We start from the raw sequence: 57,671 nt of genomic DNA, 5'->3' as shown, positions 1-57,671 counted from the left end.
TTAACAATAAGTACAGGTAAATCAGCTGTTTTTGATTTGTTCCATCTTTCCAATTGTGTGGAAGTAAGCACTTCATCTTCGTTCTGAAGCTCACCTGTGGAGGCTACAATATGATCTGCAGGCACTGTAATATTTACTTCATAATCACCAAAAGGCAAGGCAAATTCACCACTTCCTAAAAATTGCTTATTATGCCATCCTTCGAAATCGCTGTAAACCGCCATTCTTGGAAACCATTGAGTGATAGTGTAAACTGTATTGCCATCTTCATCAAAATAATCGTAACCACCACGACCACCCATTCTGGCGCGGTCATTAATGTTATAATACCAATCAATAGAAAAAGAGATTGACTCACCTGCTTTTAAAGGTTCATCCAGATCTATTCGCATCATTGTTTGGTTAATGATGTAGTTCATGGGATTTCCTTCAGCATCTACCAATTTTTGAATTTTGTGCCCTCCATCATAATCAGGATAGCCCATCATCCGGTCTATTTGGCCTTCACTGGCTTTATCCGGAACTGAAGACTCTGAGGAGCTATAAGATTCACTATCTTTTGCTCTCATGTTTTGGTCAAGCTGTACCCATAAATAAGATAGCCCGTCAGGGGAGTTATTGGTGTAAGTAATGGTTTCAGAACCCGTAATCCTATTGTTCTTTTCATCTAGTGTAACATCTATGTTATAATCGGCTCTTTGTTGCCAATACATATGACCCGGTGCACCTGAAGCTGTACGGTACACATTTGGCGACCGTAACATATTGTCAAGTTGTTCAAATTTTCCCTGGTTTTGGTACTCCTGTGCTATTGAGGACAAAGCAAAGAGCATCAAAATTGATGTGAATATTCTTCTCATATTAATTTATTTTTATTTTTTACCAAAATTTAGTTTCTAACATAAGTGTAATAGCAATGCCTGCTATAGCACTGGAAATAATAAGTACCCAATCTCTTCTTTTGAGGCCAAAAAGGTCGATAAATATAAATGAAATTATTAAAAAACAGATAACAATGATAATCTGTCCAACTTCCAACCCAATATTGAAAGCTAATAATTCCATGACAATGGAACTGTTTTTACCCAAAAGGCTTTTGAGATAATTACTAAAACCCAGCCCGTGGATCAAACCGAAAACCAAAGCAAAAATGTAGTTTAACTGCATTGGTCCGCTTTGCTTTAAGTTTCTTTCTTTTTTAAATAAGTTAGCAAAAGCAGTTATGAAAATAGTGACAGGAATCAGGAATTCTATTAATTCAGGTTTTATCACTACATAATTCAAAGTGGAAAGCGCCAGGGTAATGGAATGGCCAATTGTAAAGGCAGTTACCAGAATAATTACTTTCTTCCAGTCACGGATTAAATAAACAGCAGCAAGTGCGAGAATAAACAGAATATGATCGTAACCTTTGACATCCAGGATATGCTCAAAACCTAAATCAAAATATACTTTAAAATTGGACATGCCTTTAATATAAAATTTTATGATTTTTGTAATCGGAACATAATATTAACATAATTTTGTAAGATTGTAACCAGACTTTGAAAAATGATATTTAGCAATTATATAATCGGCCTGATTTTAGTGTTTAGTGGCCTTCATCCTTTTCATGTTTCAATTACTGAGCTTATTTATAAAGAAGAGGCTAAATCTGTTCAGGTGATGCATAAGGTTTTTATAGATGACTTCGAGCAAACCCTCAATAAGAATTATAAGGTGAACCTCGATATATTGGCTATGGATGATACCCAATCTATTGATTCTTTGATAGAGGATTATCTTAAAAACAACTTTTCTGTTGAGATAGATGGTAAAGAAAGAGAAGTGGTCTATTTAGGAAGCGAATTGGAAGAAAATGTGCTCTGGTGTTATCAGGAAATTTACAAAGTGAAGAGTCCGAAGATTTTTGAAATCAGGAATTCAATCATGTTTGATGAGTTTGATGACCAGTCTAACTTAGTGCATACTACCCTTGATGGAAAAATTAAGACCATTCGACTGGTAAAAGGTAAAAAGACTCAGAAGGTAAAGTTCCAGTAAAATTTGGCTTCCCGATAAATAAGCTACAATCAATAGATCTGTTTTATCCTGTTGTTCCAAAGGGAATGTGTTTATATTCTTCCCATACGGAACCATTATGCCGATAGAGCATCATTCCATCGGCTTTAAATTCACGTTTAAATTCCTTGTTTTTCATTTCCTCCCATAACGGATAGAAATCCCGCTTTTTCAAATCGCGGAAAGCCACAGTAATATGAGGATGGAAACCACGGTTTTTATGAGTACTATTAAAGATTTGATGCCTTTTAAGTACAGGTTCCAAGGCTTTATGCAGATGATTCAATTTTTCATTTTCTTTCACTACTATATAAACTACCCTGGGTTCGAATGCACTAAAACCATCCAACTGAATGTTGAATGGCTGAACTCCCTCTGAAAACCGAAATATATCCTGCTCAAAATCAATCAGTTTTTTTTGCCCTAGTTTAAATGGCATTTGTAGAGTAATATGGGCTGATGAACGAAAAGCACCCTTTGTATTATATTTTTGACTAATGATTGATTTCTGTTGATGAATATCCTCTTTTAATCGACCAGTAGGGCAAATTCCTAAAAAATACAGTTCTTTTGGCATATACAACAACTCTTTACATTAAAAGCAATCTTAAAAATAGTCATAAATTTGAGACTAATTAATTTTGGGATGCTATGCAGCTAAAAAAAGCAATTCTTTATGTGACCATTGTTTCATGCCTTTTTTATGGCGGTTGTTACTCTGACTTAGATGATCTGACATTAGGGAAAATTCAATGGGCTCCTGAATTGGGTTTGCCATTGATAAATTCTTCTTTTACTGTTAAGGATTTATTGGAAGCTTCCGACTCTGCCTTTGAATATACGGAAGAAAACGATGTTTTGGTACTTGTATTGAAAGAAGATAGTCTTTTTACTTCCAGTGCCAGGGATTTTTTTAGTCTTCCTGACAGAAGTTTTCCTACAGTCCCAATTATATTGACACCTGAAGAAGTTGATGAATTTAATACTACCGGAACAGTACTTATAAATCGAGAAATAGCATTAGAGTACGAAAGCAGCCTGGACTCAATTAATATTGAATCAGGAACTATCAGCTTGAATCTTCAGGAGAATTTCCCTGCGAATGGTGATCTGGATTTAAATTTCAGAACAATTAGTAATCCAGGCTTATTCCAACACCCTTATTCTTGGTCTTATAATGGTCTTAACCCTATCAGCACTGACTTTGTAGAAGATGAGTTTAATAATACCTCTTTTGCATTTGGAGGCAATAATGACTTTGATAAAGTTTTTATAGACATAGAACTTCTCCTTGAGAAAGTAAATGATATCAATTTGGTTTTTGGCGAAAACAGTCTGGAGTTTAACTTCGACTTTATCAATATGGAGTTTGGGGCTATGTTTGGTGACCTTTCTACTCAGAGCATTAACACAGAAAAGAATACTCTTGAAACGGATTTTTTTAATAGCGATGAGCTAGGGGAGATTTCTTATTACCTGGATGATCCGCGCTTTAAGATTCTTTATACCAACACCATGGGCCTACCTGTTGTTTTTGATATCAGTAATTTCACTACTTATAAAAACAATGAATCGGAAGAGGTTGTTTTTGAAGAAGAAATAAGTTTAAGCCCGGCACCAATTGGATCAAGTTCTACTACAGAAGTGTCTTTTAATGAAATTTTTAAAAACATCATTAATAATTTACCGGATTCCGTACAATTAGAGATTGCCGGAACAATTGATCCAAACAATACGCCTGACAATTTTGTAACGGGGGAATCAGGAATACAAGTGGGATATGACCTCCAAATCCCTCTTATCCTTTCGCTTCAGAACCTCATCTTTACTGAATCATTTGAAGTAGATGCGATTGAAAGTGAGGATATTCAATCAGTAACATTCAAATTCAACTCTAATAATTCTTTACCACTAGATGTTAATTTAAAAGCGGTTTTTCTCGATGCTGATAGCGTAGAACAGCATGTGCTTTTTGAAGGACTATTATTGAAAGCCGGTCAGCAAGGAGAGTCCAGCAATATAATAGAGTTTATTAAACTTAGTGACAATCCAGAAACCTCTACGAATGAATTGGCTTTCTTACAAGAGACCAGTAGAATAGGGATAAGTGTCAATGTTTCCACAAGCACACCAGTAGATGGTGTTCAGGCGGTTGAAATTTCTTCCACCAACAAAGTTGATTTCAGTCTGGCGATGCAGGCAAAATACAAAGTAACTCTCAACGATTAACTCCTCTCAAATGAAAAATAGATACTACTTTATATTTGTGATTTTTATTGCAATTTCCACACAGTTGAAAGGGCAATCGGATATGATTGGTTATGGGTTAACAAAAACATTACCACAGGCTAATTCATTGAATCCTGCCATGTTACCGGATTATAAATTTTCATTAGGATTACCCGGCCTCTCAGGGCTTCACTTTAACGGAGGAAATAACTTTACCAGCCTGAAACTCATCACTTCCAAGGATGCTGAGGGGAATATGCCTGTTGACGAAATATTTGGCGGTTTGCGTAGAAATAACCGTGCCACAGGCAGTGTTAATCTGAACGTATTTCATTTGGGAATTCGGGGCGAGCAAAGTTATACAGCATTTAGTATCAATACGAGAGCATTTGCAAGAGCAAGTATTCCTAAATCATTACTGGGCTTGCCCTATTATGGAAACGCCTCTTCCGAATTTGAAGATGGTATTATGGACTTTAAACGTTTTTCTGTAAAATCGATGGCTTTTACTGAGGTAGCTTTATCTCACGGAAGGGAAATACTGGGAGATAAGATGACTGCCGGTATTAGGTTAAAATACCTGATGGGACATGCTTATGCCGATATGCCAGGCATGGACGCCAGTATCAGGACTTACGGCAACAACGAATTCAGAGGAGATTCCATAGATTTTATCAGCAATGGCTTTAACATAAGAGCAGGGGGTGTTGCCGGAGCACTAGCTAATGAGGAGGATGATATTACTGTGGGGGATGCTCTGAATAATAGTGGTTTTGCAATTGACTTAGGAGCCACCTATAAATTTTCACGTAAAATCAATTTTTTTGCCTCAATAAACGATCTGGGGTTTATTAAATGGAAAAACAATACTTATAATGCCTATATACCTAAAACTTCTGTAACCTTTACTGGTTTAGATTTGATAGACTTGATCAACGGGGATGATAATGCCCTTGATGATCAAATCGATAGTTTAGTAGATGACATGGAAATTGTAGAGACAAGGAATGAATCTTTTACTACCTCATTGACTTCTAAATTATACGCAGGAGCTTCATATCAATTGACAGACAGACAAACTGCCAGTGCAATTTTGTATTCAGAATTGTACAGAGGAACTCTTATCCCGGCCTTGACAGCTATTTACAACTTTCAGTATAATACCTTTTTCAATTTTGCGCTCTCAGGCACTTTAATGAATGGGAGACCCAATATTGGTACAGGATTTACACTAAATTTGATAGGGCTTCAAATTTATCTGGCAACCAATGACCTCCTCTCCTTAACCAATCCGGTAAATGGGCGAATGGTAGATGTGAGAACAGGAATTAATTTCACTTTTGGGAATATAAACAAGGGGAAATCCAGGGCAAAGAAGAATAGTAAAAACACAATTGATACAATAGAATTGGGTATAGATTAAGATGTTTTAAAAAATTGTCTTATTTTGAGAAATATTCTGAAAATCAGTATACATTTAAATAATAATTAAATTAATGTTGGATAACATAAACACAAGCAAGATGGATTTGAATGTAAATTTCATCAAGTCGGTACTCAGTCTATTCTCCGAAATGCAGGGAAACGGCATTTCTTTGGTTTATTTAGGTGAGTTCAACCATGAAATAACCAAGATGTTTACCTCTATGGCCGAGTCGGATATGGATCGTAAAAATGAGGATAGATATGTTAAGAAGAGGGTTTATCATGTGATGGTGGAGACTCTTCAGAACATGAATAAACACTCTGATGAAATTACGGATACCCAAATTGGCAATGGCTTATTTATTATTGGTAGCAAGGAAGATATATATTATGTGATTACCAGTAATAAGGTAGCGCGCTCAAAAGTAGATGGTTTAAGAACGGCTATTGATGAAGTGAATGCTGCAAGTGCTGAGGAGCTGAAAAAAATGTACATGACACAAATCAAACATGGTAAACTTTCCGATAAAGGAGGTGCCGGTTTGGGCTTGATTGATATTGCCAGAAAAACAGGAGAGCAACTAGTGTATAAATTTCTTCCTATTGATGAGGAGTTTGACTTGTTCATACTGAAAGTTGAAATCAATGGTGAAAAAATTAAAGATGAGAAAAGCAAATAGCTGAAGTTCATCTGAAGTAAATTTCTAATATTTTATGCAAGCCTTCTTTCCCTAACTATAATGGGAGGAAGGTTTTTTGCTTTTTGCAGGATAACTCCAATTTGTTTTCACTAAACATCCATTTCTTAATGAGTTCTCTGTTGGCCTCACATTTTTGGCAAAACAGAAATAGATTGGTGTTAATAAATGTTATTTTTGTTTTTCATTCAAAATTATTCAGCATTTATGTCATTAAATCAATTTGATACACAAACAATTATTGGGGTTTTAGGAGGAGGTCAACTGGGCCGGATGTTGCACCAAAGTGCGATCAATCTGAATCTGAACTTACGAATGATGGATGCAGATCAAAATGCCCCCTGTGCGCAATTGGTGGAAGATTTTACTGTGGGGGATTTGGAAGATTATGAGGCAGTTTATGCTTTCGGGAAAGGCTGTGACATTATCACAATTGAGATTGAAAAGGTAAATACCGATGCACTTAAAAAGTTGCAGTCAGAAGGTGTAAAAGTGTATCCTGAGCCTGAAGTGATAGCTTTGATACAGGATAAACGCATTCAAAAACAGTTCTATAAAGACAACAATATTCCTACTGCGGATTTTGTGTTAACGGAAACAGCTGCTGATTTAAAGAATCATTTAGATAAATTACCAGGCGTCCATAAAATGGGACGTGGAGGTTATGACGGCCGGGGAGTACAAGTTTTAAAAACTGAAGCAGATATAGACAGGGGATTTAGTGTGCCCTCCTTACTGGAAAGCTTTGTTCCTTTCAAAAAGGAATTAGCTGTGATAGTCGCCCGAAATAAAAGTGGTGAGGTAAGAGCATTTCCCCCTGTGGAAATGGTGTTTCATCCTGAACATAATTTAGTTGAGTATTTATTGTCTCCTGCATTGCTGGTTCCGGAAATAGAAAGTGAAGCTAAAAGAGTAGCCGAAGAAATAATAAAGAAGTTAAAGATGACAGGTATTCTTGCAGTGGAAATGTTTCTTACAAAAGACAATCAAATCCTGGTAAATGAAATAGCTCCTCGACCTCATAACAGTGGGCACCAGAGCATAGAAGGAAATTTCACTTCTCAATATGACCAAATGTTAAGGGCTATCCTAAACCTGCCATTAGGGGATACAGGCACGAAAATAAGTTCTGCCATGGTAAATGTTTTGGGAGAAGATGGATTTACCGGAGAGGCTCAATATGAGGGGATGCAAGAAGTGATGAAGTTACCGGGTGCCCATGTTCACTTATATGGGAAAAAAATCACAAAACCCTTCAGGAAAATGGGACATGTTACCATTACCGATCCCAGTCTGTCATCTTTAAGATCTAAAATTGGAATAGTAAGAAACACTTTAAAAGTAAAAGCATGAGCAAGGGAAAAGTAGCTATTATTATGGGTAGCCAGTCAGACCTGAAAGTGATGAGCGAGGCTGCCAAAGTTTTGGACGAGTTGAAAGTGGATTATGATGTGAGTATAGTTTCAGCACACCGGACCCCAGAGAGGATGTTTAAATTTGCACAAGGAGCTAAATCCAATGGCTATCACGTAATTATTGCTGGAGCCGGGGGTGCTGCGCATTTACCAGGAATGGTTGCATCTTTGACTATCTTACCTGTAATAGGAGTGCCTGTGAAGTCCAGTAATTCCATTGATGGTTGGGATTCGGTACTTTCTATTTTACAAATGCCGGGTGGCGTTCCTGTTGCCACGGTAGCTTTGGATGGTGCTAAGAATGCGGGAATTTTAGCAGCCCAAATTATAGCCAATTTTGATCAGGAAGTAGCAAAATCGTTAGAGGACTATAAAAAGCAAATGAAAGACAAAGTAATGGAATCAGCTGAGAACCTTGAGGCGAATGGATGGAAATCCAATAAAGTGGGTTTTTAAATGGCTTGATCTTTATTTATTAAAATAAATCAGGCTTCTTCCAAGAAAGTAAAATATAAAGTAAATTCACTGAACTTATCTTTCTCTGAAGTTAATTCAATTCTACCATTAAGTCGGTCAGTTAATGTTTTTACTATTGCCAAACCTAAGCCATTGGAACTTTCTCCTCCGGTAGGTCGAGAGCTTAATTTTTTAAACTTTTTAAACATGTTTTTCTGGTCATCTTTTGTAAAACCCTGACCAAAATCTTTGACCACTATCCAAAAACCTTTATTATTCTTACCCGCTCGTAAAATTATTTCAGAACCTAATTCCGAGAATTTTATTGCATTGGAGATTAGATTGTCCAATATCCTGTTGAGGTATAATTTATCAGAAATAACATCCTGCCCAGGCTCACATTCAATATGGCATTCCATTTCTTTATTGGTAAGCTCCACTATAAAATCAGCAGCTTTGTTTTCCAACAAGCTTTTTAAATTGATACCTGAAGGGACTGGCTTTTCCTTGTCAATTTCAATAGCATTTACATCCAATAGATCATTGATGAGATAGGTGCCATGTTTTGAATTGGTTCTGATCATTTGAACATATTGTTCTTGTTCCTGATTCAGACCAGAAAGCCTTAATAACTCTGCAATACCTTTTATTCGACTGAAAGGGGCTTTTAAATCGTGAGCAACAATACTGAGGAGTGAATCCTTCTCATTGTTGAGATCATCCAGTGTTTTATTTCGTATAATCAATTGATTGTTTTGCTGCTTAATCTCTTTATTCTGGGCCGTTATCTTTATTTGGTGTTCTTCAATCTGCTTATTTTTTTGCAGAAGAATTTTATTGTATTTTCTTCGTTTGTAGGCAGTGAACCAAATAAATGTCAATAATATAACGACCAGTCCTGCAATTATAAACAAGGCATTATTAAGTGCCTTTTGTTTTCTTATGACCTCTTTATAGGTTTCTTCATTTAACTTAAGCATTTGGTTCTCTTTTTCTTTCACCTCTATTTCCAGCCTGGATTCCAATCTTTCTATCTCTCTTGCAGTTTGCGTATTTTCTGTTCTTTCTTTAAGGTCAGCATAGGATTTAAAGTGGCTATAGGCCTTGTCGGTCTCTCCTTTGTTCTCAAAAATCCTTGCTAAGTACAGGAGTGCGTCTCTTTCGTAGGTAATGTCATTGTTTTCAGACGCCCTGCTTTTTACCTTTTCAAAATACAGCTGGGCCTGGTTGTAGTCATTTTTTAAATAATAAATTAACCCCAACTGAAAGTATACTTTGTTGAGTAAATTGAAATTATGGGAATTATCAGTGAATTCAAGTGCTTCATTGGCATTAATCAAGGCCTTGTTGAGTTCCCCTCTTTCAGTTTCCATAACAGAAATAGCAAGTTTTGTAATAGCTAGATTTGCCTCATCATTAATTTTTTTAGCTATTTCATAGGCAAGATCAAAGTACTTCAGGGCATTCTCATAGTTTTGCATTTCTGCATAAATGGCTGCTATTTCTAGGTTAATGGAGATGATTCCTGAGAGGTCTTCAAAGTCAATTCTTATGGTAGCTGTTTTTAAAGACATCTCCAGGGCCTTGCTCAGATTGTTTTGTGTTTGATATATTTCGGCCAGGCTTTTGTAACCATAGCTTATTGCCGGCTTGTTGCCAATAGCTTCAAATACCTCTAACGATCTGAAGAAATAGTTATAAGCGGGGATATAATTAGCTTGATTAAAATATATTCTTCCAATGTTGTTTAAGGAGTGGCCATATTGCAAAGAGTCACCATTGGCGAGAGCAGTTTCTTTTGCTTGGTTATAAAGATTGTAAGCTTTAAGGTTTTCCCCTTTGTAATAATGCCCCACCCCCATGTAATTTAAACATTTGGCAAGCATATGGTTCATTTCAGGGTCGGAAGCTATATCTAAGGATTTTTGACTGTAGAAGATAGTGCTGTCAGGATGTGATTTGCGGTATTCCCAGGCGATTTGATTATAGAGCTCAATTTTCCGTTCCAGGTTTTCCGTTGAAAGCTGGCTTTTAATGCTATCAATTACGGCATTATTTTGTGCATAAATTGATTGGCCTGTTAAAAAATAAATAATAAAAAAACCTTTGAATACTTTCTTCACAATTATTTATAATTTATGCAATTTACAGTCTTTTAGCTAATTAACTATTAAAATTTGCTCGTGCCAAATATTTTTTATCATTCAAAATTTCTAAGAATATGTCTTCACACCACGTCATAAGAGATGAACAAGAACCTCCTGTTTTCATTCTGGATATTGAAAACCAGCTTGATACAATTAAGGAACTATTAGGATGGTCACCTTCTGTTTGGGTTTTGGAAGAACATGCTGAATGGCTGATGTCCCAAAATGTCAAAGTAGATGGTGTGTTATCCATTCATCCCGAAAGTCATTTAAGATTGACGCAACAAAGTGGGGAGTATTTGATTGAAAGGTATAATGAAAATAGCTTATTAAAAGCTATAATTCAAACACTTGATGCAAAAGCATATACCGGAGTAAATATATTTTGTAATACAACACAAAAGGACTTAATCATTCAATCCTCTAAAGAATTAGCCCTTTCTATTCCATTAAGTTTATTTGTCGATGACAAAGTTACCATTATTATCTTCAACACCAGCTTTAGGAAATGGTATCCCAGAAATCAGGAACTGAAAGTTCTGAAAGGAAATGTATGGGAAACCACTAATGTGAAAAAATTAAATGGGTATTATTTGGTAGAAGAAGAGGGTTTTTTTAAGCTTAAAACGGAAAAAGGCCCCATTATTTTAACAGAGCTTTAACCGTAAATGTCATTAAGTACTCCTGCAAGTCTCACTCCCGCCTTTAATAGTTGCTGTTGAAGGGTGTCCCAGTTCTTATAAGCATATTCATATCTCAGGTTATTATCTTCATTAAAATCATAAATCTGAGGGCGTAGAGCAATTGCTTCCTGTACCCATACATCCAGTGGGTTTTGTTGCCATTCCTTTACTTGTTCTTTTGTGGTAAGGTTAACGGCATTCGCCAATTCAGTATAGCTTAATTGTTTACCGTCTATCATTTCGCTATCCCAAACCTTATGAAGATTAGAATTTTTTCCAAACCATTTTACCCACACCTTATTGGAACCCTGATCTTCTCCATTTCCTACATGGCAAGGCTGATGGATGTCGCCCACTAAATGAAGCAACATCTTAAGATGCTCTTGCTCTGTTTTTCTATCAAGATTGCCTGCCTTCAGTTCCTTCACTAATCTTTCAATAGTCATTATAATGTCACCATCCGGGTTTTTCTTTGATTCGGCATATGTCATGCCATTAGGGATTTCTACCCAGTGCCAGTCATGTGTGTGATCATAGGCATCATCAGATTTCACTTCATCCATCCAGACGCTGGCAATAGCCAATGATTCTCCACCCAATAATGCTTCAATTTTCTTCTGAGTTTTTTTGGTAATATAAAATGAAGCTACTTCTCCAATAGCCCTATGTCCTGTTTGTCCCCAGGAGAAAGCTTGTGGTAAAAAAAATATCATTAATAAAAATGTACTGATTATCTTAATTCGCATGATGCTGTTTTTTTAAAATTTTGTAAATATAGGGTTTTGCAATTATTTATTGTCCCTGAGTTTCTGCAATTCCTGCCATTCATCTCTTAACCTGGCAGCCTCTATAAAGTCTAAATCTTTTGCAGCCTTTTCCATTTTCTTCTGAGTGGCTTTTACCATCTTGTCCAGGCCTGCTTTATCCATATATTGAACAACAGGATCGGCTGCAACGGAAGCTTCTTGCGGTCCGGCATAGTACTTCTGTTGGGAAGTTTTTTTGGAATCAACAGCTACTGTCTGTCCAAGAATTGATTCCCTTGATTTGAAAATGGTTTTAGGGGTAATTCCATGTTTTTTATTGTATTCAATCTGGACGGCCCTTCTTCTATTGGTCTCATCAAGTGCCATTTGCATGGAATCCGTGACTTTGTCAGCGTACATAATTACCATGCCTTTTTCATTTCTAGCGGCCCTTCCAATTGTCTGGATCAAAGATCTGTGATTCCTTAGAAAACCTTCCTTATCAGCATCCAATATTGCTACTAATGATACTTCCGGTAAATCAAGTCCTTCTCGTAGCAGGTTCACTCCTACTAATACATCAAACTCGCCAAGACGCAGGTCTCTTAATATTTCTACCCTGTCCAGTGTAGTTACTTCAGAGTGGATATAGCGAGATTTTATATTGGCCCTGCCCAAAAATTTATTCATCTCCTCAGCCATTCGTTTGGTAAGGGTGGTAATCAATACACGCTCACTTAATTTTACTCTTTCATCTATCTCTTCTAATAGGTCATCAATCTGGTTGCCACTTGGCCGCACTTCAATTACCGGGTCAAGTAAGCCGGTAGGGCGAATTACCTGCTCTACCACTGTGCCTTCTGTTTTTCGCAACTCATAATCTGCAGGAGTAGCAGTAACATACACTGTTTGACCAATCATTGCTTCAAATTCGTTGAAAGTAAGTGGTCTGTTATCCATGGCGGAAGGTAAACGATAGCCATAGTCCACCAGATTGATCTTACGAGCCCGGTCTCCACCATACATGGCACGTACTTGAGGCACTGTCACGTGGCTCTCATCAATTACCATCAGGTAGTCATCAGGGAAGTAATCCAATAAGCAGAAAGGCCGTGTTCCTGGCTCTCTTCTGTCAAAATATCTGGAATAATTCTCTACGCCCGAGCAGTAGCCCAACTCCCGCATCATTTCAATATCAAACTCAGTTCTTTCCTTAAGTCTTTTGGCTTCTAAGAACCTGCCGTCTCTTTCAAAAAACTTGACTTGTTCCACCATGTCGTCCTGAATTTCCTTGATAGCCTGATGTAGTGTGTCTTTTCCTGTAACAAATAAATTGGCAGGAAAAATACTGATCATTTTCTCGTCTGATATTTTTTTTCCACTATCGGGTTCTATTCTTTGGATGGACTCCACTTCATCTCCCCAGAACAGTATGCGGTAGGCGAAATCCCCATAGGCAACAAAGATATCCACAGTATCGCCCTTTACTCTGAAAGTACCTCTTTTAAATTCTGCAGTAGTCCGGTTATAGAGAATATCCACAAAAGCAAACAGCAATTGGTTCCGAGGAATTTTATCTCCGACCTGTATTCTAATAATATTTTTACCAAATTCATCCGGATTACCTATACCATAAATACAGGAAACGGAGGCTATCACCATTACATCTCTTCTGCCTGAAAGAAGAGAGGAGGTGGCACTGAGACGAAGTTTTTCAATCTCCTCATTAATAGAAAGGTCTTTTTCAATATATAAATTGCTTGAGGGGATGAAAGCTTCCGGTTGGTAGTAGTCATAATAGGAAATAAAATACTCTACAGCATTGTCCGGAAAAAATTGCTTGAATTCGCCATACAGTTGTGCAGCCAGGGTCTTATTATGGCTTAAAACCAAGGTGGGCTTTTGCACCCTTTCAATAAGGTTGGCAATGGTAAAAGTTTTACCTGAACCCGTTACACCTAATAATACCTGATCCTGATCACCTGCATTAATGCCTTTTTCAAGTTCGTCAATGGCTCTGGGCTGGTCACCCGTAGGTACAAAATCACTTTTAATTTTAAAATCCATAAGTACTACAAACGATCATTAATTAAAATGTTTGCAAAATATTTTACTCCTGGCCTAATCATGCTGATGTCTTAACTATTCCAGATTTCCCAGGCCTTTTCAGCTTGTTCAACCAACATTTCGTAGCCATTTTTTACTTTTGCTCCTTGCATTTTTCCTGCTTTCATAAAAGAAGTTTCTTCAGGATTGTAAACCAAATCATGCAGAAAATGATTCGTGCTCAGATATTCGTATGGTATGTCAGGCTTATTTTCTATCTCAGGAAAAGTGCCTAGTGGCGTAGTGTTGATGATGATTCGGTTTTCTCGCAGGATCTCCGGCACCTTTCTGATTTCCTCATAAGTAAGGCCTTTTTCAGCATGGCGGGAAACAAACTTTGAAGGAATTTTCATTTCATCCAGGGCGAATTTTACCGCCTTGGAAGCACCACCAGTTCCTAAAATCAATGCATTTGACTTTATAGCTTGGGGGAGGAGTTTTTGTAAAGAAACCTTAAATCCATGGCAATCGGTATTGTAGCCGATTGTTTTTCCATTTTGAAATTTAATCACATTTACTGCTCCAATCTTTCTGGCATAGCTGTCCAGTTCATCCAGATAAGGGATGATTTTTTCCTTATAGGGTATTGTGACATTCAAGCCCATGGGGTTTTGAGCTTTGCATAATTCCGGAAATGAGGCAATATTTTCAAGAGGGAATAATTCATAACTAAAACCCTTTATACTTTCTTTTCGAAATTTCTCAGTGAAATAACTCTTTGAAAAGGAATGCTTCAGGGGATAGCCGATTAATCCCAGGGCTTTCATTTGGTTTTTGTTTTGAGCATATTGGCTATCTTTTCAATAGCAATTACCAAAAGAATACCAAAACAAGCCATTGCTATAGCTTCAATCAATTGGGGGTCGCCTACTTCCTGTAAATATTGATGTGGGAGTACATTATGATCCAGAAATGGAACTTGATCTCCTTTACTGTTCAAGCGGAAGCTGTCTATTACCTTCCATGGCCAAACCTTATTGAGCGAGCCAATCATAAAGCCGGCCAGCAAGGCAACTGTCATGGATTGGTATTTATGTAGCAACCATGAAATGAACCTGGCAAAAGTTAATATGCCAACAATGCAACCTGCTATGAAAGTCAGAATAACAGGAATATTAAATGATTCTACAGCTTCCATTACAAATTTATACTTGCCCAATATCAGCAATATGAAAGCTCCTGAAATGCCAGGTAAGATCATTGCGCAAATACCAATAGCTCCTGATAAGAAGATAAACCACCATGCTTCGGTTGTTTCAGCAGGAGTGGCCTCTGTAATGGCATAGGCTATTACAATCCCCATAATACCGGCCAAAACTGCTTTCCAGTCTTTATTATCGATATCCCTTGCCACAATAATAGCAGCAATAACGATGATCCCGAAAAAGAAAGACCATACCAGAATTGGGTAAGTAAGCAGGAGATAGCTGATTATCTTGGCCAAACTGAAAATACTTATGGCAATCCCCGCCACCAGAGTGATGAGGAAATTGCCATTTATATGTTGCCAGAATTCCTTTATTTTGAATTTTGTAATTAAACGGAGGGCTTCTCCATCAATGGATTTAATGCTTGTCAATAACTCATCATAAATGCCTGTGATAAAGGCTATAGTACCTCCGGAGACACCCGGCACCACATCGGCCCCGCCCATAGCCATGCCTTTCAAAAGCAAAGTGAAATAATCTTTTAGTAAGCGCATTGATGGAATTAAATTATAGTCCGACCTTATTTAAAAAGTGATGAAAAGTATCTCCCCTTAATCCCAAACGAATGGTTTCTAGCGGTATGATTTCATTGGGAGCAATATTTCCCAGATTAACGTTGGCACCAATTAATTTAATAAAATAAACTTGTTGTGCTTTTTGAGGAGCTTCCCAAATAATTTTCTCAAAAGGTATTTTTGTTAGTATTTCCTGAACCAATCCTGAGCGAACTTCACCGGAAGCCCTAAACAGCCCCACATTGCCAGCTTCTCTTGATTCTCCTATTACCTTCCATGCTCCGGCATCCAGCTCAGCCTGCATAAGGGAAATCCATTGGTAGGGAGGGATGATTTTTTCTTCATCCTTAGATCCAACCTCAGAAAGTACTGTAACCTGCTCTGATAGTTTACGGATGTATTCACATTTAATATCATGCGGCAATTCTATTGAACCGTCCGATACTTCTGCGAAAGGTAAATCAAATTTATCCAACAGCTTGCGGTAATCATCAAACTGCCCTCTGATAATGAAAGCCTCAAATAAGGTGCCTCCGAAATAGACGGGAATACCTGCATCTTTATAGATAGCCAACTTATCTTTTAAGTTATTGGTAACATAAGAAGTAGCCCAGCCTAATTTTACAATATCGACATATTCTCCACTGCTGTCAATAAAATCTTCTACTTCTCTTGTGCTTAGGCCTTTATCCATGGCCATAGTAAAACCTACATCTCTGGGTTTAACAGGACGCTCAGGTATTTGTGTTAAGTCGTAATTCATTAGTGATTATCTTTTCTGAATTGATCAATAATTTTAAACAATGCTGTTTGAGTTTTCACCTGGGGAAAAAAATCATAGAGCACTGTGTGCATTTCAAAGTCCAAAACTAATGCATTTTCCAGAAAGATAAAGGCTTCTTTGTATTTACCTGATTCAATTAGATAAGCCGTCATCCTGTAATAGAGCTCAGGGGCCTCAGGATTTTCATCCATTCCTTCTTTTATAATGTTCATTGCTACCTCTATTTCCCCTGAATCGAAGTAAATATATGACCAATCCAGATAGATGCTAATTTCCTCAGGATCAAGTGATACGGCTTCTTCATAAGCATCAATCGCTGCATTTTGGTTGCCTAATTGATATTCTGCAAAACCAGCTGCTTGCCAGTATTTTGATTCGTGTAAATTTATTTTTAAAGCTTTACGGGCATAATGTACAGCTTCTATCCATTTTTCCTGTGCGGTTAAGGTTTTTGCTAACCCATAGAAAGCCTCGTCATACAATTGGTCATATTTGATAGCTTTCTGAAAGTATTTTACAGCAAGATCGATCTGATCAAGGTGTTCATAGGTTTCTGCCATTCTGCAAAATACTTCTGCGCTGGCACCTTCTATCCGTAAGGTATGAGAGAAAGCATCTAAAGATTTAGTATACTCTTCCATTTCTGCATAGCTATTGCCCATATTGAAATAAGCTGAAGCAAACTGATCATCTATAGCTATTGCAAACTCATAAGCTTCTATTGCCTGCTGATATTTCTTGAGTTTGTGATAAACTACTCCTAAATTATACCAGGCATGGTAGGAGTACGGGTCTGCATCAATAAATTTTTCATAGTAGGAGATGCTTCCTTCCAATTGATCTGTTACATCCAAACAGTAGGCTAATTCATAAATGGCACTTTCAAAGTCGACATTCTCTTCCAGGACTTTTTTATAATATTCAATAGCTTCGTCAAACTTGGCCATCTGTTGATAGCACATACCAATCTGGAAAAGAATTTCATCCCTTTCTTCAGCAAAAGTTAAAGCATTCATCAGGCATTCGATGGCTTCATTGTTTTTTTCGCTAAGGGTTAGGATGTTGGCTTTTGTCATTAACAAATCCACATCGTTGGGCTGGAAATTTTCAGCTTTCTCCAGAATGCTCAATGCCTCCTCATATTTTCCATTGGAAGCCAGCACATGTGCATTGAGAACTATCAATTCAATGGAGAAAGGGTATTGCTCTACTGCAAACTGACATGCCTTCAAGGCTTTTTTATTATTATTGTTATCCAGATAGAACTCAACAACCTGCTCTAGTTCTTCCACATCGAAGAAATGAAAATCCCGACCTTGAACGTGATTTTCGAATTTCTTCACTAATTCTTTCTCACCGTCTTTTCGACTTCTATAAAATTCGCTCATAGGTTATTTGCTATCCAATACAATTTACTAATTCAAACGCTAAAATCAACCAACGAAGCTAAAAAAAATATAGTTTTCAATAAACCATTTATTTTCATTGTATCTACAGCTTTTTTAATGGAATCGGTGAGGGGGGTAAATTGGGTTTCTAGTTCACTCTTTAACTTGTCAGCACTGTAAATAGAGGAGTTGCCCGCCATTTTAGCGGTTTCCATGGAAAGCGTTGACCTTTTGCCCGTTATTTTACTGTAGAGATTTTCTAAAAATGCTCCCGCCATCACTCCGGCTTTTGGGATTTTATATTTTGGGGGTTTTGTGTTAAGGTACTCTGCCACTTTAGTAAAGAAATGTTTATAGGTAACAGTTCCACCATTTAGAATCCATTGATGGTGAATAAAATCACTTTTCAAAGCTTTGATAATTATTCCGGAAACGTCATCAACATCCACATAATTGAGGAGACCTTCAGTATAAAATGGTTTCTTGTCAGCAACATATCCAATAAGTCGTGCACTACTTTGATCAGGCCTGGCCGGGCCAATAATTACAGAGGGGTTAATGATAATCCATGGCAGGCCCTTTTCTCCTAGCTCCTTTACTGCATTTTCAGATGCTCTCTTGCTTCTGCCATAATTGCTGGAAAATTGAGTTTCATCCCAGGGGGTGTCTTCGGTAATGAGAGGTGAATCAGCTTTTTTTCCAATAGCCGAAATACTACTCACTAACAAAAACTTTTTCACATTAAGTTTTAAGGCTTCTCCTGCCAGTTTTTTTGTGAATTGATGATTTACCTGAAATAGTTTTTCCTTGTCTTTCTGTTGATAGGAAACTAATCCGGCAGCATGTACTATATAATCTATTGGGCATTCAAGGTCGGTTAAAAATTTAACCGATAAATTATCAGTTGTAATCCATGTGATTTGGTTACTCTGAGGGCACAGCCTAGTATCTGAACCTGGTCTTTTAACTGCATAAATATTGAAATCTTCTTTGAGTAGATGAGTCAATAGATTACTTCCCAGCAGACCCGTTGCCCCGGTGAGCAATAAGGTTTTCATGTGTATTAGTTTTATTTTATAGTGGTCACCCCGATTAGTCGGGGCAGGCTATGGAATTCGCGATAAATATTCATCTGGCGGTTGGTCCCGAGTACTCGGGATGCTCATTTCATTGGTATTAAATATTAAATATTCTTTTGAGTGTAGATAAGGATTTGCTGCCATTGTCATTGTAGTAATCCTGGTAATAACCATAACCGTTGTTGCCTTTTTTAGCAGCATTATATACAATAGAAATATTACGTATTCCATTCAACTCTATACTTCTGTGCAAGTCTTTTATGAAACTTCTCTTGGAATAGTCTGCACGCACCACAAAAATCGAGTGATCAGATTTTTTTAGTGCAATTATGCCGTCTGATACAAGGCCAATAGGAGGAGTGTCTAAAAGGATTACATCATACTTTTGTTTTAAATCCATTAATAATTGATCAAAATATCCACTTTCTAATAATTCTGCCGGGTTAGGAGGGATCAAACCGGAAGGAATAAAATGGAGATTTTCATTTTGGGTTTTCAATACGCAATCTTGCCAGTTAGCTCCGCCACTTAGAATAGCACTGATGCCTTCATCATTAGAGCCTACATTAAAGGCATATTGTGCCCTTGGCTTTCTCATATCCAAGTCCAGAATAATGGTTCTTTTATTGGACAATGAAAGTATGGCGGCCAGGTTAACTGCTACAAATGTTTTCCCCTCACCACTGGTACTTGAGCTGATGGATATAATATTTTTTCCCTCATTGATGCCCATGAAGTTAAGTCCGGTTCTTAAAGTGCGGAAAGCCTCACTTATTTGAGAACGCGGCCTCTCAAAAACGATTACCCCACTTTTCCTGGCTATGCTACTTTTAAGTCGACTTATTGATCCTATAATAGGTAAATGAGTGATTCTCTCCAGTTCACTAAGGCTATTGATTTCATCATATATCAGGTATCTTACCATGATGAAAATAAAGCTTAATACTAAACTAATGGCAAATGCACCCAAATAAAGGATATTTCTTGAGGGGCCAATGGGTGACTTTGGTAAATTGGCCGGAGTTAATATTACCACTTCAGCCAAAGTGCCTGCCTGGGCTATCTCAAACTCTGTCTTTTTTTGCATTAAAGACAGGTAAAGCTCCTCGTATAGTGAATAGAAGCGCATTTTCTGATTAAGTTCATTGTTCTTGCCGGGAAGTGTGCGGAAGGAATTCTCCAGGCTTCTTTTTCTGTCAATAATGGTTGTGCTGCGTTCTTTAAGATCCGTAATCTTGGAGTCTATCATTTGAATTACCCTGTCCAGTAATAAGTCTTTGCGCTGCTGCGTTTCTGATATAATCTGACTATTGCTTTTATAGCGCATTTTAGCCATCTGGAGTGAGGTATTGAGTTCTATCAGTTCATCAAATAGACGATAAACATTATCAGGTAGTAAGGAAGCATTTATTTGTTCTAATTCTATTGAATCAGCATGGATAATTCCTCTCACTTTATTCAGTTCATTTAATTGGAACCTGAAGCCGTAAAGAATGGAGTCCATTTTTACAATTTCCCCAATTAATCTATTAATATCATTTGATGGATTAGTGGTTTTGTTTTCTATGGTAAATTCTTCTATGAAAATCTCATATCCTGCCAATACATTTTCAGTTTGCTTAAGCTGGTCATTCAGGAATTCAATTTTTAATTGATTTGCTTTATTTTTTTGCTCCCTGCTATATTCTATGTAAAGTTCACTGATAGCTTCAACAATAGATTGAACCTTGTAAATATTATAATCTGCAAAGGTCATCTTTATGGTATTGGCATTAAGATTTTCAGGAGCCACGGCCAAATTGGACCCGATATAGTCCAACAAGCTTTCCTCACTATTGATGTAGAAAGAAAGTGTTTCTCCATCAAAGAAACCTTCCGTTTTTTGTAATTGATAATTACATCCGGCCAATACGAAATCCTGATTGAAAACACCATTCTGCCAATTGCCTTCTTCAGGATTAAAACTGATTTTAAATTTCTGATGATCAATGACTTTTACAAAAAACTTGGTATGCTTAGGGGCGCAACCCTCTTCATATTTCACTTCAAAAGGAATAAATTTATATCTTTCCTCATTTTTAAAGCGACCTATTACTTCGTAGGTAACATCAAGGGGTAATTTTTTAATAACTTGTTTTAAAAATAATTTGGAGCGGATTAATTCTACTTCCCCAGATAGAGTATTAAGGTTTGAGCTTTCTTCAGACATTGGGTTAAACCCAAATACACTAGCCTCACTTCTTTTATTTAACTTCAATTCAGCGTATGATTGAAATTTTACATTGGTATACCGAATGTATATAAAAACTGATAAGCTGCTGATAATGAAAAATAAGAGTATCCACAGAATATTTTTTTTCAGGAGGATAAAAAACTTCCTGAAATCAATCATTTCATGATTCCTACTTGCTGTAACGGTTTTATTCCTGCTTACATCACGTTGATATTTTGTATTTATATTCTCCAAATCAAGGGTTATTTCTATTGTTGGAATTCAAACTCTGTATAACAATAAACAAAGTGATTACATTGGTAACAATACCTATAACCGGTGCAATTTCGCGAATTGATTCGGTAAGCACCCTTCTCAGTGGTTCTACATAAATAATATCATTTGGCAATACATCCAGCCCTGCTTGTTGCATACCTTCAATGGTACTTAAGTTGATTACTTGCACTGATGGGTTGTCCAGCGGGCCTCTTATCAATCTGATATTATTTCCTTTTGAATCTTTTGTAAGTCCGCCTGAAAGCGCTAATACTTCCAGAAGATTCATTTTCTCATTTTCCAAAGGAATTACCTGCCCACCCATAGCACCCAAAACTACTACCCGTCTGTTGAGGACCTCTATCCTAATGTAGGGGTCAATATAGGTTTCGCCATAAAGGGGGGTAAGATGTTCCTGAAGAGATTTAATGGAATATCCCTCCACATTTAAAAGACCAATAAGTGGCAGGTTAATTTCACCTGTGGGGAGCACTTCAAATTCTTTTTTTGGCCGCATTTGAGCTTGCCCTCCTGAGCCGCCACCCAAAGAACCAAGTTCTAAGTTGGGATCCAAAACCCGTTCACCTTTATTAGTATATACTTCAATAGAAAGTTTGTCTCCTGCTTTGATTGTATAGGCTCCTTCAACTTTTGCTATTTCGCTTTTAAAATGTTCGCTCTTTATATCATCCTCAGTTTGGAGTATAATATTTTGTTTGTACACTTTACATCCGCTTAGCCAAAAGGCAGTTAACAAGATATAGAATGTGTAGACGTAGAAAGGTTTAGCTCTGTTGTTTCTCACTAGATGTAAAAATATAACCAATTCGGCAAAAGACAATGGTATTTTAGAAATGCTTATTCATTATTCACATAAACTACCTGCATTTGGGGTTTAATGCATCCAATTTCTTCAATAGCATCTATGTAGCGGTCAATTATGATTTGATGATTGAACCTGCGTTCCACAATATTTCTACCCTTAAGTCCCATCTCAACTCTTTCTTCTTCACCAAGATAGTACATGGTTTTCATTTTTATGAACAAATCATTTTCATCCTTCACTTTGCAGAGTAGTCCGTTCAATTTGTCGTCTACTACATTATTACATCCTGGTACATTGGTGGCAATTATAGGTTTTGCGCAAGCAGCAGCTTCAAGCAAAGTTCTTGGTGTTCCTTCCCTATAGCTTGGCAGAACTATACAATCTGCATCATAAATAAACGGTCTTACATCGTCCGTATTGCCCAAATAGTTGATGTAGCCATCTGCAACCCAACCGTTCAACTCTTCTAATGAAATCCCTCTCGAATGATGTTCGTCCAAAGAACCAAGTAGATTGAAAACAATGTTTAATCCCCTTTCCTGAAGTATTGCGCATGCTGCCACATATTCACGTATTCCTTTGTCAATAATTAAACGGGAAATCATTAAAAACTGAAAAGGCTTTTCCGGGGGATGGTTTTTCTTTTCTTCCGGAGAAAAGTAGTCAAGATCAATTCCAGATCCGGGAATAACTTCACATATATTCCTTTGTATAAGTTCTTTATCCAGAAATAATTGTAAGTCTTCCTGGTTTTGAAAAAAAACCTGCTTGGGAAATTTAAATGAGAAACGATATAGCTTTAAAGCTATTTTTGAAATCCAACCCTCGTTGAGAAAGATGGTGCCTAGCCCACTTATATTGTTTATTACAGGAATCCCCAATTTTGCTGCAGCCAGTGTGCCGTAAATATTGGGCTTAATAGTATAATGCAATATTATATCAGGTTGCACCCTTTTATATATATTATACAATTCCAGGGTAAGACCTAAATCCTTAAAAGGATTGGCTCCCCTGCTATCCATGGTCACATCCTCAAAAGAACATCCTATTTCGATCAGTTTGATGGTATAATTATCGTGGGGGGCGATAGCTACAACAGAATGACCATTTTTCAATAATTCTTTGATTAATGAAAACCTAAAATTATAGATATTCCAGGAGGTATTTAAAGTTATTGCTATTTTCATATTATGATAACATAAAGCTAAGGCTTTTTTATAGGACAAATGATCAAATTGGATAGAATTCGATGGGGAATAATAAAAGCGTGATAAAACTTTATTAAAGCACTTTTAATTTAAGTGTCAAGCTCAAATATAATAGCATATCAACAGGAATTCAGTAAAGCTTTCCTATTTTTACAAAAAATTGATCTTATGGAAATCGGAATTTTACACACACACGTCACTGTTGTCACTTTATTTTTACTTTTTTTATTGTTCAAATCAATTTTACTATTTACCAATAAAATTCAATTGTTGACTACGGTTAGAACCAAATTTAAAGTAGCAGATTCTATTTTAGGTGTTTTAATACTAGTTACCGGAGGTTATTTATTGACCCTTTATGGGGCTGATACTCCTATGTACCTATGGGTGAAATCAGTAATAGTACTGATCATTATTCCAATTGGCATTGTTGCATTTAAGAAGGAAAATAAAATGATGGCATTGTTGGCATTATTGCTAACATTTTATATTTATGGAGTTTCAGAATCAGGCAGCTTGACCTTTTCCAGGGAAAGTGCCTCAATAGAAGAGACGGATGGACCGGAACCTGAAATGAGACAAGAAGAACAACCCGAAATTATTGCTCAAAATATGGAAAATGTATTAAAGACGGGCAAAGAGATTTATTTAGCAGAATGTAAAAAGTGCCACGGAGTTGATGGTAAAAAAGGATTGTTTAAATCACCGGATTTAACGGAAAGTAATTTAAACCTAGCAGAAAGAATTGCGTGGATAAAGAAAGGAAAGGGTGTAATGCCTGCTTATGAAGGAGAACTTTCAGAGGAAGATATTGAAGCAGTTGCAGCTTACCTGAATGAACTAAAATAATATTTCCGAGCCCGGACAACTTATGCACGAGAACATTACAAAAGATGAAATTACCATAAAAGCAGTATTGGTAGCTCTTATCACCAGAGAACAATCAGAAGAAAAGACAATTGAGTATCTGGAAGAACTAGCTTTTCTGACCAGTACGCTTGGTGCTGCTACCGTTAAGAGGTTTACCCAACGAATGGAAAAACCGGACGTCCGCAGCTATATTGGAAAAGGTAAACTAGAAGAGGTTAGCGCTTACGTAAAAGCTGAACAGATAGACTGGGTTATTTTTGATGATGACCTAACGCCCTCCCAATTGAGGAATTTAGAGAAGGAGTTGGAGTGCAAGATATATGATCGAAGTTTGCTCATACTCGATATATTTTTGAGCAGGGCGCAAACAGCACAGGCCAAAACGCAGGTAGAACTCGCCAGAAACCAATACTTGCTTCCAAGACTGACGCGCATGTGGACTCACCTGGAAAGGCAGCGTGGTGGTACTGGTACACGTGGTGGTGCCGGGGAAAAAGAAATAGAAACAGATAGGCGTATTATCCGAAATACAATTGATGTACTGAAAAAGAAGCTGGAAAAAATAGATAAGCAGAATCAAACCCAGCGTAAATCCAGAGGGAAAATAGTTCGCGTGGCTATAGTAGGCTATACCAATGTGGGGAAATCTACATTGATGACCCTGTTGTCCAAATCAGATATTTTGGCTGAGAACAAGCTTTTTGCCACAGTAGATTCCACCGTACGCAAAGTAAATTTTGATGATATTCCTTTTTTGCTCTCTGATACGGTAGGTTTTATCAGGAAATTGCCCACACATCTAATTGAATCATTTAAATCTACCCTGGATGAAATAAGGGAAGCTGATATTTTGATCCATGTGGTAGATGTAAGCCATCCTGCTCTTGATGATCATATCAATGTAGTCAATAATACCTTGTCTGATATAAAGGCAGGAGATAAACCTACGCTGCTGGTTTTCAATAAAGTGGATTTGCTAGAAGATGAGGAAGAAATAAGTGTGAAAGAAAAAATTACACAATTGAAAAGCACTTATTTGAATAAGGAACAGAATGATGTAGTGTTCATTTCAGCAACCAACAAAGAGAATATTGATGAGCTTAAAAACAAGTTAAGAAAACTGGTGGAAGCCAAGCATTTCACAATTTTCCCTAATTATTTGAAAAACACCTATTACTAAAGTAGATTTGCAATCTAAAAATAAGGTATTCCTGGTAGCAGTCACTTTGAATATTAATATGGCACCGTAGTTCAATGGATAGAATAGAAGTTTCCTAAACTTTAGATGCAGGTTCGATTCCTGCCGGAGCCACTTTTTAAATAACTTATACAAAGCGAATTAAGTTATAATCAATTAGTGATTATTCCCAATCTCTGAATTATTAGTTTGGCTCTTGATGAGAAACTGTTTGGCTAAAACTTCTCTATTGACTGTTACTCTCTTTTTTACCTAAATTTCTATTAAACTGCAACTATTCTTACTTGACGCAGTTACTTCAATTTTTTCAAATTGCAATTTTTTACCCCTGACATAATGCTGTCATAAGGCCTTCCTATTTTTGAAGAAATTAAAAACTTAATACCCATTGCCTACATCATTGGAATGGCGGATGAGGAAAGTTTGGAATTAGATTTTTGGCACCTAATAGCTTAATTTTAATGTATGGGAGATCAAAAACCTTTGGTGAACAAAGAATACTTGCTTGAGAAATTTCCGGGCAAAGGCGGATGGACATTTGCAAGAATTCCTGAAATATTGCAGAATGAAAATGCTCCCTTTGGTTGGGTAAGGATACGAGGTACAATTGATAGTTTCGAAATAAAGAACTACAATTTACAACCTATGGGCAATGGGCAGCTATTTTTACCTGTAAAAGCTGAAATCAGAAAGAAAATCAGCAAACAAGCCGGGGATATTGTTCATGTTATCTTATATGCCGATAATTTGCCCACTGAGATTCCTGAAGAATTAAAGCTTTGTCTGCTGGATGAGTCGATGGCTTTTGAAACTTTTATGAGCTATACACATGGGGAACAAAAAGCATTAATAGAGTGGATTTATTCTGCTAAAACAGATAAAACCAAAGTGGAGCGCATTACTAAAACACTTGAGAAACTAGCTGCCGGAAAGAATAAAAATAGGATTAAATGAAAGGAGTTTGCAAAAAGATGAACTACGAGCTTCCCCTGAACTAAAGTTGAATTTAAAATATTTACTTGCAACTACTATTTTCTTTTAAACCATCCTTTCACTTTTTTGGCTAGTTTGGATTCCATACCTTCTCCATCCCCGCTATCTTCATTTCCAATGACATAAGCCAATGGATGCAACATTGGTACGTGATCTGCGATAGATTTGATGAAACTAAAGAGGGGCAAGAATACAATCATGCCGATTACTCCCCAAACGGCTGCACCAATGATAATTGCTATAATGGTGAATAATGGGTTTACTTTTATCCGGTTTCCCACTAAAAAAGGCTCTACTAAATAGCTTTCTATAAATTGTGCCAGCACATAGGTGGCGAATACGATCCAGACAGCATTTAATTCACCGGTGGTTATATAAGCCACTGCTATAGCAATAATACCCCCCACTAAAGGCCCTATGTAAGGAACCAGAGATAAAACCGCAGCCAGAAACGCAATGGTGAAAGGGCTTTCCATTCCTGAAATAACAAATCCAATTGAATAAATGATGGTGAGGGCAAGCACCAGGATCACTTTCCCTATAAGAAATTGTCTGGCCTGTTTTACAATTTTTGTTAAAATCTCCTTTCCTTCTTCCTGCTGATTTTCAGGAATAAACTTTAAAGTTGCATTTCTGAATTTTTCCCTGTACAATAGCATGAAAAAGATGTAAACAGCTATCAATAAGAGGTTCCCGAGAGAGCTGAAAATACTGGTCACCACAGTTCCCAACTGATTTTTTACAGAAGAATCCATTCCTCCACTATCGTCCTTCTTTTCTTGTCCGGTCCCTGGTTGGGTATTTTCATTATTGCTTTGTTGATTGTCCTGTTGGCCACTTTCCTGATTGCCATTTTCTTGCTGCGATCCACTCTTTTCAAAAGGGTTTTCAATGGAAAATCCTGTGTTGGTTTCTACAAAGCTCTCCAGCTGGTCAAATTGTGTGCTTAGGCGTTCTTCTATGGAAGACCATTGGCCGGAGACTCTTTTGACCTCCACGCCTACAGCCCAGAGCGTTCCTGCAATAAATAATACAAAGATCATATCAGAAAAGAAGACCGACCAACCTTTACTCATCCCCTTTTTTTCTAAAAAGTTAGCGACAGGTACCAACATCATGGACAGAATTATCGCCAAAAAAATGGGAGCTAATATTTCTTTAGCACGATCCATCCCAAGAAAGAAAAGGTAAAAAATTCCTATTAAGAGAAAAAGGATAAGCAGGAACTTGAGAAGTTTATTGTTCATGGGTCGATTGCTGTATCAATTAAAAAGTTTCCATGGAAATTAAGGGTAGACATGGAATTAAAAAAACACTTATTAAAAAGTGAAGTTGAAATTGACTTCTCTATTATTACGCAAAAAAGGGTGTGCTGTTCCGGTTTTAGCTACTGCATTTAAGGTAGTAGCTTGAGGTAGAGGGGAGTGATTTTAGATTATTTTTTGAAAACCCAACTCAAATTGAAAAAGGATGAGGTATTTGTAAATAAGTTGGAAAACTTTCAAATTCCCAAATTCATCCTATCACTCAATATTTCATAAATAGATTTCCTTTACCGCTTTTGTTGGGATGATGCTGTACCTCGCATTTTAGGTCATAATCAAATGTCAATTCTGCTCAAACCCGAGGCATAAAAAAAAGCCGGTCTGGAATTCCAGACCGGCTTTTAAAATGAAAATTTTAAAGAGTGAATCCTTCTCTCGGACCACCAGAAGCAAATATGGCTCTCATTCTTTCTTTTTGTCCGGTAGAGAACATATACATACAAGCATCATTTGTATAATCCATATAATTCATTGTCATGTCATTACTTCTACAATTTACAGTAGGGTAAGAAGGACATCCGTAGTTAGGACCATCCGAAGAAGGCGTATCAGCAACGAAATCATCTTGCTTACATCTGCCATCACCCCAGATATGACGTAAATTTAAGTAGTGGCCCACTTCATGAGTTGCCGTTCTTCCTTTATCAAAAGGAGCAGATACAAAACCTGTGGTACCGAAATACTGAGGAGAGATTACAACTCCATCAGTAGAAGAGGCTCCACCAGGAAATTGAGCGTATCCTAAGATACCACCACCTATATTACATACCCAAATGTTCAAAGCACCTTCAGGATTTACTACATCAACACCACCTTTGGATGCAAATTTCATATCGTCTCTTGTTCCCCATTCAGTTCTTGAAGAAGCCTTACGGGTTACGCCTGCTAAAGTAAAATTAGCATCAGTATCAGCCACTAGACCAGCGAATTCGGAAGGTACTCCATTAGCATCATTGTTGGTAGCGTTAAAATCAGCATTTAATACACTGATTTGAGAATTAATTTGTGCATCACTGATGTTTTCATTAGAGTTGCTATAGATCACATGGACATATACCGGAATGTTGATTACTCCTAGTCCGTCATCAACAGGATCAGAGCCACCACCATCGCCACCGCCATCATCTCCGCCTCCATTGCCATTTCCGCCACCAGCGTGGTCAGGCTTTTTAGCAGCTATGAATTTCCTGGCATTCTTTTCAATATTAAACATTTTTTGGTACAAGCCCGGGTTGGTATCCAGTTGTCGGTTCAATACATTCATTGATACACAATGTTTGCCTTGCCCGGCCACTCTTTCATTCGAACCATCTTGTGAATCGGTGTAAGCATAGAAGTCACTCATGTCTACATTTACTTCTTGCATTCTTACAATCTCGTTATCGTTATTACATGCTGTAAAGAATACAGTCATTGCGATAAACGCTAATAAAACTCTTTTCATAATTTGCTTTTTAAGTTATAAATCTCCGCAAAGTAATAATTTTATTTTATACTCCAAGAGCAATAGTTAATTTTCCTAATAACTGTTAGGGTAAAATATTATATGTTAAAATGAAGAATTAGGCTGTTTATTTATATTATATACAATAGTTTTGAATTTCCAATATTTCCAATATGCCCTCAGCAGGTTTAAACCTTCATTTTGCAATCTTGGAAAAATATTATTGAGGAGTTTTATCGAAAAGCAGGTAAAAAAAATTATTTATGTGATTTTTTGAGAATTTTCTTACATTATAATTGAGGTTGTAACTGGATTTCGTAGTAGCGGAAAAAGAAAGAAAATTTGCCACCTCAGCCTGAGCAAGATTATTTGTGATGATATAATTATAGGGGATTATTAAGATAGTCCACAAAGTAAATATCCCAGGGATATCATCAATAATCATCATTCACTTCAATCCAGTAGCCATTGGGGTCTTTAAAATAAACCTGTTGTACTCCATCTACCCGCTTGGTGATGGCATTTGGTTTTCCCGGCCAATCTTCAAAAGCTATTTCTTCTTTTTCCAATTTGGAAATAAATGACTCCATATTGGGTATGCTAAAGCAAAGATGGTTATTTTTGTTAATGGTTACAGCTTTCCATTCACCCTCAATGAGATGTAATTGGGAATTGCCTAACTTAAACCACGTGTGTAAACCATCCTTAAAAGGCTCTTCTATTTGTTCCAGCCCAATAATACTTTGATAAAAGTCGGTACTCTCTTTTAGGTTTTCAACATACACAGCAATATGATTAAGTTTTACCTGGGCAGTGATGCTATTTGGTAAAGTTAAAAACAGACCCAGAACAAGAACACTAATAAATTTTTTCATTTTCTCTTATTTTATACTGCATTCAATTTAAAAACATAAATGGGTATTTACCAGGATTTTGTATATTGATTGAAATTTAACGCTATGAAATGAGTATAAATTTTAGAATCCTTAACATACCAACTGAGGATGAATAAAATTTATTGAATTCCATACCGCTAAGGCGGTACAAGTTGTGACCATTGACAATAAACTTATACACATGAAAAAACTGTTTTTTATCCTCTTGATCTTAAATTTTGCAGGCTGCACTTCTAATGAGGAAGTAGCTGACAGGAGCCAGGTAAATTGGCAAAGCATTGAAAAAGATTTACAATCTGCATTGATTTTAGCTGAGGAGGGAGATACTATTAATATTCCCGGAGGCTATTTTAAATTTGAAAAAAGCTTATTAATGGATGACAAGCAAAATGTAGTAATAGCAGGCGCAGGAATGGATGAAACGATATTGTCATTTAAGAATCAGAATGAAGGTGCGGAGGGATTGAAAATCAGCCAATGTAAAAATATCACTTTAGTAGATTTTACTGTTGAAGATGCTGCGGGAGATAATATTAAAGTTTCCGATACTGATGGAATTACTTTCAGAAGATTAAGAGCCCAGTGGACTGGAGAAGTAAGTGAAACAAATGGGGCATATGCATTGTATCCGGTACTTTGCAAAAATGTTCTCATTGAAGAATGTATTGCTATTGGTTCTTCTGATGCAGGTATTTACGTTGGGCAGTCAGATTCTGTGATCATCAGGAATAATGAAGCTTACAGAAATGTAGCAGGTATAGAAAGTGAAAACTCCAATTTTGTGGAGGTTTATGGCAATAAAGCCATCAACAATACGGGAGGGATTTTGATTTTTGATTTGCCCGGTCTCACTCAATATGGTGAACATATTAAGGTATATGACAACCTGATTCAGGAGAATAACCATAGGAATTTTGCACCTGCAGGGAATATTGTAGGGGTTGTGCCTCCGGGAACCGGCTTGATGATATTGGCTACAAGAAATGTAGAGGTTTTTAATAATCAAATTATAGACAATCGTACAGTTGGGGCTGCTATTGTAAGCTATGAACTGGTTGCTGCCATCAGCGAAGAGGAAGCAGTCGAAGCTGACGAGACACAGGCGGGTTCAGCAGAACGCATCAATAGTGATTATGAGTTGGATGAAAATTATAACCCACATGTAGGAAATATTTATTTTCATGATAACAATTTTCAGAACTCTAAATGGTTCGCTACTTTTCAGCATGATTTTGGCAAATTATTCAATTTCAAATCACCTTTTAATCCACCTGATATTGTTTTTGACGGGTTTATGGAGGCCGAGAGGTCACCTGCCGAAATACTCTGCATTCAAGAAAAGCAAAAGCTTGTGTTTATCAACCTGGATGCGCCAAATGACCTGGAGGATTTGAATGAAAACATAGCTCCATTTGTTTGTGATTAAAAGTGATTTTGCTTTAAAAGGCTAATTATTTATTTTCTACAAGATCCAAAATTGATGTTGAAATCGATCTATATATTAATACTCATTTTATTTTTTGCTTCCTGTCAGAATCCAAAACCTAACGATCAGCAAAAAGTGGAAACGGATAATCCTCCTGTAATAAAACTGGGAGGGAGTAAGCAGCAATCATTTGGTTTAGAGAAGCTGTCGGATTATGCTCTTTTTCAGGGAGAGCTGGCAAAGTTGAACCCTGCAAATGGAGTAGTGCCTTACGATTTGAATTCCCCCCTTTTTTCTGATTATGCCTTTAAAGCAAGGTTTGTAAAAATTCCGGAAGGAAAAACAGCGACTTACCATTCAACAGAAGTTCTGGAATTTCCTGTAGGTACTGTGTTAATCAAAAACTTTTATTACCCTACAGATTTTAATAGGCCGAAGGGCACACGTACCATTTTGGAAACTCGATTACTCATTCATGAAGAAAATGGCTGGAAAGCACTGCCTTATGTTTGGAATGAAGAACAAACAGAAGCTTATTTGGAAATTACAGGGGATACTAAGAGTATTTCCTGGAGGGATACTGAGGGCAATCAACAGCAATTAATGTATAATGTGCCCAATGTGAACCAATGCAGAAGTTGCCATTTGCTGGGCGATAAAATTAAACCTATTGGACCAAGTGCCAGGCAACTTAACAAGGATTATAATTATGAAGCACATAAAGAGCTCAACCAGTTAGTGCATTGGCAGGAAACAGGAATGCTTGAAAATTTACCTTCAGGAGAACTACCGAAAATGGTAAGCTTTCAAAACAAGAATGCTCCTTTAGCTGAACGGGCCAGGGCTTATCTGGAAATTAATTGCGGGCATTGTCACAGACCAGAGGGGCCGGCTAAAAATTCAGCTTTAAACCTAATGGTTTCAGAGGAAAACCCGGCTGCCTGGGGAGTGGAAAAAACGCCAATAGCTGCCGGAAAAGGCTCAGGAGGTTTAAAGTATGACATAGTTCCCGGTCATCCTGAACAATCAATATTGGTTTTCAGAATGGAATCTACCGATCCGGGCATTATGATGCCCGAGTTGGGTAGGAAAATGGTGGACAAAGAGGGTTTAGAACTGGTAAAGGAATGGATAGCTTCAATGAAGTAAATATTATTCAGATACTTTATAGAAATAATTATCTGCACCATCAAAAGCAGATCCCAGGAGTTTCAATTGCATATCACATACTATCAATTCACTATTGCCAAACAAATTGGGTTCGGTATTTATATGAAAAGAATTTTGTGATTCATTCTTAATAATTGACCAGCTGAATGGGGTCTGGTTCCCCTCTCTGTCAGTTTGGATTCCAGTTTTATCTTTTGAAAAATGAATTTTTAATCCTTTACGACTGTCTTCATCCACCACGGTTCCACCAGCTAATCTTGATTGCGTTACAGATTTTTGCCATGCCCAATTACCTGAAACTCCCTCTTCCATCCCTGAAACCGTATTTTCTGTATTTTCACAATCTGTCATTTCAGAATTGGCATTTTTGTTTCCAGCCTGGGCACAAGCTGTAAGTGTATAGCTTGTTAGAATGGCAATTAATACAACCTGTGTTATTTTCATCTTAATAATTTAAAAGATTATAAACCTTCACTTTTTGCAATTAACTCTGCTAAATCAAATACTTTAACACTGTTTTCTTTTTCTTTATTCTTTACACCATCACTCATCATGGTCATGCAAAAAGGGCAACCTGCAGCAATTACCTCAGCGCCAGTGTTCAGGGCTTCTTCAGTTCGTTCCACATTGACTTCCTTGGTGCCTGGTTCCGCATCCTTAAACATTTGAGCACCACCGGCACCACAGCACAAACCTTTGGTCTTGCACCTTTTCATTTCCACTAGTTCAGCATCCAGGGCTCTAATCACATCTCTTGGAGCTTCATAAACACCATTGGCCCGGCCAAGATAACATGAGTCGTGGAAAGTGATTTTCTTACCTTTGAATTCCCCGCCACCTTTTAAGGTGATTTTACCATCATTGATAAGTTGTTGCAAGAAAGTGGAGTGGTGGATGACTTCATAGTTCCCCCCTAGTTCAGGATATTCATTTTTCAATGTATTGAAACAATGTGGACAGGCAGTCACTATTTTCTTTACATTATATCCATCCAGAACCTGAATGTTGGACATAGCCTGCATCTGAAACAGGAACTCATTTCCGGCTCTCCTGGCAGGATCTCCAGTACATGATTCTTCAGGACCCAAAACGGCAAAATTGATACCTACTTTATTTAATATTTTGGTGAATGCTACTGTCACTGCTTTATACCTGTCATCAAATGAACCGGCACAACCTACCCAGAAAAGTACTTCCGGAGATTCTCCTTTTGCACTCATTTCCTGCATGGTAGGTACTTTATATGATATATCACTCATTTTTGTCTAATTTAAGATTTAAAATTCTTTTCTATTGTGGTTATTATTTCTCCTCGTTTAATTTATTTGCCCAGTTAAAACGATCGCTGGGTGGAAATTTCCATGGAGCAAAATTGGTTTCTATATTCTGAAACATTGAATTCCACGATTGTGGGGAGCTTGATTCTTCCATTGCCATAAACCTTCTTCTTTGTAAGATGATGTCTAAAGGGTTGATGTTAATTGGACAGGCTTCCACACAAGCATTACAACTTGTACAGGCATTAATTTCCTCATCTGTAATGTATTGTTCACTGAATAATGGACTGCCTTCTTCGGCTGTTTTCCCTTTTTTAATATTCTCGCCAATTTCAGATATCCTGTCACGGGTATCCATCATGATTTTTCTTGGGGAGAGTTTTTTGCCGGTAATATTGGCAGGACATTCAGCAGTACATCTTCCGCATTCTGTGCAAGAATAGGCACCCATCAAATCTGCCCAGGTTAAATCAGTGGCATCCTTGGCTCCCAGCCTGGCTACTTCTGCTGGTGGCTCTCCATTAGTTGCGCCTGTGTCAATACCTAGCATAGATTTTACTTCGGTAGTTACATCTTCCATATTGTTCATTCTTCCTTTGGGTCCTAATCTCGCAAAATAGGTGTTGGGAAAAGCCATGAAAATATGCAAATGTTTAGAGTAGGTGATATAGATAGTAAATCCTAAAATGCCTATAATATGAAACCACCAGGCAAATCGCTCTATAAATATGAGGGTGCCGACACTCATGTTCTCAAATAATGGGATTAAAAATCCACTGAAAAAGAAAGCTCCTGTTTGTACATAATGATCATCTCGTCCTTGTAGAAGCTGATCAGTAGCATTCATGGTTAAAATGGCAATCATTAAAACAATTTCAATAATCAAAATGAGGTTGGCATCTAGCCAGGGCCAGCCTTTCAGTGCCTTAAAACGATTGACTCTGATTACGTTTCTTCTGATGAGGAACACCACACATGAGAAAAGCACAGCCACAGCCAGGAACTCAAAAATATTAATGGCTGCCGAATAATAAGTTGAGCCTAAGATTGGGGCAAAAATTCTATGGGTGCCTGCAATGCCATCTATGATAAATTCAAGCACCTCAAGGTTAATAATAAGAAAGCCGGCATAGATCAAAAGATGTAAAAATGCAGGTATAAACTTCTTGAACATCTTCTTCTGGCCAAAGGCAATTAGGAAGGTATTTTTCCAACGTCTTCCTTTTTGATCAGATCTATCGGTATCCCTGCCCAATTGAATGTTGTTTTTTATTGTCCCAACCCTTTTCGTAATAAAGTAAGTTGCAACTGCAAGTACCAGTAGGAAAGCGATTTGCGAGATATATTCCATAATTTTATTTTATCGGGATTAATTTTTTTAATAATTTATTTAAAATATTTTTTGCAGGATGAATTATTTATCTACTTTTGCACCACTCTATCACGGTGCTGTAGCTCAGTTGGTAGAGCATCGGACTGAAAATCCGTGAGTCGGTGGTTCGAATCCACTCAGCACCACAAGCCTCGCTTTCAAAAGCGAGGCTTTTTTATTTCCCTTAAAAAAAGCTAAACCTGTCATCATTTTATTTGAGATTAATTTAATCATTTTATCTTGACAAAACTGATTTACAAGAGTTTTCTTGAAATATTGAAATCAGATGTTTAATTATGCCTGCTGAAATATTACTATTAATAGAAGTTTAAAAATAATCATTGATTCTAAAAATAGTATGCATACCTACTATTTTTATTTTAATTTAAAATCAATACAGATAAGCCATTGTTTCTATTAATTGTTAATTTTGATCATCCTTTAAAGAAATAGAATTGATTCAACAAGAAGCATTTCAAGAGTATCTTCAAAAAATATTTTATAGCTTCCTCGGCCAGTCAATATGGGGGCTGGTTTTAGCACTTGTACTATGGTATTTTTATAGCCTGTACAAAAAAAAGCACTTGAAACTCTGGGCGCTAAGCTGGCTGGCTTTCTCTCTTTATTTGTTGCTTGCAAGAGGAACCTTCTACTTTACTGATTACCCTCCCTATTCCAACATATGGCAAAGTCTTTTCACATTTTCTTTTATGATAGCCGGTTTGGCCCATGTATTCTGGCTCTTATATGGCACTTATCATTTAATTGAACGTAAGATCTTTACCGCCAAAAAGGAATATCTATTTTACCTTGCTATCATAGTGATCAGTTTATTAACTGCTTTATTATTCCTGATTGAAGTCGAAGGTGCAATCACCTATACAATCATGCTTCCTTTTGGTATTAAATCCCTAATTGTAGGTCTGGCTTTTACTTTTGCAGGAGTGGTTACTATGCGAATGGGGAGCAGAAGTAGTGCTGTGGGAAAGAATTTGCTTTGGATTTCTTTTATCCTTTATGGGTTCCAGAATTTGCATTATTCCTTGGCTTGTTTCCGAATGATGGCGGACCCCCAGTCTGTATTGAATGTTGACTATACTTTTGGGGTGATAGATTTTCTTCTCCTTTCATTAATTGGAATAGGAATGGTTATTTGGCTTTTGGAAGATGAGCGCGCCACACTGGAGAAAACTAACAGGGAACTTGATAGCTTTTTGTATAGTACCTCTCATGATTTACGTGCACCTGTTGCCTCACTTTTAGGCCTGATTAATATTGCCAAGCATGATGTGAAAGAGGAAAGTGGCAGGAATTATATTCAAATGATGGAGGATCGTGTGAAAAAACTGGACAATATTTTCAGTGATATCCTGAATTATTCAAGGAATATCAAAACTGAAATTAATCCAACTGTTTTTCGTTTGGGTCAAATAATAGATGATGTGATTGCTGATGTTAAATTTAATCAAGGAGCAGATTCAATCCGACTGGATTATGATGAGGAAATCACTCATATACTTCGGACTGATTACTATCAGCTAAAGGTTGTACTGGCCAATTTAGTGTCTAATGCGGTGAAATATCATGATTCGGAAAAGCCTGATCAGTATATTGCTATACGGTTTGAAAAAATAGACAGGAACATTCAAATTTCAGTTAAAGACAATGGAAAGGGGATTGCCAGGGAAAGCCAGCGCAAGGTGTTTGACATGTTCTATCGGGCTACGAGTGAAGCAGATGGTTCAGGCCTTGGATTGTTTATTGTAAAACAGGCCCTTGCAAAAATCAATGCTGATATTTTATTGAAGTCCGAACCTGGAATTGGCAGTACTTTTAAAGTGATTTTAATAGGTGCTGCAGTCAGGGTTGATTAAAATCATCCAATCATGCAAAGTTAGAAAACACTTGTAGTATTTTTTCAAATAAACGTTTAATGCTTTATTTGAAATGTTTTAAACTGATCACTTCTCTTTCGGTTAAGTATCTCCACCTTCCTCTGGTAAGGTTCTTTTTGGTTAAGCCACCATAAATAGTTCGGTCAAGCTTTACTACATCATATCCTAGATGCTCGAATACCCTTCTTACAATTCTGTTTTTAGTAGTTATTACTTCAACTCCTATTTTTAACATGTCTGGAGTTAAGACAGCAATTTTTTCAACTGAAGCGATGCCGTCTTCTAAGGTGATACCTGCTTCAATGGCCAGGAAATCTTTCTCTTCTATGGGCTTGTCCAGTTCTACCTGATAAATTTTTCTGACTTTATGAGATGGATGGGTAAGCTTTTTTGCTAAATCACCATCATTAGTAAAGAGCAATAGTCCCGTAGTGTTCCTGTCCAACCTGCCAACAGGATAGATGCGTTCCTCACAAGCAGTTTTTATAAGCTCCATGACTGTTTTTCTTTCCTTGGGATCATCCATAGTAGTAAGAAATCCTTTAGGCTTATTTAGTAGTACATAAACCAGTTTCTCCCTGGTAAGAGGTTTCCCTTCATAATAAACTTCATCTCTGGGCATTACTTTGTAGCCCATTTCAGTCACTACTTTTTTATTTACTTTGATTTTTCCATCAGCTATTAATTGATCGGCCTCCCTTCTGGAGCAAATGCCTGAATTGGAAATATACTTGTTAAGCCTTATTCCTTCAGTCGGATCTTTAGGAGCTACAGATGATTTCTTTTCTTCTATAGCCTTGATCCTTTTCATATCATAATCGGGAGTCTCTTTTGGAGCCAGATTTTTAGTAAATTTCTTCTTGAAAGGTTTCTTAGCCATAATGATGTTGAATTGAGCTTTTACTTAATTGTTTAGTGTGTTGATCCTATTAATCAACACTTCAATTATGTTAAGCTGAGTGAAAGTGGTAATAAGATAATAATTTTTGAAATATCAGTTAAATCTTAAGAAGTAATAAGATTGAACATCAAAAGTAAGACAGGAAAATGGTTATTCCTCACTTTCCTGTCCTATTTGATTTTCTTCCTGACTAAAATCTTTTGGTGTTGGCAAATCTTTTAAATCATTAATGCCAAAATACTCCATAAAATTTTGACTGGTTCCATATAGGATGGGTCTCCCTATGGCATCTGCTTTTCCTTTTATTTCAACCAATTCCTTTTCCAGTAATTTTTGTACAGTATAATCGCAGTTTACACCACGAATCTGTTCCATTTCACCTTTGGTAATGGGTTGTTTATACGCAATAATTGAAAGTGTTTCCAGAGCTGAAGTGGAAAGTCTTTTTTTAGACTGCTGCTTCAACATAATGCCAATACTTGCCTGATACGAAGGTTTGGTCATGAATTGATATCCGCCAGCTATTTTTTCTACCTGGAAAGAAAATTCATCACCCTCATATTTCTTGAGGATTTTTTCCAATGCTACTTCAATATCTTCCAAAGGAACATCAGCTTCAAACATTTCTGAAAGACACCTTTGCATTTCCTGTATTTTTAAAGGAGAGGTGGCACAAAATATTAATGCTTCAATATGATTGAGCAGGAAATCCACTAGTTATCCTGAGCCAACTTTGCTTCAATAGATTGTGTAGTATGTGGTACGGCTCTTAATCTTTCTTTAGGAATTAATTTACCCGTTTCTGAGCATATTCCATAAGTGCCATTTTTAATTCTTACTAATGCATTCTCTAAATTCTTGATAAACTTCTGTTGTCTGGCTGCCAGTTGGTTCATGTTTTCTTTTTCCATGGTATCGGCACCATCCTCAAGTACTTTTACATTGCCAACCGTTCCATCAGTTCCCGAATCAGCGGAACGAGTGATGATGGTTTTTATATAATTAAATTCTTGTTTTGCTTTCTCAAGCTTTTGGGTAATTAACTCTTCAAACTCTACTAACTCCTCAGAGGTATATCTTGTTTTTACTTTATCACTCATGTCGATCTTTATTAAGTTAATTTGCGCACTAAATTATAACCTTTGTTGAAAAACCAAAAATTATTATCGAATTATAATTACGTGTAATCAATTCGAGAGATCATAATTTTAGGATTATAATTTGTTGATTGTTAGAATAGTTCAACTATTATTTGTTACGTCTGTTGGCAAATGCCACACCTATTATAATAAAAACAATTCCAATGTAATGGCCGGTAAATAATACCTCTCCATCTAGCAATCCCCATACAACAGCAACAATCGGAATCAGGTAAGTAACAAAACTTGTGAAGACCGGTGAGGTCAATTGTACTAGCCGGTTAAACATGATAAGTGCAATGGCAGTTCCAACTACTCCTAAAATACTTATATAAAATAAACCCAAGCCTGCCCCTGGTTCTGTTTGCATTTTTAAAACAAAATCACTCATTCCGAATAAATAATAGACGGCAATAGGGCTGATAAGAAAAATCGAAATGCTAGTGATTATTTTAGGGGTTAATATGCTGAACTGGAATTTGACTATGTTCAGGTTAAAGCCATAACATAAAGTAGCCAGAATCACGAAAATGGCATAGTAATTAAAGTTGCCCAAATCACCACCAGAGCCTGCCACAATCAATAAAATAGTGCCTGTAAAGCCTAATGTGATGCCAATACCATCTCTTTTGGTCAACTTGCCACTGAAGAACATCACTCCAACTAACAATGCAAAGATTGGAGTAAGTGCATTTAATACGCCTGTCACCCCGCTCTCCAGCCTGGTTTGGGCAAAAGCAAATAGAAACGCAGGGCCAAAGCTACCGAGCATCCCGGAAATGAAAAGCCATTTCCATTGTCTTTTATTTAATGTTTTTAACTTGGGAAGTGCCAATGGTAATAACACCACAGCTGCCGAAACAATACGTATAGCACCGACTTCACCAGCTGAAAATACCTGTAAACCTTTTTTAATTAGTATAAATGAACTCCCCCAGATTAAAGCAAGTGTGATAAGTAAACCCCAAACCAGAAATGGACTTGCAACAGGCTTTTCACTCATATACTTAATTCCGTTTGAGCTGAAAACACTTCATTGATTTCATCCAAAGTAGCCAGTACATCTTCATACCTGTCACTTTCTACCAATCGACTTCTGTAAGGTTTGAAATTGACAATTCCTTTGAAATAATTGGTGTAATGTCTTCTCATTTCGAAAATGCCTTTTTTCTCACCTTTCCATTCTACAGAAAATTTCAAATGAGATTTGGCAACAGCTACTCTTTCGGTTAAATCAGGAGCAGGTAAAAGCTCTCCGGTTTTCATAAAATGCTTGATCTCATTAAAGATCCATGGATACCCAATGGCAGCCCTGCCGATCATGATACCGTCCACACCATATTTCTCTTTGTATTCTTTGGCTTTTTGCGGAGAGTCAATATCGCCATTACCAAAAATGGGGATATGAATGTTGGGATCTTCCTTTACCCTGGCAATAAATTCCCAGTTGGCCTCGCCTTTATACATTTGTTGCCGGGTTCTTCCGTGGATGGATAGTGCCTGGATTCCTACATCCTGCAACCTTTTGGCCACTTCCTGAATTTTGATGGTGCTGTCATCCCAACCAAGGCGGGTTTTAACAGTTACGGGCTTGTTTACCTGCTTTACTATCTCGTCCGTCATCGCTTGCATTTTAGGCAAGTCCAACAAAATACCTGCCCCGGCACCTTTACAGGCTACTTTTTTCACCGGGCAGCCGTAGTTAATATCTATGATTTCAGGGTTGGCCTCTTCAGCAATAGCAGCTGCTTCCCGCATTGAATCTATTTTGTCCCCAAAAATCTGAATGCCTATAGGGCGTTCGTAATCATAAATGTCCAGTTTCTGCACACTTTTTTCCGCATTCCGGATTAATCCTTCAGACGAAATAAATTCTGTGTACATGAGATCTGCTCCTTTTTCTTTGCATACTGCTCTGAAAGGAGGATCGCTGACATCTTCCATCGGTGCCAAAAGCAATGGAAAGTCTCCTAATTCTATGTTTCCTATCTTTACCAATTTGTAAATCTGAATTTTGATGTAAATTTACGTTATATATGGATTCTTTCGAGTATAAAAACCCACAAATTAAAGATAAAAATCCTCTAAGGTCGATTTTATCACTTGTATTATTGTTCATTGCGGCCAATTTGATAGGCCAGCTAATTGGTTCATTAATAGCTATTTTCGTTTCCGGAATTGATTTCTATCAAATAGAACAAGTTTTAAAGCCACCTTTTACAGAACAAAGCAAAAGGTTTTTATATACTGCGCAAGGAATCAGTCATTTTTTGAGCTTTACCCTTTTTGGCTTGTTTTTTATCAAAGTGATAGATCATGATACCATTAAAAGCTATTTTCATCAAAAAAGTTTATTCTTCTCAGGAATTTTGCTGGTAATATTCATGACTATTAGTTTCATGTTTTTCAATTCCATTGTGATTGAATGGAATATGAATGTTCAGTTTCCCGAATTCCTGCAGGATTTTGAACTTTGGGCCAGAAACATGGAAGATAGGCTTATAGAACTGACAAAAGCTATGAGCAGTTATGTTAATATAGGAGAAATGCTGGTGGCTATGTTAGTGATAGGCATTTTGCCAGCTATTGGTGAGGAGTTGATCTTTCGCGGATTATTACAAAATAAATTATTGGCAGGTATAAAAAATCATCATATTGCCATCTGGATCACTGCTGTCATTTTTGGAGTATTCCATTTACAGTTTTTCGGAGTGGTGCCAAGGATATTCCTGGGAGCACTTTTTGGTTATATTTATTATTATTCCGGCAATATCTGGTATCCTATTGTAGCGCATTTCATTAATAATGGTTTGGCAGTTTTAGTAATGTACCTTGGGCCAAGAATGGTAGAAGATTGGAACGCAGAAGAAATTGATTCCAGTGTGCCTCCATTAATGTCTATACTTTCGTTGGTAATATGTGGGTTTCTCTTTTATCAATTTATTAAGCAGGTAAAGTTGAGAGAGGTATAATGGCGAAATGGCAAAGTATTTTCACAACCGATAAGTTATATCGTGCTGAAATAGTAAAAGATTTTCTGAGTGATCAGCAACTCCAACCTATCATAGTTGACAAGAAGGATTCGGCCTACCAATTAGGGCATTTTGAAGTAATGGTGACTTCAGATGAAGTGCTGAGAGCAATTAAAATAATTGAGAATGAGATCAAATTTGAATAAGTACAATAACTTAACGCAAAGAATTATAGCAGCACTTGTAGGGGTGTTTATTATTTTGGCGGCTATTATATATGGACAGTGGACCTATTTTGCAGTGTTTTTTGTTTTGTGTGCTTTCACCCAGCTGGAATTTTACAAATTGGTAGGCTTGGATGGTATGCTCCCTCTGAAATTCTGGGGAACTATTACCGGGCTTTCCATTTATACCATCACATTTTTGGTAAGAGCCGAGCATTTAAATCCACAAATCTATTTTGCAATAGCACCCATCGCCTCTACTGTTTATTTTGTGAAGCTCTACAAAAAGAATGATAAGAAACCATTTACCAATATAGCTTTTACATTTCTGGGGATTATTTATGTTGCTGTGCCTTTTTCCTTGCTGCATATTGCCGTATTTTATGAAGGCACTTACAGTTTTCAAATTATATTAGGTTCGCTATTCATTTTATGGGCAAGTGATACCGGGGCGTATTTTGCAGGAGTAAAATTTGGTAAAACTAAACTGTTTGCAAGAATTTCACCTAAAAAAACATGGGAAGGGGCACTTGGAGGAACCATACTCGCTTTTATTTTTGCCATTATTATGGCCAGTAACTTTGATGAAATTGAGGACTGGCAGTGGTTGTGTATTGCGGGGATTATAGTAATAGCAGGAACCTATGGGGATTTGGTGGAATCGCTCTTCAAAAGGAGCATGGATATTAAAGATTCAGGTACTACCATTCCCGGCCATGGAGGTTTTCTGGACAGATTTGACGGGCTTTTGTTAGCTGCACCATTTATTTCTGCTTTTTTAATGCTTTTCGACTGAATTCTTTAACTTTCAGCCGAAAAAAACAAAAATGAATTAACAAATCATTAATTTTACCGCAAAGTTTTTAAAAATAACAAAAACACTATGGGTTATATAGAACCGGCTCCAATTATAGACTTAGAGAATCCTTTTGAATCGATGATGTCTAGATTTCATATCGCTGCCCAACATTTAGGCCTTGATGATGAAGTTTACAATGTGCTAAAATCTCCTGCCCGACAGGTGATAGTTTCTTTACCAATTACAATGGACGATGGCTCCATTCAGGTATTTGAAGGTTATCGTGTGATACATTCTACCATATTAGGCCCTTCAAAAGGAGGCGTTAGATATGATATGGGAGTGAATATTGATGAAGTAAAGGCTTTGGCGGCATGGATGACATGGAAATGTGCTGTGGTAGATATTCCTTATGGTGGTGCTAAAGGGGGGATTAAATGTAATCCCAGAGCTATGTCTTCCGGGGAAATTGAGCGATTAACCCGTTCCTACACGGAATCAATGGTAGATGTTTTTGGCCCGGACAGGGATATTCCTGCTCCTGATATGGGAACAGGCCCAAGGGAAATGGCATGGATGATGGATGCTTATTCACGCTCTAAAGGTATGACAGTAAATGCTGTGGTTACCGGAAAGCCAATCGTTTTAGGTGGTTCTTTGGGAAGAACGGAAGCTACAGGTCGTGGAGTAATGGTGTCTGCTTTGGCTGCCATGGAAAAATTAAAGATCAACCCTTATAAAGCAACTTTTGCTGTACAGGGATTTGGTAATGTAGGTTCTTTTGCCGCATTGCTGCTGGAAGAAAGAGGAGGGACAATAGTTTCTGTATCCGACATTTCAGGTGCTTATGTGAACGAAAAAGGTATTAATATAAAAGAAGCTATTGAATACCGTAACAATAATAATGGCACTTTAGAAGGATACACAGGGGCAGATAAAATAAATGGAAATGATATCTTGACTTTGGAAGTAGACGTATTAATTCCTGCTGCCAAAGAAGATGTGATAACTGCTGAAAACGCTAACAATATCAAAGCGAAATTAATAGTAGAGGGAGCCAATGGACCTACATCTGCAAAGGCCGATAAAATAATCAACGACAAAGGAATTATGGTAGCCCCGGATATTTTAGCAAATGCCGGTGGTGTGACTGTATCTTATTTCGAATGGGTGCAAAACAGACTCGGTTACAAATGGACTGCTGAAAGAGTAAGCAGACGTTCAGACAGAATTATGAAGGATGCTTTTGAAGTAGTTTATAAAACATCTGTTGCTTATGATGTGCCTATGAGAATTGCAGCTTATATAGTAGCTATTGACAAAGTAGCCAAGACATATAAATACCGTGGAGGGTATTGATTTTTAAATCCAAATCGGACTTTGAAATCAATAAAATACCATTTAAAGCGCAGTTTATCTGCGCTTTTTTTATATTTGGAAAGAAATACTTAAAGACCAATGACTTTACATAAAGAAGGAAAAAAGATTTTATTTATAGCACTGATTGTTTTTGTTGGGGTGTTTTATTTGTTGGAATACTTTGTGGAAACCCCTGGTTGGGTCAACAACAGTATCCTTGGAGTGATGATTATTTTTTACCTCCTGATATTACAGTTTTTTCGTAGCCCTAAATTTGTAATTAATACAAATGAGAAACATGTGCTGGCACCTGCTGATGGTAAGGTAGTGGTAATTGAAGACACGGTAGAGACGGAATATTTCAACGAGAAAAGAAAGCAGATTTCAATTTTTATGTCTCCGGTGAATGTACACGTAAACAGAAGTCCGATTTCCGGTGTTGTGAAATTTTGCAAGTACCACGCAGGAAAATATCTGGTAGCATGGCACCCTAAATCCAGCACTGAAAATGAGCGTACCACTATTGTAGTGGAAGGAAATAATGGAGTGGAAGTGCTATTTAGACAAATTGCCGGGGCAGTTGCCCGCAGAATAAAATGGTATGTAAAGGAAGGAGACATGATAGAACAGGGAGGTGAGTTTGGTTTTATTAAATTCGGTTCCCGTGTGGATATTTATTTGCCTTTGGATGCAAAAGTAAATGTAGCTATTGGCGATAAAACCAAAGGCGGCAGAACTGTGATTGCTGAATTGTGATAATTAGAAGCAAATTTTTTGCAACTTAAAGTTAGATATTTAATGAGCCACCTGAGAAATTGGGTGGCTTTTGTGTTTGAAAGAATAAGAACAAATAAGTTTTTCTACTAAGGGTTGAATTTGGAAAATCAATAGTCTCTCCTTATTTTTATGCAACCTATCTAAGATTTCCGCACGAGGAGTCGCTATTTCAATAACCTTTTAAGTAAATAAAAAGCTATGCAACAGTGGAAAAAACTGTCCCAACAACAGATCAAGGAGCGTATATTCTCTGCTTTAAATGAGAATGTTGATTACTATAACCAGAACATAATTGGCTTGCCGGCTTCTCATTTGGATGATAAAGTGTTTTATCAAAATGCCCCATTTTTAGAAGATGCACCTTTTCTTTCCACTCTGATACATAATCCCAACCATATAGGGTGCCATACTCTAGGTTCTTCAGAAAGCTTTTTCAAAGGCACCCAGGCGATCGAAAAAGAAGCTATTGCCTTATGTGCTAAGGAAATATTGAAAGGAGGGCAAGAAGATTTTGATGGATATGTTGCCTCCGGAGGAACAGAAGCCAATATGCAGGCAGTTTGGATCTATCGCAATTATTTTATGAAGGAACACCATGCTTCCTTGGATGAAATTGCTTTAATCAGCTCGGCTGATGCGCATTACTCTTCAGCTAAAGCATCAAATGTGTTTCAGATAGGCTTTTACAAGGTGCCGGTGGATCAAAAAACCAGAGAGATAAATCATAATGGTGTTGAAAAAACTATTATACATGCACAGTCTGAGCGTAAAAAATATTTTATTGTGATGGCCAATATGATGACCACCATGTTTGGATCGGTGGATAATGTTGATTGTTATACAGAGGTTCTAAGCGCAATGAATGCTCCATTCAAATTACATGTGGATGGTGCTTATGGCGGATTTTTCTATCCATTTGCCAAAGCTGAGAATAATTTGAATTTCAGCAACCGACATGTGAATTCTATCACTTTGGATGCACATAAAATGCTGCAAGCACCTTACGGAACAGGCATATTTCTCATTAGAAAAAATTGGATGGCCTATGCGAATACGCAGGAAGCAAGTTATGTAGAGGGGGAAGATTATACTTTGATAGGTTCACGATCGGGAGCTAATGCCATAGCTATTTGGATGATATTAATGACCTATGGGCCGAATGGCTGGTATGAAAAGACAATGGTGCTTAATCACCGTGCCACATGGTTGTGTAATCAACTTAAAGAAAGAGGAATCGCCTTTTATAGATATCCTGATGCCAATATTGTCACTATTGAAGCGGAATATCTGAAACCGGAAGTTTGTAAAAAATATGGGTTGGTGCCGGACAATCATAAAAATGCAAAATGGTTTAAAATAGTGATCATGGATCATGTGACTATTGAGAAGCTGGAAAGATTTTTAGAGGAGGTTTAACAGATAAAATCTCCCGGCATGCTAAATGGGGATTTCACTATTCCTCGATAGCTTCGAGGAATAGTGAATACTGAATTAAATCTTCTGATTATATTGTTTGACTATCAGGAAATTGGAAAATATAATGGCGGGCTCTTTTTTTACCTAAATAGCTGGTTAACCAGTGGTGCTATACTGTGAATCTTTAGGAAGTTCGAATTCTCACGGTTCATATGGCAGTGTGTGTCTGTAGTAACAACCATTTCGACTAATCCGCAGTTTTCTAGCTTTTGCAGCCCGTCATTGATAAATATCCCATGGGTGGTGATTACAAAAATACTTGATGCCCCTGCTTCTTTATACACTTTTGCTGCATTTATGATGCTTCCGCCTGAGCGGATCATATCGTCATAAATCACCACGGTTTTACCTTTTACATCTGCATTAACGGCACTTATCTCTGTTTTATCTTCTTCCAATCTTCTTTTGAGCAAGAAAGCAGCATTAACACCTATATCATTGGCCAGGGACTCCACCCATTTGGCTCTGCCAGCATCGGTACTTGCCAGAACAAAATCTTTTCCACCTACAGATTTCGCTGCTTCGATAATAATTTCTTTACAATAAACATGCACAGGCTGCAGATCATTCTCGAAGTAATGTGGAATTCCTTCTGTATGTAAATCAAATAAGTAAATTTTATTTCCTTTATGGCTTTTAGGAATGGAAGAAAGTAACCTTGCCCTAGTTTTGGCAGTCACAATTTCTCCGGGTTTAACAGCTCTCTCCATTGTGGAATAACCAAAGTAAGGAACTACTAAGCTCAATGAGTTAGCTCCATATGAGACTAGTGCTGAAGCTAAATCATAGAGTTCCAAGGTGTCGGCATCGCATACAGTACCTCCCAACAGTATGACATCCCGGTTTTCGACCTGGTTTAATATGCGTTGATATCGTTCACCATCGGTAAATTCCTTCACTTCAACTTGCCCTTCTTCAAAGCTGTTTTCAGCCAGTATTTTATCAGCAAGATATTTATATTTGGTGGTATAAAAGAGTAGCTTTTTCATAGTTTATATTTTCTGAATTACAGTTTCCTGCTTCTTTTCCAGTAGTTTGATGACTTCTTTCCAATCAGTTAAAGCATCAAAACCGGCTTTGTCTTCAAAGAGCACATTGAAGTAGGGCTTTTTTGAAAAGTTGCCATACTTTTTGTTCTTCACTTCAGGGTTTTCATTCACATAGCTGAAGTGAATATTATGTGATGCAAAGAAAGCAAGATATTTTTCAATTTCTGAAGGATGCGAGCAAGTAAATAAAATGCAGCACACGTCCTCCCTTTGGCTAATCAATTGCAAAGCTTTTTTCGCCAGAGGATAGAATTTTGTTGGTAATTCTACCTCTGACCAATTGGGTTCCAGAACCGTTTCGTGCACATCAAAAGCCCAATAGGTCTTGTTCCAATTCCTCGTTTTTGCCTGCTCAAAAGCTCGGCTAATGGCTTTAGTGATCATATAAATACAGCTTGATTTTCTTCAATAGCTGCATTTTTTCTTATTTCTTCAAAAGTCCATTCTTTTAGGACTTTTCCGTTTTCAAATACAGTGACTAATTCATCCGGAACCTCTGGTAATTCGTGAGCTGCTACTGTGCTGTAAACACCATTTATTTTCACCAACTTTAACTTACCGGCTTTACTTTTTTTGAAGCTTTCAATAATTTTTCCGCTTTTATCCAATTCTTTAGGCCTTTTCTGCACCAATACTGCCTTGCCATTTATTTCAGCATAGCTACATTTTAATGCAAATTTTTGTGTGTCTCTGTCCAGCTTTTGCAGGAGTGCACCACCCATCCCTAATACCAGGTTCTCAGCACTTATTTTATTTGTTTTCAGCGCTTCAAATATTTCCTGAATGGCTTCGTAATTTACGCCATCACCCTGAATTACCCGAACTTGTGGAGGCAGTACTTTATACCCTTTTTCATTGATAGTGTAGCCAAATTTCTCGAATAATATTTCATATACTTTTAATAAAGTCATCACCGGGTCACCACTGTCAGGGCGGATCACTAATACACCATCTCTTTCAAGAATTCTCTCTTTAAATTCCTCTCCCCAATACTCTTTGCAGGCCCTGAAGATATCATAGCTATCAGATACACAAGCGACTAATCCAGCAGGAAATTCATCTAATACATGCTTGAAAATACCTTTCTCACCTTTTTCGCCCAACAATGTACAAATACTATGCTCAGTAGCCGGAATACTTTTACCATAAACTTCCTTTGCAGCATAATACTTTTGTGCAAATACAGAGGCGGATATGGTATCACTGCCGTTGAAGTTGATTAAATGCGCACTGCCACCAATGCCAGCACTTTCCAGGCTGCTTACCCCTCTGGCTCCAAAATCATTCAATACAAAAGGAATACCCGCTTCGGAACCGGGAGTGGCTGTTTCATCATAGTATTGAGTAATCACTTTTTTAATCTCCCTGCTTAAAGTAGCCACTGTGCAAGGGTACCATATCTGCATTAAAAGTGTTTCCAAAAAATTAGGGAGCCAATAGCATTTCGGATCGGTGTTTTCAATGGTCATCAGCACATTCTGAACTGGTACAGCTTTTCCTTCAGGAACAGCTTTAATTCGAACAGGTAATTTCCCCTTATGCTTGTCCAGTATGTATTGAAATTTACTCTTGTCAAACACATCATTTCTCCCGAATACAGATTCCAAAATAGGCTCGGCCTCGTCCAGATCAGCTTGGGTAAATGCCTGCCCTTCCAGGAATGTTTTCAGGAAATATTGCAGCCCGTAGAAAACAGTATTGTCAAATTTTCCACCCCTGCTTTCCAGGTAGCTACATACTTTTTCTGTGCCAGGATAGTAGAGTTTGTGGTGAGAATATTTATAACCATCTGCGAGTAATACTAAGTTATTTCTCATGACTTTCTTATTTAGTGAGGTATTTGTTAAGTATAAAATCGAACAGCATATAATGTTCAGGTGAAAGCTGATTAGATTCTTTCATTTTAGGTAATTCTCCTAAAGGGAACCACTGTAATTCTTTGATGTCATCTTGTGCTATTACATCTCCTTCATTATAATCACAGCTGAAAAGCAAGGTGATAATTTGATCGGCCTCATTTTTATAGCGCCAGTCGTCCACTTTGGAGGAGGTTTCATATTGCAGGTTTTCCACCGCAAGATCTCCACACTCTTCGCGCATTTCACGTAAGGCGGCCATTTCATAACTGTCATCTTCGGGATCTGAAAAACCACCCACAAGGCGCCAATTACTGGAGATTGCTTTTCTACCTAATAGCACTTCTGTTTTGTTATTTCGAAACACAGCTACATCCACAGTAGGATAAACCTTTTTATATTGGTTGTGAAGTGTATATAAAATTCCGGCTCTGAAATCTCTTGAATTGGATACCTTGTCTGCATATTTTTTGCGTAATTCCGTGGCGCTATAATCTCCATGTTCGGGGAGTTCAACTATCGGCTTTTTGCCATGGTAGTAGGGAATAAAACTATCTCTGCTACCGTATAAAGTAAATGCTTCCGCAGGAAATGCACTTTCCAGCATATTATCCAGGTTTTGCGACCATGCCTCATCACTTGGATGATCACTAAGAGGTAAAACAATTACATCATTGAATTCTTTTTTGATCATGGTCTCCCGGGTATAAAAGTCATAAGGGTTTTTACGGCTTGTTTTTACCGGGCTTACTCCCAAGATGATAATCAACTTATCATGTTGCTCTTTTACTTTTTGAATGAGGTCCATATGCCCCTCGTGTAGGTAGGGTGTTTGAAATCTGGCGATAATTACTCCTGTTTCCATATCTAATTGCGTTAATTATACACAAATATAAAAGGGGAAAATTAAGCCGCAAAATTATTTGCGTATTTTTTACACAAATAATTAAATAGAGCCATTGATCTTGATTGAAAATGAACCTCTCACTTTTTTTCTTAAAGGGGGGGGCAGGGGGATTCTTTGCTTTAAAGTGCTACTAAGGCAAAATTTCTACACCTCAAAATTAATTCCTTTCCTTTTCAAATCGAAATACTTTTCTTCATTGAACTGGTAAAGAAAGCCGGGACGGCCGGCACCTGAAAGATTTTGTTTTTCATCGGTTTCTTTTATAAAACCATATTTGAGCACTTTCTTTTTGAAATTTCTCCTATCTATAGGCCTATCCAATACTACTGCATATAGTTTTTCCAAATCCGAAAAAGGGAATTTCTTATCCAGCAGTTCAAAACCTATTGGCTCATAAGTTATTTTGCCTCTCAATCGTTTAATAGCTAGCTCTACAATATGTTGGTGATCAAACGCCAGGGGTGGCAAATCTTTAATGTTAAACCATTGGGCATCCACAGCATCAGTACTGGCTTTCAGTTGGAAGGCATCTGGTTTAATTAATCCGTAATAAGCTACTGAGATCACACGATTTCTTGGATCTCGTTCCACTTCGCTAAAGCTATAAAGCTGTTCCAGGTAATTAATAGACACACCTGTTTCTTCCTTAAGCTCTCTTTCGATGGCCTTTTCCAGGGTTTCCTCGTTTTTTACAAGTCCACCAGGCAGGGCCCAGGAACCTTTAAAAGGATCAATTTTTCTTTTGATGAGCAGTATAGAAATACCATCTTTCACTTTGTAGCCAAAAACTACAGCATCAACAGCTACTTTTATGTCTTGTACTTGCTCCATATTCAAAGGTATTCAAAGCTTAATTAATAAGGATTAAATTTTTGATGCTAAAAGTAAAACGTTCGTGGGAGGATAGTCAAGTGCTTTCCTGTTTTTATCGAAGAGTTGTACTTTATTTTCAAACCTATTCTGAACTATCCATGGATTAGCATAAGCAGAAGAGCTTTCCTCTACCCTAAAACCGAAGGATTCTAAAGTTGCTTTCCATTCAGAAAAGCTCCAAAAACAGAATCTTTCATGCATTTCACTGTTCCAGTTATCGTGATAATCTTTTGTGAGCATAAATTCTGCAGCATCTTTTAAAGCTAGTTCAAAATAGGTGTCACCTTCTATATGTATTTCATTGTAGCTGATTTGGTCATTCTCTGTTTTTCTGAAATCCATACAAAATCTTTTGAAGAGGGCATAAGTACTCAAGCCTCCTAAATATTCAGCCAGCAGAGTGTTGTCACTAAAAACCAGATCAAAGTCATCGTTTCGCCCATCTTCTGTAGTCAATTGCATCAGAATAGTTTTACTTCCGTTTTCAGGGCCTATCACATCTCTGTTAATCCAGACTCCTCCACTTTGTAATTCTTCATACCTGTTGGAAATAAACTTGAGTAAATCCTGCCTGTTACCATATGATTCAATTTCGTGCGTTAAGGAAGAGGTGTGGATAGTATTCATACTTTCTTTTTGAAATACAAATGACGTGACCGCATTTTTTTGAGCAAAGAAAACATACGGATTTCCAAACTCCCTGTTGTTCTTTCTCTGAAGGCAAATTTCATATAGCTGGCGTGCCACCTCTATTCCATAGAAATCGGATTCACGAAATCTCGGGTCTTCGGAAGCTTGTTTAATCCATGAGCCTACCGCGCAACCAATGTCTCCAATGATGCCTGGCTTAATATAACGTGCTGTATCTTTATATTTTATCTCAGCTATTTCGTCCATCTGGCGGACATAAGAATTATAATCGCGTGATTCGGTGATATCTCCATCTTCTCCTATTATCGGGTCGTTAAGTATGTTTCTCACCTTCTCATCCAGACTATAAGTCTGCCATATTTTTTTACTTGCCTGATGAATGAGCGATACAATTTCATTTGCCTGAGCCCAATCTGTATGTTCAGAAATAGACTCAACCAGTTCCCAGGGCAAAGCTGTTTGGTAGCTTTGATATTTTTCGTCCTGCAATTCAGCAGTAAGCACCTTAAAGCCAAGTTTTTTATACATTTCCATTACAGGAGTAGAGCAAATTAACAAAGTGTTTTCAGCATTTAATTGCAGCTTTTGCTCACTTTGATGCTGTATCTGTTTCAAAGTATAGGAGGCGAAATTCTCCAGTTCGCCTACATCATCTATTCCAAACACATAGCTTTTAGCTGGTAAATACTCACAGAATTCCTGAATCATCATGGCGCGGAGATAGAATGGGATAGGATTCCTTTTGGTGCCACTATGGTTGGCCGATGTAACTGCAAATACAATTCCAACAATTTTATCCTCACTTTTTTCCTGAATTATTTTTTGCAGATAATCAAATTGAAATTGAGTGAGTAAATGATGTCGGCCAGGAAAAAGTAGATACATTAATAGATAAAGTTTGATGAAAAGAAGGTAAATAAAATACAATTCATATGCATAAGCAATTCCTTTTTGAGCTCTTGTAAAATAAATCTTGTCACTTACTACCGATAAAAGAGAAAAGGGGTCTTATATCACATTAAACGAATCTAAATGTTAGAACGTCATTTCAGTCCCGATGGATCAGGATTACATTTTTCATAAAAAAGAAAATTATCCGTGATCCCATTAATATTTAGCATGAGCTACCGGATAAATTAAGACTTTTGGAAAAAGTAAGTCTTAATTTTCCTGCATAGCCTGCCCCGCCTAAGCGGGGATGACATCCTATAGCAATCGTACTCAGGTTTCTAGCTATATTTCTTAATAGCCTAGAAAATCCTATGTAATTTCAAATATTTAGGTTTATTTGAATTTGATTAATGAAGTTGAGTTAATGGAACAAAAAACCAATGGATTTTCCTTTAGATTAATTGCTTTAGTGGCTGGGCCTTTACTTTTTGGCCTGATCCAGTATTTTGAACCTCAATTCTGGTTTTCAGAAATCGGCTGGGATGTGTTTTCTATTGCCATCTGGATGGTGATTTGGTGGATTTTTGAAGCCATTCCAATTTTTGCTACGGCACTCCTGCCGATGATTTTATTTCCGACTACAGAGGTTTTTAAACTTTCTGAAGCCACTGCGCCCTATGCAAGTCCAATCATATTCCTTTTTATGGGAGGATTTATGTTGGCATTGGCCATGGAAAAACACCAGCTGCACAAGCGTATTGCTTTGAACCTTATCAGGCTGACAGGTACCCGTGCCAATGGTATAATTATGGGCTTTATGTTGGCTACAGCCGTACTTAGTATGTGGATCAGCAATACCGCCACAGCTGTAATGATGTTGCCGATTGCTTTATCGGTGGTGAAATTATTAGAAAGCCATGAAAGTTCTTTTTCAGGCTTTTCACGATTTAAAACTGCTCTTTTCTTAAGTATAGCCTATGCTGCCAATGTAGGTGGTATGGCTACTATTATTGGAACACCTCCCAATGTGGTATTGGTGGGCCTGGTTAAAAATATTTTGGGCAGAGAGATTTCTTTTGCCGGATGGCTAATGATTGGTCTGCCAGTGGTAACAATAATGCTGATACTTACATATTTTATGCTTACCAAAGTGCTTTTCAAGCATGGAATTGGTAAAATAGAACATGCAGATAATTTTATCAACTCAGAATTGGCTGCTTTGGGAAGTTGGAAGAAAGAAGAAAAATGGGTTGCCATTATTTTTACTCTTACGGCTGTATGCTGGGTGGCCAAGGATCAAATAAATTTTTTATTAGGCACCGACTTATTGAATGATACCATAACGGCTATGTCTGGAGGGTTGGCCACCTTTCTGGTTCCATTGAACAAGAAAGGAAAAATGTTGATGGATTGGACATCAATGAAAGACTTGCCCTGGGGAATTCTCATCTTATTTGGCGGAGGTATGGCATTGGCCAAAGCCATGGAAGAGGCCGGTTTTGTAGATCAAATAGGAATGGCTATCAGTCAGTATCAGGATATTCCGTTATGGCTACTGTTGTTGATTTTGATTGCGCTGGCTCTTTTTCTCACTGAGTTAATGAGTAATGTAGCCCTTACCACCATTGCTATTCCTATGGTGATTAGCATTGCTAACGGTCTGGAAGTGGAGCCTCTTTTGCTTGCTATACCAGTGGCTTTGGCAACCAGCTGTGCTTTTATGATGCCTATAAGCACACCACCTAATGCCATTGTTTTTGCCAGTGGTTATATCAATATCAAACAAATGGTACGTGCCGGATTTCTACTGAATTTGATCGCCATTGTGGTGCTGTTTTTGGCAGGAATGTATCTGGCGCCTTTGGTTTTTTAAAAGGAAATTATCTTTAAGGTTTAACGGGTTCAATAGAGTTTACTAAAACTAAATGAAAACTATAATCATACAAGGAAGCTCAAGGAGTAATGGCAATACAAGTAAAATTGTAGGAATTCTTAGAGAAAGGATGAAATGCGAATTGATCGATTTGAATTCTTACCTCATAAGCCAGTATAACTATGAACACAAAAACAGGAATGATGATTTTTTAAAATTGATGAGAAAAATAGTGGAGTATGACCTAATTATTTTTGCTACTCCTGTGTATTGGTATTCAATGAGTGGATTAATGAAAACCTTTTTTGATAGAGTAACAGATTGTTTAAAGATAGAAAAAGAAACAGGTAGAAAGTTGAGAGGTAAATACATGGCGGCAATTTCCTGTGGGTCTGATGGAATTGAAACGGAAGGCTTTTTTGTACCTTTTAAGAATAGTGCTGAATACTTAGGAATGACCTATGTTGGCAACTTACATACCTGGATTGAAAGTGATTCTCCAACAGAAAATGTACTGAAATTAATTGCAGCATTCAAGCGGAAGTTAGAAGAGGGAATGGGTCATTTACTAGACTAATGTGATTCTTTGGTTGAACAGATGCTCTCCTCTATTTTTTGCAGTAGGTTATAATAATCACAAGAAAAAATAGTAATTGAGAATTTACCTACTAGATTTGTGCCTCTAAAAGCACTTATCATCATTTTCAAGCTTTAGAGGTCTTAGCTTTTGAGCTAAAAATATGAGAATACTTTAAATAAAATTTCCGAGAGTAAATGAAGCTATCAATTCTATTATTAACATTCTTATTGTCAATTAATGTAGTTGCGCAGGATAGTGGCACATATGAGAGCAAGCCAGTAACAACTTTATCGGGTTTTGTAGATGCCTTTTATATGTATGACTTTAACCAACCTGGCACGAATTACCGACAAGGATTCTTTTACAATCATAATCGGCATAATGAATTTAATGTGAATCTGGCGCTTATGAAAGTGAATGTAGAGCATGCCAAATACAGAGCTAATTTTGCTTTTCATGCAGGAACTTATGGCAATGATAATTATTCTGAAGAACCGGGATTGTTAAAAAATATATTTGAAGCCAATGTTGGGATTTCTTTAAATGAAAGAAATAACCTCTGGTTAGATGCAGGAGTTTTTGCTTCTCATATTGGTTTTGAAAGTGCCATCTCAACAGATAACTGGACACTAACTCGTTCTTTCATCGCGGAAAGTTCTCCATATTTTCTTTCTGGAGCCAAACTTACTTACAATCCTAATGATAAGTGGGAGCTTGTAGCGCTTATGTGTAACGGATGGCAACGCATTCAGCGTTTGGAAGGAAATTCTTTACCTTCTTATGGTACACAAGTAAATTACAGTCCGAATGAAAGAATCACTTTGAATTGGAGTACTTTCATAGGAACTGATGAACCTGACAGCACAAGAAGAATGCGCTACTTCAATGATTTTTTTGGTCAATTTCAACTGAGTGAAAAGTTCAGTTTGATTGCAGGTATTGACTATGGAGTACAACAAAGAGCAAAAAGCAGCGACTCTTATGATGCTTGGTTTACCCCAATAATAATTGGACAGCTAACAATTAATAAAAGCTGGAAAACAGCTGTCAGAGCTGAATATTTCCAGGATAATGCAGAAATAATTATACCTACAGAAACAGGAAATGAATTCAATATTACTGGTCTTTCCTGGAATTGGGATTATTGGCCAACATCAAATGTTGCCTGCAGATTAGAAGCGCGTTGGCTAAACAGTAAAGACAGAATTTTTGCCACAAATGATGATTCATTTAGTAACAATAACTTTACGATTGGCAGTTCAATTGCCATTCAGTTTTCAGAGATGCTTAAATAATAGCATTTAGTTTTGGAGGAATTTAAATTCCTCCTAAACTACTCCACCACGCTAATCCGCACCTTCTTCTTTTTCAATTTGCTGTTATTCACTTCTTTAAGCAACTGCTTAACTTTTGAGGCTTTTACCGATACAAAGGCACAATCCTGCTTGAGCTCAATTACTCCCAAATCATCCTTTTTAAGGCTACCTTGTTTAAAGAATAAGCCTGCTATGTCTCCTTTGGAGATTTTATCTTTCCTGCCTCCGGAGATAAATAATGTCTGCCATTCGGCTTCTTTTTTTGTTCCCTCAGTTCCTAATTCCTCTATGGACATAGATTCTGCCGTAATAAAGGGAGGTAATTTTTCATCCCCTCCCTGTAATATATAAGCAGTACCGAACTGGTGCATTCTTGCTGTACGTCCATTTCGGTGGGTAAACTCCTCCGCTTTTACAGGTAAATGGTAATGGATAATAAATTTTATTTCAGGCACATCAATTCCTCTTGCAGCCAAATCGGTAGCTAACAAAACATTATAAGTGCCATTACGGAACATAATTAATGCACGCTCTCTGTCTCTTTGCTCCAATCCACCATGGAAACTGCCATGTTGAATCCCCAGCTCATTGAGGTAATCACTTACCCTTTCTATGCTTTCTTTAAAATTGCAGAATATGATTCCTGGCTGAGATCCTAATTTCTGGAGAAGTTGCCCCAATGTTTCCAGTTTATCCTTTT

General features: G+C 37.3%; 54 protein-coding genes and 2 tRNA genes (2 of these 56 cut by a window edge). 24 read left to right on the top strand and 32 right to left on the bottom strand.

Going from position 1 to position 57,671, the window contains the following annotated elements:
* Positions 1 to 860 carry the beginning of a M1 family metallopeptidase gene (locus tag JKA74_RS12315; protein WP_201431497.1) on the bottom strand. It extends 1,456 nt beyond the left edge of the window, so only the first 860 of its 2,316 coding nucleotides appear in the window; the start codon lies at positions 858 to 860; the stop codon falls past the left edge of the window.
* A 19-nt stretch (positions 861 to 879) separates the two neighbouring features.
* Positions 880 to 1,467 (bottom strand): HupE/UreJ family protein, encoded by a 588-nt coding sequence (locus tag JKA74_RS12310; protein ID WP_201431496.1) that lies wholly within the window; start codon positions 1,465 to 1,467, stop codon positions 880 to 882.
* 84 nt (positions 1,468 to 1,551) lie between these two features.
* Here JKA74_RS12310 and JKA74_RS12305 point away from each other — a divergent pair, with 84 nt between their 5' ends.
* Positions 1,552 to 2,043 carry a DUF6702 family protein gene (locus JKA74_RS12305; RefSeq protein ID WP_201431495.1) on the top strand — a complete coding sequence of 164 codons (492 nt, stop codon included), beginning with the start codon at positions 1,552 to 1,554 and terminating at the stop codon, positions 2,041 to 2,043.
* Positions 2,044 to 2,086: 43 nt separating this feature from the next.
* Here JKA74_RS12305 and JKA74_RS12300 read toward each other — a convergent pair whose 3' ends face one another.
* Positions 2,087 to 2,638 carry a 2'-5' RNA ligase family protein gene (locus tag JKA74_RS12300; protein ID WP_201431494.1) on the bottom strand — a complete coding sequence of 184 codons (552 nt, stop codon included), beginning with the start codon at positions 2,636 to 2,638 and terminating at the stop codon, positions 2,087 to 2,089.
* A gap of 74 nt (positions 2,639 to 2,712) precedes the next feature.
* Here JKA74_RS12300 and JKA74_RS12295 point away from each other — a divergent pair, with 74 nt between their 5' ends.
* From JKA74_RS12295 to purE, 5 genes are all read left to right on the top strand, one after another.
* Positions 2,713 to 4,290, top strand: coding sequence for a hypothetical protein (locus JKA74_RS12295; RefSeq protein ID WP_201431493.1), 1,578 nt, complete (start codon positions 2,713 to 2,715; stop codon positions 4,288 to 4,290).
* Between the two features lie 10 nt (positions 4,291 to 4,300).
* Positions 4,301 to 5,713, top strand: coding sequence for a DUF5723 family protein (locus JKA74_RS12290; RefSeq protein ID WP_201431492.1), 1,413 nt, complete (start codon positions 4,301 to 4,303; stop codon positions 5,711 to 5,713).
* A 73-nt stretch (positions 5,714 to 5,786) separates the two neighbouring features.
* Positions 5,787 to 6,395, top strand: a complete 609-nt coding sequence (locus JKA74_RS12285; RefSeq protein WP_201431491.1) for a SiaB family protein kinase — start codon at positions 5,787 to 5,789, stop codon at positions 6,393 to 6,395.
* 225 nt (positions 6,396 to 6,620) lie between these two features.
* On the top strand, positions 6,621 to 7,766 hold the full coding sequence (locus JKA74_RS12280) for a 5-(carboxyamino)imidazole ribonucleotide synthase (protein WP_201431490.1): 1,146 nt from the start codon (positions 6,621 to 6,623) through the stop codon (positions 7,764 to 7,766).
* Positions 7,763 to 8,284 carry a 5-(carboxyamino)imidazole ribonucleotide mutase gene (gene purE / locus JKA74_RS12275; protein ID WP_201431489.1) on the top strand — a complete coding sequence of 174 codons (522 nt, stop codon included), beginning with the start codon at positions 7,763 to 7,765 and terminating at the stop codon, positions 8,282 to 8,284. The genes JKA74_RS12280 and purE overlap by 4 nt, the downstream gene beginning before the upstream one ends.
* Positions 8,285 to 8,313: 29 nt before the next feature.
* Here purE and JKA74_RS12270 read toward each other — a convergent pair whose 3' ends face one another.
* Positions 8,314 to 10,407, bottom strand: coding sequence for a tetratricopeptide repeat-containing sensor histidine kinase (locus tag JKA74_RS12270; RefSeq protein ID WP_201431488.1), 2,094 nt, complete (start codon positions 10,405 to 10,407; stop codon positions 8,314 to 8,316).
* A gap of 98 nt (positions 10,408 to 10,505) precedes the next feature.
* Here JKA74_RS12270 and JKA74_RS12265 point away from each other — a divergent pair, with 98 nt between their 5' ends.
* Positions 10,506 to 11,093 carry a hypothetical protein gene (locus JKA74_RS12265; RefSeq protein ID WP_201431487.1) on the top strand — a complete coding sequence of 196 codons (588 nt, stop codon included), beginning with the start codon at positions 10,506 to 10,508 and terminating at the stop codon, positions 11,091 to 11,093.
* On the opposite strand, the gene JKA74_RS12260 is transcribed toward JKA74_RS12265, so the two are convergent.
* The 10 genes from JKA74_RS12260 to JKA74_RS12215 all read right to left on the bottom strand — a co-directional run bounded on the left by JKA74_RS12260 (position 11,090) and on the right by JKA74_RS12215 (position 23,441).
* Positions 11,090 to 11,860 (bottom strand): S1/P1 nuclease, encoded by a 771-nt coding sequence (locus tag JKA74_RS12260; protein ID WP_201431486.1) that lies wholly within the window; start codon positions 11,858 to 11,860, stop codon positions 11,090 to 11,092. The genes JKA74_RS12265 and JKA74_RS12260 overlap by 4 nt on opposite strands.
* 42 nt (positions 11,861 to 11,902) lie before the next feature.
* Positions 11,903 to 13,927 carry an excinuclease ABC subunit UvrB gene (gene uvrB, locus JKA74_RS12255; protein ID WP_201431485.1) on the bottom strand — a complete coding sequence of 675 codons (2,025 nt, stop codon included), beginning with the start codon at positions 13,925 to 13,927 and terminating at the stop codon, positions 11,903 to 11,905.
* 71 nt (positions 13,928 to 13,998) lie between these two features.
* Complete coding sequence (locus JKA74_RS12250; RefSeq protein WP_201431484.1) at positions 13,999 to 14,733, bottom strand: shikimate dehydrogenase family protein; 735 nt, start codon at positions 14,731 to 14,733, stop codon at positions 13,999 to 14,001.
* Positions 14,730 to 15,668: a DUF368 domain-containing protein gene (locus tag JKA74_RS12245; RefSeq protein WP_201431483.1), complete on the bottom strand. Its 939-nt coding sequence runs from the start codon at positions 15,666 to 15,668 to the stop codon at positions 14,730 to 14,732. The genes JKA74_RS12250 and JKA74_RS12245 overlap by 4 nt, the downstream gene beginning before the upstream one ends.
* A 13-nt stretch (positions 15,669 to 15,681) precedes the next feature.
* Positions 15,682 to 16,452, bottom strand: a complete 771-nt coding sequence (locus JKA74_RS12240) for a phosphosulfolactate synthase (protein ID WP_201431482.1) — start codon at positions 16,450 to 16,452, stop codon at positions 15,682 to 15,684.
* On the bottom strand, positions 16,452 to 17,861 hold the full coding sequence (locus JKA74_RS12235) for a tetratricopeptide repeat protein (protein ID WP_201431481.1): 1,410 nt from the start codon (positions 17,859 to 17,861) through the stop codon (positions 16,452 to 16,454). Before JKA74_RS12235 ends, JKA74_RS12240 begins: the two co-directional genes overlap by 1 nt.
* 32 nt (positions 17,862 to 17,893) lie before the next feature.
* Positions 17,894 to 18,919, bottom strand: coding sequence for an NAD-dependent epimerase/dehydratase family protein (locus JKA74_RS12230; RefSeq protein ID WP_201431480.1), 1,026 nt, complete (start codon positions 18,917 to 18,919; stop codon positions 17,894 to 17,896).
* A gap of 118 nt (positions 18,920 to 19,037) precedes the next feature.
* Entirely contained in the window at positions 19,038 to 21,407 is a 2,370-nt protein-coding gene (locus tag JKA74_RS12225; RefSeq protein WP_201431479.1) for a GumC family protein, read from the bottom strand.
* A 1-nt stretch (position 21,408) separates the two neighbouring features.
* Entirely contained in the window at positions 21,409 to 22,233 is an 825-nt protein-coding gene (locus tag JKA74_RS12220; RefSeq protein ID WP_317193596.1) for a polysaccharide biosynthesis/export family protein, read from the bottom strand.
* Between the two features lie 53 nt (positions 22,234 to 22,286).
* Positions 22,287 to 23,441, bottom strand: coding sequence for a glycosyltransferase family 4 protein (locus JKA74_RS12215; protein WP_201431478.1), 1,155 nt, complete (start codon positions 23,439 to 23,441; stop codon positions 22,287 to 22,289).
* Positions 23,442 to 23,630: 189 nt separating this feature from the next.
* On the opposite strand from JKA74_RS12215, the gene JKA74_RS12210 reads away from it, so the two are divergent.
* From JKA74_RS12210 to JKA74_RS12195, 4 genes are all read left to right on the top strand, one after another.
* Positions 23,631 to 24,311: a c-type cytochrome gene (locus tag JKA74_RS12210; RefSeq protein ID WP_201431477.1), complete on the top strand. Its 681-nt coding sequence runs from the start codon at positions 23,631 to 23,633 to the stop codon at positions 24,309 to 24,311.
* A gap of 22 nt (positions 24,312 to 24,333) precedes the next feature.
* The gene (hflX, locus tag JKA74_RS12205; protein WP_201431476.1) at positions 24,334 to 25,512 is read left to right on the top strand and encodes a GTPase HflX; all 1,179 of its coding nucleotides are present in this window, start codon (positions 24,334 to 24,336) and stop codon (positions 25,510 to 25,512) included.
* Between the two features lie 60 nt (positions 25,513 to 25,572).
* Positions 25,573 to 25,644 (top strand) — tRNA-Arg (locus JKA74_RS12200).
* Positions 25,645 to 25,995: 351 nt separating this feature from the next.
* Positions 25,996 to 26,484, top strand: coding sequence for a YdeI/OmpD-associated family protein (locus tag JKA74_RS12195; RefSeq protein ID WP_201431475.1), 489 nt, complete (start codon positions 25,996 to 25,998; stop codon positions 26,482 to 26,484).
* 74 nt (positions 26,485 to 26,558) lie between these two features.
* Here JKA74_RS12195 and JKA74_RS12190 read toward each other — a convergent pair whose 3' ends face one another.
* The 3 genes from JKA74_RS12190 to JKA74_RS12180 all read right to left on the bottom strand — a co-directional run bounded on the left by JKA74_RS12190 (position 26,559) and on the right by JKA74_RS12180 (position 30,167).
* On the bottom strand, positions 26,559 to 27,770 hold the full coding sequence (locus JKA74_RS12190; RefSeq protein WP_201431474.1) for an AI-2E family transporter: 1,212 nt from the start codon (positions 27,768 to 27,770) through the stop codon (positions 26,559 to 26,561).
* A gap of 433 nt (positions 27,771 to 28,203) precedes the next feature.
* Positions 28,204 to 29,292, bottom strand: a complete 1,089-nt coding sequence (locus JKA74_RS12185; RefSeq protein WP_201431473.1) for a zinc metalloprotease — start codon at positions 29,290 to 29,292, stop codon at positions 28,204 to 28,206.
* Between the two features lie 434 nt (positions 29,293 to 29,726).
* Positions 29,727 to 30,167, bottom strand: coding sequence for a VOC family protein (locus JKA74_RS12180; RefSeq protein ID WP_201431472.1), 441 nt, complete (start codon positions 30,165 to 30,167; stop codon positions 29,727 to 29,729).
* A gap of 202 nt (positions 30,168 to 30,369) precedes the next feature.
* Between JKA74_RS12180 and JKA74_RS12175 the strand changes: the two genes are divergently transcribed.
* Positions 30,370 to 31,614, top strand: a complete 1,245-nt coding sequence (locus JKA74_RS12175) for a parallel beta-helix domain-containing protein (protein WP_201431471.1) — start codon at positions 30,370 to 30,372, stop codon at positions 31,612 to 31,614.
* Positions 31,615 to 31,668: 54 nt separating this feature from the next.
* Positions 31,669 to 32,763 carry an SO2930 family diheme c-type cytochrome gene (locus tag JKA74_RS12170; RefSeq protein WP_201431470.1) on the top strand — a complete coding sequence of 365 codons (1,095 nt, stop codon included), beginning with the start codon at positions 31,669 to 31,671 and terminating at the stop codon, positions 32,761 to 32,763.
* 3 nt (positions 32,764 to 32,766) lie between these two features.
* Here the strand turns inward: JKA74_RS12170 and JKA74_RS12165 are convergent, their stop codons facing one another.
* From JKA74_RS12165 to JKA74_RS12155, 3 genes are read right to left on the bottom strand one after another with little or no spacing between them, the layout of a single operon-like run.
* Positions 32,767 to 33,228: a hypothetical protein gene (locus JKA74_RS12165; RefSeq protein ID WP_201431469.1), complete on the bottom strand. Its 462-nt coding sequence runs from the start codon at positions 33,226 to 33,228 to the stop codon at positions 32,767 to 32,769.
* Between the two features lie 17 nt (positions 33,229 to 33,245).
* Positions 33,246 to 34,043: a (Fe-S)-binding protein gene (locus tag JKA74_RS12160; protein WP_201431468.1), complete on the bottom strand. Its 798-nt coding sequence runs from the start codon at positions 34,041 to 34,043 to the stop codon at positions 33,246 to 33,248.
* A gap of 43 nt (positions 34,044 to 34,086) precedes the next feature.
* Positions 34,087 to 35,412, bottom strand: coding sequence for a (Fe-S)-binding protein (locus JKA74_RS12155; RefSeq protein ID WP_201431467.1), 1,326 nt, complete (start codon positions 35,410 to 35,412; stop codon positions 34,087 to 34,089).
* Positions 35,413 to 35,506: 94 nt separating this feature from the next.
* Between JKA74_RS12155 and JKA74_RS12150 the strand changes: the two genes are divergently transcribed.
* Together JKA74_RS12150 and JKA74_RS12145 are read left to right on the top strand one after the other, a co-directional pair.
* Positions 35,507 to 35,579, top strand: a tRNA-Phe gene (locus tag JKA74_RS12150).
* Positions 35,580 to 35,888: 309 nt separating this feature from the next.
* Positions 35,889 to 37,307 (top strand): sensor histidine kinase, encoded by a 1,419-nt coding sequence (locus JKA74_RS12145; RefSeq protein ID WP_236587757.1) that lies wholly within the window; start codon positions 35,889 to 35,891, stop codon positions 37,305 to 37,307.
* A 64-nt stretch (positions 37,308 to 37,371) separates the two neighbouring features.
* On the opposite strand, the gene JKA74_RS12140 is transcribed toward JKA74_RS12145, so the two are convergent.
* From JKA74_RS12140 to dusB, 5 genes are all read right to left on the bottom strand, one after another.
* Complete coding sequence (locus JKA74_RS12140) at positions 37,372 to 38,208, bottom strand: pseudouridine synthase (RefSeq protein WP_201431465.1); 837 nt, start codon at positions 38,206 to 38,208, stop codon at positions 37,372 to 37,374.
* Positions 38,209 to 38,379: 171 nt separating this feature from the next.
* Positions 38,380 to 38,943, bottom strand: coding sequence for an SMC-Scp complex subunit ScpB (scpB, locus tag JKA74_RS12135; RefSeq protein WP_201431464.1), 564 nt, complete (start codon positions 38,941 to 38,943; stop codon positions 38,380 to 38,382).
* Positions 38,943 to 39,329 carry a TraR/DksA family transcriptional regulator gene (locus JKA74_RS12130; protein WP_201431463.1) on the bottom strand — a complete coding sequence of 129 codons (387 nt, stop codon included), beginning with the start codon at positions 39,327 to 39,329 and terminating at the stop codon, positions 38,943 to 38,945. The genes scpB and JKA74_RS12130 overlap by 1 nt, the downstream gene beginning before the upstream one ends.
* A gap of 148 nt (positions 39,330 to 39,477) precedes the next feature.
* Positions 39,478 to 40,371: a DMT family transporter gene (locus JKA74_RS12125; RefSeq protein WP_201431462.1), complete on the bottom strand. Its 894-nt coding sequence runs from the start codon at positions 40,369 to 40,371 to the stop codon at positions 39,478 to 39,480.
* Positions 40,368 to 41,366, bottom strand: coding sequence for a tRNA dihydrouridine synthase DusB (gene dusB, locus JKA74_RS12120; protein WP_201431461.1), 999 nt, complete (start codon positions 41,364 to 41,366; stop codon positions 40,368 to 40,370). The genes JKA74_RS12125 and dusB overlap by 4 nt, the downstream gene beginning before the upstream one ends.
* Positions 41,367 to 41,404: 38 nt before the next feature.
* On the opposite strand from dusB, the gene JKA74_RS12115 reads away from it, so the two are divergent.
* The 6 genes from JKA74_RS12115 (at position 41,405) to JKA74_RS12090 (ending at position 46,915) form a co-directional block, all read left to right on the top strand.
* The gene (locus JKA74_RS12115; protein ID WP_201431460.1) at positions 41,405 to 42,340 is read left to right on the top strand and encodes a CPBP family intramembrane glutamic endopeptidase; all 936 of its coding nucleotides are present in this window, start codon (positions 41,405 to 41,407) and stop codon (positions 42,338 to 42,340) included.
* On the top strand, positions 42,340 to 42,546 hold the full coding sequence (locus tag JKA74_RS12110) for a putative signal transducing protein (RefSeq protein WP_201431459.1): 207 nt from the start codon (positions 42,340 to 42,342) through the stop codon (positions 42,544 to 42,546). The genes JKA74_RS12115 and JKA74_RS12110 overlap by 1 nt, the downstream gene beginning before the upstream one ends.
* Complete coding sequence (locus JKA74_RS12105; protein WP_201431458.1) at positions 42,527 to 43,360, top strand: phosphatidate cytidylyltransferase; 834 nt, start codon at positions 42,527 to 42,529, stop codon at positions 43,358 to 43,360. The genes JKA74_RS12110 and JKA74_RS12105 overlap by 20 nt, the downstream gene beginning before the upstream one ends.
* 87 nt (positions 43,361 to 43,447) lie before the next feature.
* On the top strand, positions 43,448 to 44,722 hold the full coding sequence (locus JKA74_RS12100; protein WP_201431457.1) for a Glu/Leu/Phe/Val family dehydrogenase: 1,275 nt from the start codon (positions 43,448 to 43,450) through the stop codon (positions 44,720 to 44,722).
* 99 nt (positions 44,723 to 44,821) lie between these two features.
* Positions 44,822 to 45,478: a phosphatidylserine decarboxylase family protein gene (locus JKA74_RS12095; protein ID WP_201431456.1), complete on the top strand. Its 657-nt coding sequence runs from the start codon at positions 44,822 to 44,824 to the stop codon at positions 45,476 to 45,478.
* Between the two features lie 219 nt (positions 45,479 to 45,697).
* Complete coding sequence (locus JKA74_RS12090) at positions 45,698 to 46,915, top strand: pyridoxal phosphate-dependent decarboxylase family protein (RefSeq protein WP_201431455.1); 1,218 nt, start codon at positions 45,698 to 45,700, stop codon at positions 46,913 to 46,915.
* 140 nt (positions 46,916 to 47,055) lie between these two features.
* Here the strand turns inward: JKA74_RS12090 and JKA74_RS12085 are convergent, their stop codons facing one another.
* The 6 genes from JKA74_RS12085 to JKA74_RS12060 all read right to left on the bottom strand — a co-directional run bounded on the left by JKA74_RS12085 (position 47,056) and on the right by JKA74_RS12060 (position 53,196).
* On the bottom strand, positions 47,056 to 47,964 hold the full coding sequence (locus tag JKA74_RS12085; protein ID WP_201431454.1) for a ribose-phosphate diphosphokinase: 909 nt from the start codon (positions 47,962 to 47,964) through the stop codon (positions 47,056 to 47,058).
* Positions 47,965 to 47,967: 3 nt separating this feature from the next.
* On the bottom strand, positions 47,968 to 48,408 hold the full coding sequence (locus tag JKA74_RS12080; RefSeq protein WP_201431453.1) for a hypothetical protein: 441 nt from the start codon (positions 48,406 to 48,408) through the stop codon (positions 47,968 to 47,970).
* Positions 48,405 to 49,841 (bottom strand): nicotinate phosphoribosyltransferase, encoded by a 1,437-nt coding sequence (locus JKA74_RS12075; protein WP_201431452.1) that lies wholly within the window; start codon positions 49,839 to 49,841, stop codon positions 48,405 to 48,407. The genes JKA74_RS12080 and JKA74_RS12075 overlap by 4 nt, the downstream gene beginning before the upstream one ends.
* Before the next feature lie 7 nt (positions 49,842 to 49,848).
* Positions 49,849 to 50,745, bottom strand: coding sequence for an NUDIX domain-containing protein (locus JKA74_RS12070; protein ID WP_201431451.1), 897 nt, complete (start codon positions 50,743 to 50,745; stop codon positions 49,849 to 49,851).
* Between the two features lie 186 nt (positions 50,746 to 50,931).
* Positions 50,932 to 51,618: an NUDIX hydrolase gene (locus JKA74_RS12065; protein ID WP_201431450.1), complete on the bottom strand. Its 687-nt coding sequence runs from the start codon at positions 51,616 to 51,618 to the stop codon at positions 50,932 to 50,934.
* A gap of 33 nt (positions 51,619 to 51,651) precedes the next feature.
* Positions 51,652 to 53,196: a class I SAM-dependent methyltransferase gene (locus JKA74_RS12060; RefSeq protein ID WP_201431449.1), complete on the bottom strand. Its 1,545-nt coding sequence runs from the start codon at positions 53,194 to 53,196 to the stop codon at positions 51,652 to 51,654.
* Positions 53,197 to 53,626: 430 nt separating this feature from the next.
* On the opposite strand from JKA74_RS12060, the gene JKA74_RS12055 reads away from it, so the two are divergent.
* From JKA74_RS12055 to JKA74_RS12045, 3 genes are all read left to right on the top strand, one after another.
* Entirely contained in the window at positions 53,627 to 55,075 is a 1,449-nt protein-coding gene (locus tag JKA74_RS12055; protein WP_201431678.1) for an SLC13 family permease, read from the top strand.
* 52 nt (positions 55,076 to 55,127) lie between these two features.
* On the top strand, positions 55,128 to 55,652 hold the full coding sequence (locus JKA74_RS12050; RefSeq protein ID WP_201431448.1) for a flavodoxin family protein: 525 nt from the start codon (positions 55,128 to 55,130) through the stop codon (positions 55,650 to 55,652).
* Between the two features lie 197 nt (positions 55,653 to 55,849).
* Positions 55,850 to 56,950 (top strand): porin, encoded by a 1,101-nt coding sequence (locus JKA74_RS12045; protein WP_201431447.1) that lies wholly within the window; start codon positions 55,850 to 55,852, stop codon positions 56,948 to 56,950.
* 38 nt (positions 56,951 to 56,988) lie between these two features.
* Here the strand turns inward: JKA74_RS12045 and JKA74_RS12040 are convergent, their stop codons facing one another.
* On the bottom strand, positions 56,989 to 57,671 hold the 3' portion of the coding sequence (locus JKA74_RS12040; protein WP_201431446.1) for a DEAD/DEAH box helicase. The gene runs 637 nt beyond the window's last position; the window shows 683 of its 1,320 coding nt (coding positions 638-1,320); its start codon lies beyond the right edge, outside the window; its stop codon occupies positions 56,989 to 56,991.

The sequence above is a fragment of the Marivirga aurantiaca genome, assembly GCF_016679925.1.
Lineage (GTDB): Bacteria > Bacteroidota > Bacteroidia > Cytophagales > Cyclobacteriaceae > Marivirga > Marivirga aurantiaca.
This window is presented reverse-complemented; position numbering and strand designations above follow the sequence as displayed.

Bases quoted from the DNA above. Each gene is read 5' to 3' on its own strand.
- JKA74_RS12310 (WP_201431496.1), bottom strand. From the start codon at position 1,467: ATGTCCAATTTTAAAGTATATTTTGATTTAGGTTTTGAGCATATCCTG.
- JKA74_RS12305 (WP_201431495.1), top strand. From the start codon at position 1,552: ATGATATTTAGCAATTATATAATCGGCCTGATTTTAGTGTTTAGTGGC.
- JKA74_RS12300 (WP_201431494.1), bottom strand. From the start codon at position 2,638: ATGCCAAAAGAACTGTATTTTTTAGGAATTTGCCCTACTGGTCGATTA.
- JKA74_RS12295 (WP_201431493.1), top strand. From the start codon at position 2,713: ATGCAGCTAAAAAAAGCAATTCTTTATGTGACCATTGTTTCATGCCTT.
- JKA74_RS12290 (WP_201431492.1), top strand. From the start codon at position 4,301: ATGAAAAATAGATACTACTTTATATTTGTGATTTTTATTGCAATTTCC.
- JKA74_RS12285 (WP_201431491.1), top strand. From the start codon at position 5,787: ATGTTGGATAACATAAACACAAGCAAGATGGATTTGAATGTAAATTTC.
- JKA74_RS12280 (WP_201431490.1), top strand. From the start codon at position 6,621: ATGTCATTAAATCAATTTGATACACAAACAATTATTGGGGTTTTAGGA.
- purE (WP_201431489.1), top strand. From the start codon at position 7,763: ATGAGCAAGGGAAAAGTAGCTATTATTATGGGTAGCCAGTCAGACCTG.
- JKA74_RS12265 (WP_201431487.1), top strand. From the start codon at position 10,506: ATGTCTTCACACCACGTCATAAGAGATGAACAAGAACCTCCTGTTTTC.
- JKA74_RS12260 (WP_201431486.1), bottom strand. From the start codon at position 11,860: ATGCGAATTAAGATAATCAGTACATTTTTATTAATGATATTTTTTTTA.
- uvrB (WP_201431485.1), bottom strand. From the start codon at position 13,927: ATGGATTTTAAAATTAAAAGTGATTTTGTACCTACGGGTGACCAGCCC.
- JKA74_RS12250 (WP_201431484.1), bottom strand. From the start codon at position 14,733: ATGAAAGCCCTGGGATTAATCGGCTATCCCCTGAAGCATTCCTTTTCA.
- JKA74_RS12245 (WP_201431483.1), bottom strand. From the start codon at position 15,668: ATGCGCTTACTAAAAGATTATTTCACTTTGCTTTTGAAAGGCATGGCT.
- JKA74_RS12240 (WP_201431482.1), bottom strand. From the start codon at position 16,452: ATGAATTACGACTTAACACAAATACCTGAGCGTCCTGTTAAACCCAGA.
- JKA74_RS12235 (WP_201431481.1), bottom strand. From the start codon at position 17,861: ATGAGCGAATTTTATAGAAGTCGAAAAGACGGTGAGAAAGAATTAGTG.
- JKA74_RS12230 (WP_201431480.1), bottom strand. From the start codon at position 18,919: ATGAAAACCTTATTGCTCACCGGGGCAACGGGTCTGCTGGGAAGTAAT.
- JKA74_RS12215 (WP_201431478.1), bottom strand. From the start codon at position 23,441: ATGAAAATAGCAATAACTTTAAATACCTCCTGGAATATCTATAATTTT.
- JKA74_RS12210 (WP_201431477.1), top strand. From the start codon at position 23,631: ATGGAAATCGGAATTTTACACACACACGTCACTGTTGTCACTTTATTT.
- hflX (WP_201431476.1), top strand. From the start codon at position 24,334: ATGCACGAGAACATTACAAAAGATGAAATTACCATAAAAGCAGTATTG.
- JKA74_RS12195 (WP_201431475.1), top strand. From the start codon at position 25,996: ATGGGAGATCAAAAACCTTTGGTGAACAAAGAATACTTGCTTGAGAAA.
- JKA74_RS12190 (WP_201431474.1), bottom strand. From the start codon at position 27,770: ATGAACAATAAACTTCTCAAGTTCCTGCTTATCCTTTTTCTCTTAATA.
- JKA74_RS12185 (WP_201431473.1), bottom strand. From the start codon at position 29,292: ATGAAAAGAGTTTTATTAGCGTTTATCGCAATGACTGTATTCTTTACA.
- JKA74_RS12180 (WP_201431472.1), bottom strand. From the start codon at position 30,167: ATGAAAAAATTTATTAGTGTTCTTGTTCTGGGTCTGTTTTTAACTTTA.
- JKA74_RS12175 (WP_201431471.1), top strand. From the start codon at position 30,370: ATGAAAAAACTGTTTTTTATCCTCTTGATCTTAAATTTTGCAGGCTGC.
- JKA74_RS12170 (WP_201431470.1), top strand. From the start codon at position 31,669: ATGTTGAAATCGATCTATATATTAATACTCATTTTATTTTTTGCTTCC.
- JKA74_RS12165 (WP_201431469.1), bottom strand. From the start codon at position 33,228: ATGAAAATAACACAGGTTGTATTAATTGCCATTCTAACAAGCTATACA.
- JKA74_RS12160 (WP_201431468.1), bottom strand. From the start codon at position 34,043: ATGAGTGATATATCATATAAAGTACCTACCATGCAGGAAATGAGTGCA.
- JKA74_RS12155 (WP_201431467.1), bottom strand. From the start codon at position 35,412: ATGGAATATATCTCGCAAATCGCTTTCCTACTGGTACTTGCAGTTGCA.
- JKA74_RS12140 (WP_201431465.1), bottom strand. From the start codon at position 38,208: ATGGCTAAGAAACCTTTCAAGAAGAAATTTACTAAAAATCTGGCTCCA.
- JKA74_RS12130 (WP_201431463.1), bottom strand. From the start codon at position 39,329: ATGAGTGATAAAGTAAAAACAAGATATACCTCTGAGGAGTTAGTAGAG.
- JKA74_RS12125 (WP_201431462.1), bottom strand. From the start codon at position 40,371: ATGAGTGAAAAGCCTGTTGCAAGTCCATTTCTGGTTTGGGGTTTACTT.
- JKA74_RS12115 (WP_201431460.1), top strand. From the start codon at position 41,405: ATGGATTCTTTCGAGTATAAAAACCCACAAATTAAAGATAAAAATCCT.
- JKA74_RS12110 (WP_201431459.1), top strand. From the start codon at position 42,340: ATGGCGAAATGGCAAAGTATTTTCACAACCGATAAGTTATATCGTGCT.
- JKA74_RS12105 (WP_201431458.1), top strand. From the start codon at position 42,527: ATGAGATCAAATTTGAATAAGTACAATAACTTAACGCAAAGAATTATA.
- JKA74_RS12100 (WP_201431457.1), top strand. From the start codon at position 43,448: ATGGGTTATATAGAACCGGCTCCAATTATAGACTTAGAGAATCCTTTT.
- JKA74_RS12095 (WP_201431456.1), top strand. From the start codon at position 44,822: ATGACTTTACATAAAGAAGGAAAAAAGATTTTATTTATAGCACTGATT.
- JKA74_RS12090 (WP_201431455.1), top strand. From the start codon at position 45,698: ATGCAACAGTGGAAAAAACTGTCCCAACAACAGATCAAGGAGCGTATA.
- JKA74_RS12085 (WP_201431454.1), bottom strand. From the start codon at position 47,964: ATGAAAAAGCTACTCTTTTATACCACCAAATATAAATATCTTGCTGAT.
- JKA74_RS12080 (WP_201431453.1), bottom strand. From the start codon at position 48,408: ATGATCACTAAAGCCATTAGCCGAGCTTTTGAGCAGGCAAAAACGAGG.
- JKA74_RS12075 (WP_201431452.1), bottom strand. From the start codon at position 49,841: ATGAGAAATAACTTAGTATTACTCGCAGATGGTTATAAATATTCTCAC.
- JKA74_RS12070 (WP_201431451.1), bottom strand. From the start codon at position 50,745: ATGGAAACAGGAGTAATTATCGCCAGATTTCAAACACCCTACCTACAC.
- JKA74_RS12065 (WP_201431450.1), bottom strand. From the start codon at position 51,618: ATGGAGCAAGTACAAGACATAAAAGTAGCTGTTGATGCTGTAGTTTTT.
- JKA74_RS12060 (WP_201431449.1), bottom strand. From the start codon at position 53,196: ATGTATCTACTTTTTCCTGGCCGACATCATTTACTCACTCAATTTCAA.
- JKA74_RS12055 (WP_201431678.1), top strand. From the start codon at position 53,627: ATGGAACAAAAAACCAATGGATTTTCCTTTAGATTAATTGCTTTAGTG.
- JKA74_RS12050 (WP_201431448.1), top strand. From the start codon at position 55,128: ATGAAAACTATAATCATACAAGGAAGCTCAAGGAGTAATGGCAATACA.
- JKA74_RS12045 (WP_201431447.1), top strand. From the start codon at position 55,850: ATGAAGCTATCAATTCTATTATTAACATTCTTATTGTCAATTAATGTA.